Here is a 56196-nt window from a genome sequence, read left to right as displayed (position 1 = left end):
CACCTGGTACGCCGGACGAGGGTCCTGGGCCAGGCACTGTTCGATCAGTTCCACCAGCGGCTCATCCAGGCGCAATCCGTGTTCGCGGGCCTGCACCAGCGCACTGTCATCCCATTGCACGGGAATCAGCACGGGCGCCGCCGCAGCCATGGCGTTGGTGGCACAGTCGATCACGTCGGCGTAGGGCACGTAGGGTTTGACGTCCAGCACCGGCGTGCCGTCCAGCAGGTCGATGCCGGACAGCCACAGCCGGTTGGCTTCGACCCTTTCCAGCTTGACCACCGACTGGCCGATGCCGTTGGGGCGGTGGGTGGCGCGGGTGGCGAACACTCCCATCGACTGGTTGCCGCCCAGGCGAGGAGGGCGAACCTTGAGCCGTGGTTTGTCTTCCAGCGCTTGGTGGAACAGGAACAGCAGCCACACGTGGCTGACTTGCTCCAGCCCTTGCACTGCGTCGCCCTGGTCGAACGGCGCGACCAGTTCCAGCACGCCACGGGCAGCAGGCGCCAGTTGTGGCTGGCGCGGGATGGCGAACTTTTCCTTGAAGCAGGAACGCATGAAGCCAATGGGGGAGACGCTGTAGGCCGTCGTCATCGGGAGCCTGCGGTACTCAACCGCGAACGCGCGTGGTCAGGCCGCGCAGGAAATTACGCAGCAGTTGGTCGCCGCACGGGCGGTAGTTGTTGTGGCCCGCCTTGCGGAACAGCGCGCTGAGTTCAGGCTTTGAAACCGGGAAATCGGCCGCGTTGAGGATCGCGTGCATGTCTTCTTCCTTGAGTTCGAAGGCCACGCGCAGCTTCTTCAGCACGATGTTGTTGGTCATCGGCAATTCGACGGGCAGCTGCGGGCGGCTCTCATCCTTGCCGCGCTTGAAGAACACCAGGCCGTCGAGAAAGTAGGCCATCACTTCATCGCTGCAAGGCTCGAAGCCTTCTTCTTCATCTTTCTTGAGGAAGGCCGCGATCTGCGCCTTGGTGACGTCGAGCCCGCCCAGCTTGATGATTTCGACCACCTTGGTTTCGTGGAGATCAAGCATGTAGCGAATGCTGCGCAGTACGTCATTGTTCATCATGATGCGTGTTTCCTGTTGTTCGTGCATGAGCGCGCGCCCGCAGGCATCGCGCTGAAAAAAAGGCTCAGAATTTCTCTTTGTCGGTCATGTAGCGCCACTGGCCTTCGGGCACCTTGCCGATGGACACGCCGCCGATGCGGATCCGCCGAATCGACACGACCTTGAGCCCCACCGCCTGGCAGAGCTGGGCGATGATTCCCGGCTGCGGGTTCTTCATGGCGAAGCGCAGGCGAGTCTCGTTCTGCCAGCTGGCCTTGACCTTCGGCAGCTCCGTGCCTTTGTACATCAGGCCGTGATTGAGGCGGTTGAGTCCGTGGGGAGCCATTTCGCCGTCGATCTCGACCACGTATTCCTGTTCGATCTTGCTGCGGTCATCGGTGAGCTTGCGCAGGATTTTCCAGTCCTGGCTGAACACCATCAGGCCACTGGCATTGGCTTGCAGGGTCGAGATCGCTTCCAGACGCAGGAAGTGCCCCTTGAGCGGGCGCTTGCCGATGCTGTGCTCGGCCGACAGCGACGCCGGGGAGATCAGTGCCAGGGCCTTTTCCGGGCTCATGCCAGCGGGCACGTTGAACAGAATGGTCACCGCTTCCGGGGTCACGGCCTTGGCGTCGGGGCTGAGGGCGACGGTCTGGTTCTCGACCTTGAATTGCGGCTCGTCGACGACCACGCCGTCCACCGTGACCCAGCCGCCCTCGATGTACAGCTCGGCTTCGCGGCGCGAGCAGCCGGTCAGCTCGATGAGGCGTTTGGAAAGGCGAATGGGATCAGTCATGAGAAAAGCCGTAGCAAGAAGGGAAAGGTGCCTATTGTACCCGTGCAAGCACCGTTAATCGCGGCAACATTGAAAATGCAGACCGAATAAGACTCCATTCGGGGGATTTTTCCGGGGGCGGCGCAGGTCTGCTCTCAATTCCCACTTTGTCTGGAGCTTTTTCATGACCAAATGGCTACCCGCCTTGCTGATGAGTGTCGGCCTGCCACTGATGGCCGCAGAGGCACCGTCCTATGGCCCGCAACTGGAGGGCTTCACTTATCCGTATCCGGCGCAGGATTTCAGTTTCGAATCCCAGGGTGTCCAGGTGCAGATGGGCTACATGGACATCAAGCCCACCGGCACGCCCAACGGGCGAAGCGTGGTGATGCTGCACGGCAAGAATTTCTGCGGCGCGACCTGGGAAGGCAGCATCAAGGCGCTGACCGCAGCGGGTTACCGGGTGGTGGCGCCGGACCAGATCGGCTTCTGTCGCTCCAGCAAACCTGCGGACTACAAATACTCATTCGAGCAACTGGCGCAGAACACGCGGGCGCTGCTGACTCAGTTGGGCATCGATCATGTGACCGTGGTCGGGCATTCCATGGGCGGCATGCTGGCGACCCGTTTTGCCTTGATGTACCCCGAGCAGGTGGATCAGTTGCTGCTGGTCAACCCCATCGGTCTTGAAGACTGGAAAGCCAAGGGGGTGCCGGATCGCAGCTTCGATGACTGGTACGCTCGCGAGCTGAAGACCAACGCCGAGAGCATTCGCAAGTATCAGCAATCGACCTACTACGCCAGCGAGTGGCGGCCTGAGTTCGATCACTGGGTGCAGATGCAGGCGGGCATGTTCAACGGCAAGGGCAAGGAAGAAGTAGCCCGCGCCTCGGCGCAGACCTACCAGATGATCTTCAACCAGCCGGTGTTCTACGATTTCGAAAAGCTGAAGATGCCGACCGTGCTGTTCATCGGGCAGAACGACAACACGGCAATCGCCAAGGATGCCGCGCCAGAGGCACTACGCAAGACGCTGGGCAACTATCCCGAGCTTGGCAAGGCGGTGGCCAGACGCATTCCCCAGGCGACCCTGGTGGAGTTCGCAGGGCTTGGGCATGCGCCGCAGATTCAGGATCCGCAGCAGTTCAACAGGGTGTTGCTGGAGAGCCTCAAACACTAGCGGCAAGCCCCCCGTAGCAGCACGGCTTGCCGGCGGGAGCGGTGTGTCAGGCGGTACATTCGTCACAGACACACCGCCCCGCCGGCAAGCCGTGCTGCTACGGATTATCTGTGGGCTTTCAACCTCATCCGCAACATCGGGTACGGCCTGCCCAGGCCGTCCACTTCCGAGCGCCCGGCAATCTCGAACCCCTGCTTCTCGTAGAAGCCCAGCGCCTGCGGGTTCTGTTCGTTGACGTCCAGTTCAGTCACGCGGTAGTTCTCGATGGCGTAATCCAGCAGCTTCTTGCCCAGCCCCATGCCGCGGTAGTCCGGCGCGATGAACAGCATTTCCAGTTTGCCCGGCGTGGTGCCGCCAAAGCCTGTGATGTTCAGGCGCGAGTCGCGGGTGCAGAACAGGTTCACGGCATCCAGATACTGGGTTTCCAGCAGGTTGCGCAGCAGGGTGATGTAGTTTTCCGGCAGAAAGTCATGGGTCGCCCGCACGGACGCCTCCCAGACCCGGGTCAGTTCGGCGTAGTCGTGTTTCTTGGGCAGGTAAATGACCGAGTGGTGGGCCATGTTGCCGCGTCTCCTGTGTCTTTTGTTGTCCTTATCTGGAGACGATAGCCAGAAAAAACAAACCCCGCCGTTCAAGGGCGGGGTTGTCGGGGGAGCGATAGCGGAACCGGTATCGGTCCGGCCTTAGACCGGCTCAGCCCACAAGTCATACTCGTCGGCATCGACCACGCGGCACAGGACCTTGTCGCCCGGCTTCAGATCGCGGTCGCTTTCGACGAACACGTTACCGTCAATCTCCGGTGCGTCGAAGAATGAACGGCCGACGAAGCCCTGCTCGTCCACTTCATCGATCAACACTTCGATTTCCTTGCCGATCTTCATCTGCAGGCGCGCGGCACTGATGGCCTGCTGGTGCGCCATGAAGCGATCCCAGCGCTCCTGCTTGACGTCGTCCGGCACGATCGGGGCGTCCAGCAGGTTGGCCGGTGCGCCTTCGACCGGCGAGTACTGGAAGCAACCGACGCGGTCCAACTGCGCTTCGGTCAGCCAGTCCAGCAGGTACTGGAAGTCTTCTTCGGTTTCGCCCGGGAAGCCCACGATGAAGGTCGAACGGATGATCAGGTCCGGGCACTGCTCGCGCCATTTCTTGATGCGCGCCAGGGTCTTGTCTTCGAAGGCCGGGCGTTTCATCAGCTTGAGGATCTTGGGGCTGGCGTGCTGGAACGGGATGTCCAGGTACGGCAGGATCTTGCCCTCGGCCATCAGCGGGATGATCTCGTCCACGTGCGGGTACGGGTAGACGTAGTGCATGCGCACCCACACACCCAGCGAGCTCAGGGCCACGCACAGTTCGGTCATGCGGGTCTTGACCGGCTGGCCGTTCCAGAAACCGGTGCGGTACTTGACGTCGACGCCGTAGGCGCTGGTGTCCTGGGAGATGACCAGCAGCTCCTTGACGCCGGCCTTGACCAGGCGCTGGGCTTCGTCGAGCACATCGCCCACCGGACGGCTGACCAGCTTGCCGCGCATGGACGGGATGATGCAGAAGCTGCAGCTATGGTTGCAGCCTTCGGAAATCTTCAGGTACGCGTAATGACGTGGAGTCAGCTTGATGCCTTGCGGCGGCACCAGGTCGATCAGCGGGTTGTGATCGAGCTTGGGCGGCGCTGCGTCGTGCACGGCGTTGACCACCTGCTCGTACTGCTGCGGACCGGTCACGGCCAGCACGCTCGGGTGCACGTTGCGGATGACGCTCTCGTCCACGCCCATGCAACCGGTGACGATCACCTTGCCGTTTTCGGCGATGGCTTCACCGATGGTGTCCAGGGATTCGGCCTTGGCGCTGTCGATGAAACCGCAGGTGTTGACCACGACGACGTCGGCGTCTTCATAGGTCGGCACGACCTGATAGCCTTCCATGCGCAACTGGGTGAGGATGCGCTCGGAATCGACCAGGGCCTTCGGGCAACCCAGGGAAACGAAGCCGACCTTGGGGGCGGCAGACGTGGTGACGGTGGACATGACTAACCTCGGCGTAGGTATGCCCCGGCGTCTGGCCCGGGCACTGACTGGGCGCTTGGTGCGCCTCTGATCAAAAAGTGCGCAATTCTAGCGATGAGAGACGCGATTGACCAGCGTTATACCGAGAATTACGACGAGTGCTGCGCTATGCTTCGCGGCGTTGAACCCGGCAACCCTTGTTGGCCGGGAACATCTGAATTTACCGGTGTGCGGCGGGTCAATCCCGATACTGCACATCGCAGCACTCGAGTCAGGGTTTCAGGAGTAGTTAATGGGTCATGCAACCAGTCAGGCCGATACCGGTCATTCGTCAGCCAAGCCCTTGAGTTTGCTGGTGGGGGCGGTCGGGGTGGCATATGGCGATATCGGCACCAGCCCGCTGTATACCATCAAGGAGGTTTTCGTCGGCGGTTATGGGGTGCAGGCCGGGCATGATGCGGTACTGGGCATCCTGTCGCTGATTTTCTGGGCGCTGGTCTGGGTCGTCTCGTTCAAGTACATGGCCCTGGTGCTGCGCGCCGACAACGACGGCGAAGGCGGGATCATGGCCCTCACGGCGCTGGCCCGCCGGGCTTCGGCCAAATATCCAAGGCTGCAGGCGACCATGATCGTCTTCGGGTTGTTTGGCGCTGCGCTGTTCTACGGCGACAGCATGATCACCCCGGCGATTTCGGTGCTCTCGGCGGTCGAAGGCATGGAGCTGGCGTTCGACGGCCTGGATCACTGGGTGGTGCCGATCGCGCTGATCGTGCTGGTGGGGCTGTTTCTGATCCAGCGCCATGGCACGGCGCGCATCGGTGTGATGTTCGGTCCGATCATGGTGCTGTGGTTCGTCACCCTGGGCGTTCTGGGTATCCACGGGATCATCCAGCAGCCCGAGGTGCTGAACGCGGTCAACCCGCTGTGGGCGCTGCGCTTCTTCCTCGACCATCCGGGCATCGGTGTTGCCGTGCTGGGCGCGGTGGTGCTGGCGCTGACCGGCGCCGAAGCGCTCTACGCCGACATGGGCCACTTCGGTCGCAAGCCGATTTCCCGTGCCTGGTTCGCCCTGGTGCTGCCTGCGCTGGTGCTCAACTACTTCGGCCAGGGCGCCGTGGTGATCGAGAACCCGGAAGCGGTGCGTAACCCGTTCTACCTGCTGGCGCCGAGCTGGGCGCTGCTGCCGTTGATCGGCCTCTCTACGCTGGCGACCATTATCGCGTCCCAGGCGGTGATCTCCGGCGCGTTCTCCATGACCCTGCAGGCGATCCAGCTGGGTTACATCCCGCGCATGTACATTCAGCACACCTCCAGTGACGCCCAGGGCCAGATCTACATCGGCGCGGTGAACTGGACGCTGATGGTTGGCGTGATCCTGCTGGTGCTGGGCTTCGAGTCTTCCGGCGCCCTGGCCTCTGCCTACGGCGTGGCGGTGACGGGCACCATGCTCTGCACGACCATCCTGGTGGCCTCGGTGATGCTGCTGGCGTGGAAATGGTCGCCATTCATCGCGATTCCGATCCTGGCGGGCTGCCTGTTCGTCGACGGCATGTTCTTCGCGGCCAACGTTCCGAAAGTGGTGCAGGGTGGCGCATTTCCGTTCCTGGCCGGTATCGCGTTGTTCATCCTGATGACCACCTGGAAGCGCGGCAAGCAGCTGCTGGTCGAGCGTATCGACGAAGGCGGCCTGCCGTTGCCGATCTTCATCAGCAGTATCAGCGTGCAACCGCCCCATCGTGTTCAGGGGACGGCGGTGTTTCTGACGGCTCGTCCGGATGCCGTCCCACATGCGTTGCTGCACAACCTGCTGCATAACCAGGTGCTGCATGAACAGGTGGTGTTATTGACCGTAGTCTACGAAGACACGCCACGTGTCCCTGCGGCGCAGCGCTTTGAGGTTGAAGCCTATGGCGAGGGGTTCTTCCGGGTCATCCTGCACTTCGGTTTCATCGACGAACCGGACGTCCCGGCCGCGCTGAAGCTCTGCCATTTGCCGGATCTGGATTTCAGCCCGATGCGCACGACGTACTTCCTAAGTCGTGAAACCGTGGTTTCAACCAAATTGGCCGGCATGGCCCGCTGGCGCGAAGGCCTGTTCGCGTTCATGTTGAAGAATGCGAACGGCAACCTGCGCTTCTTCAAACTGCCGTACAACCGCGTGATCGAGTTGGGTACGCAGGTGGAGATGTAAGCACCCGCCGCGGCAAGTCGCAGTCTTGTGAACGCCCCCCATCCCGTAGCAGCCGGGCTTGCCCGCGGGGGCGTCCTCAAGATCGCTCCCGCCGGCAAGCCGTGCTGCTACGGGATCGCGGTAATCCGCCCCTTTTGTGAACGCCCATAAAAAATCCCCGCAATCGTGAGAATGCGGGGATTTTTTGTGGCGGGGTTATTCGGCGCTGGCGGACTCCGGCGCTTCCTTGCCTTTCCACTTGTCGATGACCGCGATCAGGCGTTTTGCCAGGGCAGGGTAGTCTTCATCGAAGTGGTGACCGCCCGGCAATTGCTGCTTCTGGCCTGGGGCGGTGGCTTCGGTGCAGCCGCTTTCGTCCTTCTCTTCCACGCCATAGACGCAGAACACCTTGTCAGCCGGCAGCTTGGCCATTTCCGGGCCAGTGGCCGCTTCCTTGCCGGAGGCGCCGAGCCAGCCTTCTACCGCGATCTCGAAGCTGCCACTGCGGGCGAAGGCCAGCAGGATGATGCCGTCAACGCGGGCCTTGTCATCTTCCGGCAGGCGGTTGTAGATGGCGGGCAGTACGTCGGCACCGAAGGAATAACCCGCCAGCACGAAGTGCTTGGCACCCCATTTCTGCCGGTAGTGGGCCATCAGCTCGCTGAGGTCGGTGGCCGTCTGCTCAGGGGATTTGTGTTCCCAGTAGTAGCGCAGGGTATCGATGCCCACCACCGGGTAGCCACCGGATTTGGCCATGTCGCCCGCCACGTCCTTGTCCAGGTCGCGCCAGCCGCCATCACCGGAGAGGAACAGGGTGACGGTGTCCGAGGGTTGGCTCGAAGGCACTTCAACGACCGGGATGTTCAGACCACCACTTGCGTCATCGGCGATCAGCAGATGACGGACTTCGGTGTTGAGGATCTGCGGGTACTTGATGTCGTAGTCGCTGATCTTGGTTTCGGCGTTGGGCGTGTCACGAACGAACACGGCGGTTTCATCGTCCGGGCCGTCGTTCCAGGCCACGGTCCATTTGCCGTGGGCGGCGGCTTTGGGCGCCGGGACCTTGCAATCAGGCTGATTGAGGACGAAGTTCACCGAAATGGCCTGGGCCTTGTCGTTGCTTTGGCCGGCTAGCCAATCCCAGGCCACCGAGCCGCCTGCGCTGATACCGGCAACCACGTCCGGCGCGCCGTCGAGCTTTTGCAGCGCTGCCGTGAAGGCCTTTTCCTGCAATTGGCAATCGTCTTTTGGCAGCACCACCTGAATCACTTGGGCAGAAGCGTCGTAGCTCAGTGCCAGGACCTGCTTCTCGGTCAGCGCGTCTTCGGTGGTCACGGCCAGGGCCACGCGGGTCTTGACCTTGGTCGACGGAGTGGCGCGGATCAGCGCCGAGCCGTCATCCAGGGTAATGCGTTCCAGTGTCGGTTGGGCGGCAGGGCGGTTCCACAGCCAGAAACCCAGTGCCACCGCCAGAATTACCAGGGCAGCGAGCAAAAAGCGCCAGTAGCGTTGAATCATCAGCGTTTCACCAATCCAGTCAGGCCGCCCGCGATCAGGGCAGCAGTGTCCGCCAGTGCCACCAGCGGATCGAGTCCGGCGGGCACGGCCATATAACGAGGTTCCCAGTCAGGCTGGAATTTGTCTTTGAAGCGGCGCAGGCCCTGGAAGTTGTAGAGCTGCTCGCCGCGGGTGAACACCATCGAGCCCAGGCGCTGGGTCAAGGGCGCGCCACGCCGAGGTTGCAGGCCCGACAACGGCACCATGCCCAGGCTGAAGCGGGTGTAGCCTTCCTTTTTGTAATGCAGGATCAGGCCGACCATCATGAATTCCATGGTCAGCTTCGGCGCATCCGGGTGCGAACGCATCAGGTCAAGGCTCGCCAGATCGTTGCGCGAGGTTTCCAGCAGGTTGGAGAACGCAACCGGCTTGCCCTGGAAGTGAACGATGGCGATGCGGAAGTGCTTGAGGTAATCGAGGCTGAAACGGCCCAGGGAGAAGCCTTTCTCCCGCACGTTCTTGCCGGTGAGCCAGGCGTCGGAAATCACCTTCAGCTCATCCATCGGCGCCTGGCCGACTTCGTAGATTTCCAGCGACAGACCATCGCGACCACCCCGGTTCCAGGTGTAGCGCAGGTCCTTCATTTCCTTGCCCTTGGCCTCGATGTCGAACTTGAGCAGGTCGACCCGGGCTTCCTCGCCCAGTTTGATCGCGGTCAGGCCGATGTCCATGTAGAACGGCAGGTTCTCGGCACGCACTTGATAGAACACAGGGCGTGCGTGGTGCACGTCGCACAGGTCGCGGAATTGCCAGATCAGCTCGGCGCGCTGTTGGGTCGGGCCGATGGGGTCATACAGCGCCACCAGGCTGCGGCCGCGATGGGCGTACATCAGGAAAGCATTACCGTCCGGGTGCAGCAGAACGGCTTTGTCGCCGGTCAGCACCAGACCGCCATCAGGCTGGCTGGAGGCCTTGATGATTTCGGCGGCCTTGGCCAGTTGGGCTTCGTCAGGCAGGTCGATCTGCGGGCGCGCGGTGCGCAGCAGCCAGGTCAACGAGACGATCACCAGCAGCACTGCACTGCCCAGCGCCGAGCGCAGGCCGCGAGGGGCGTCGGCATCCAGGGTGAACTGCCACCACAGTTGATGGCTGTAGGGCACGTCCTGGTAGGCGAACAGCAGCAGCCAGAACGAGGCGCCCAGTACGCAAATGCTGGCCACCAGATACAGCGGTGAAAACGGCAGTTCCAGCAAGCGGCTCGGCCGATAGAAGGAGCGGCGGAAAATGGCCAGCAGGCAAGCGGTCAGCAGCAGCATGCTGGCCTCTTCCCAGTCGAAACCTTTGAGGATCGACAGCACCGAACCCACGAACAGCAGGATCGTGGTGAGCATCCAGGCGGCGGACAGGCGTCGACGCAGGCCCTGGGCCAGCAGCAGGCACAGCACGCCGATCAGGCTTGCGCCGAAGTGCGATGCATCGATCAGCCGATGAGGGATCAGAAAGCCCAGGCTTTCCAGTCGGGTGTCGATTTCCGGGGTCGAGCCGGAAAACAGCAGCACCACGCCAGACAGGAACACCAGCAGCGCCAGGATCGGCGCGCCCAGCCCTGAGGCCACACGAATGGCCTGGCGGGCAAACAGCAGGCGCTTGGCCTCGCTGAACAGCAGTACCAGGCACGCCACCAGCAGCGGCAGCAGCACGTAGATCAGGCGATACAGCAGCAGCGCGGCGGCCAGTGGCGCGGCGCCCAGTTCGTCGGCGAAGGCGGTCAGCAGGATCGCCTCGAACACCCCGACACCACCCGGCACATGGCTGAGCACGCCGGCGGCCAGGGCCAGCAGGTACACCAGCAGGAATGCGCCGAAGGGCGGGGCGGACGGCAGCAGCAAGTACAGCACGGCAGCGGCGGCGGCCACGTCCAGTGCGGTAATCACCAGTTGCATGAGCGTCAGGCGCAGCCCCGGCAGGCGCAGGGTACGACGCCCGGCGCGTACTAGCAGGTTGTGCGGGATTGTCTGTTCCGGCAGGCGACGGCGATAGACCGCAACGCCCAGAATCACACTCAATGCCAGTACCGCGATTGCGATCGTTGCCAGCACGGGGACCGACAGATGCAGCGCCAGGGAGGCGGCGGGCAGGTCGCTCAGCGTGGCCAGTGCCGCCAGTGGTGGAAGCGCACAACCCAGCGACAGGCTGGCGAACAGCGTCATGTGCGCGACTTCACCAGCCCCAAGCCCCAGACGGGAATACAGGCGATAGCGGACCGAGCCGCCGGACAGCATCGACAGGCCCACGGCGTTGCCGATGGCAAACGCACAGAACCCGCCCATGATCATCGATTTGGGCGGCAGGTCGACGTTGGCATATTTAGTGGCCGACCACTCGTAGCCCAGCAAAATGGTAAAGCCGATGACCGTCGCCAGCACGGCGCCGCCCAGAGAAGGCAGCGGAACGCTGAGCAGCGAGTCCTGCAGCGCGTAGATATCCAGTTCCGTGAGCATGTGCCGACAGGCGATCAAGGCCAGGGCAAACAGCAGGATGGTGACGGCCACCCCAATGGGTTGACGATATTTGCTCACCAATTCGCGAAGACGCGGTCGGGCAGGGGAAACCGGAGAAATCTCTGGAGCTGCTTCGTTGGTGTCGGATGGGTTGGCGCGCATCAATCACTCCTTGGATCGTGCGCGACAGGATGGGGGTATACAGCCAAGTTACCAATCCCTACGCAAAAAATAATTCAGGATGTTAGCGCTTCAACGTCTAACGGGCGAATACGGCAGTGACGTCTCTGTGACTGTTCAGTCTAGGTTCAGTTACTGGCAAGCGTATCGGCACAAAAGCAAAAAACTCTCGTGCCTGGTAACACAGGGTAACAAGCTACCTCAGACCGAAGCGATTTCGACAATGAAATGTGACAAGGGTTTAGCTCTGTCATTCGGTCGCTTTCGTCAGGGCAAAAAAAAGGCCACTCTTTCGAGTAGCCTTCTTCAAACGTTTGGTTGCGGGAGCCGGATTTGAACCGACGACCTTCGGGTTATGAGCCCGACGAGCTACCAGACTGCTCCATCCCGCGTCTGTGTGGCGGCATTCTACAGTCGAACGCCTGAGTGTCAACCTTTAATGCCAAAGATCGACAAATTAACCACATTCGCACGGGTGAAACGCCTAAGTGACGGTCGGACAAGGCTTTTATCGCAACGGCCAGCGCTTAGCAGGTGGCCATCATCCCGGTGGAATGTTTCAGGCGTATGAAGGAAGAGTGACCTGGAAAATCGACGCGCACAAAAAAGGCCACTCTTTCGAGTAGCCTTTTTTGATGTTTGGTTGCGGGAGCCGGATTTGAACCGACGACCTTCGGGTTATGAGCCCGACGAGCTACCAGACTGCTCCATCCCGCGTCTGTGTGGCGGCATTCTACAGAGGAATGCCGGGGTGTCAAGCGAAAGGCCTGAGAAAATTGCTTTTTGTTCAAATAGTTAGCGCTCGACAACGGGGCTGGCAGGCTTCCAGGCCATGCAATACGGGCCTGACAGGGCGGTCAGCTATGGTTAGCCGTGCTCGTAGGGGATATGGCAGGAGCGTGTCAGATAGATGCTTGAATGAGATACTGCTCAACCGTATTCCTACGACTGTACGTTATGCCGCAGCGCAAAATCATCCACATCGACTGTGACTGCTTCTATGCCGCCATCGAAATGCGCGACGACCCGCGCCTGGCCGGCAAGCCGTTGGCAGTGGGTGGTTCGGCGGATCGGCGCGGGGTCATCGCCACCTGTAACTACGAAGCCCGGGCCTATGGGGTGCGTTCGGCCATGTCTTCACGCCATGCGCTGTCGTTGTGTCCGGACCTGACCATCGTCAAGCCGCGAATGGATGCCTATAAAGAAGCATCGAAGGAAATCCACACGATCTTTCGTGACTACACCGACATGATCGAGCCGCTGTCGCTGGATGAGGCCTACCTGGATGTGTCCGAGTGCGAGCATTTTTCCGGCAGCGCCACGCGCATCGCCCAGGACATTCGTCGGCGCGTCTCCAATCAGTTGCACATCACGGTTTCGGCGGGTGTTGCGCCGAACAAGTTTCTGGCCAAGATCGCCAGTGACTGGAAGAAACCCAACGGGCTGTTCGTCATCACCCCTGATCAGGTCGAGGACTTTGTCGCAGACCTGCCGGTTTCGAAGCTGCATGGTGTGGGCAAGGTGACCGCCGACAAGCTCGGCCGCATGGGGATTCTCAGTTGTCAGGATGTGCGGGGCTGGAGCAAGTTGTCGCTGGTGCGCGAGTTCGGATCATTTGGTGAGCGGCTGTGGAACCTGGCCCACGGTATCGATGAGCGCCCGGTGCAGAACGACAGCCGCCGGCAATCGGTCAGCGTGGAAAACACCTACGATACCGACTTGCCGGATCTGGCCAGTTGCCTTGCCCGGCTGCCTGAGTTGCTGGAAAACCTCAATGGGCGCATCGCCCGGATCGACACACTGTACCGGCCGGGCAAGCCGTTCGTGAAAGTGAAGTTCCACGATTTCACCCAGACCACTCTTGAGCAGTCAGGGGCGGGGAGGGATCTGGAGAGTTACGAGCAATTGCTCGCCCTGGCATTCGCACGCGGCGGTAAACCGGTGCGATTGCTGGGTATTGGCGTGCGGCTGCACGACTTGCGCGGCAAGCACGAGCAGCTTCAACTGTTCACCTGAGTTGGCCCTTACTCGCTGCCGACCGGCACCGCCACCAGCCGCCCTGCATCCTTGGCCAGCGCCCGCAGAAACTCGTGTTGCAGCTGCGGATCGTTGCGGGTCATTTCAATCAGCGACTGTTCCAGGTCACTGGCTTCCTCTTCAAGGCCCAGCTCCGACAGGCGCTTGACCCGGTGCACCCACTGGCTGACTTCGTCGTCTTCGAGGTCGTCGTAGATCAAACCGTGAGCTTCGATCAGCTTGCCGCGCAATGTCTTGCTCAGCGGCAGGTTGGTACTGGCCTGCACGTTGGTCTGTTCGTCTTCGACCTTGATGTTCAACTGGGTGATGCGGCTCAGGTCCTGTTCGGCGAACGGGCTGTCGAGCAGATTGATACGCAGCACGCCGTTGCGGTCGGTGTTCAGCTCGTTGGTGTCCTTGCCGGCCTTGACCTGAACCGGGCTTTCGCTCCATGGCAGGCTGGTGTGCTCGACGCGGTGATCGCGCTGCACTTCATCGATTCCCGCCAGATTCTGCTGCGCCCGGCCGTGGGACGGAGCGTTCATGAACGGGTTGATACCGGCGATGCCGTAACTGAGCCAGTCCTTGGTCACGCTGTCGGGCAGGCTGCCGAAGGTGAGTACGTTGACCACGTTGGCGCCCACACCGGCGACGATGGCCACTGCGCCCAGCGGAATCTCGTAGATTTCGCGCCAGGGCTGATAGGGGGTGTAGCGATCGTAATGACGAGTGACTTCGAATTCGGTGATGTCGAAGGTCTTCAACTCGTGGATACGCACACGACGCTGCGGCAACTCAAGGGTCTTGGGTTCGCCGACGTCGATCTGGAAACTGTGGTCGAGCAACTTGCGGTCGACGCGCTCTTCCTGCTCACTGCGTTGAGACAGATGGTTGGCGCAACCGCTGACGAGCAGAGTGCCGCACAACACGGCGCCTGCGAGGGGACTTCGCTTTAGCATGAGATCTCTGATTGCAGGTAAGACGGACTCGCCTGGGCAAATCGGCATGCGGCTCAAGTGATGGCGCGCCCGCCTGCAGCGGGCGCGCCTTCGACTCAGCGCTTGATCCGGCCCTTGATGAAGGACAGTACATCGGCCACAGGCAGAACCTGGGCTTCAGACTCGGTGCGGCTCTTGTATTCCAGGTTGCCTTCGGCCAGGGAACGGTCGCTGACCACGATGCGGTGCGGGATGCCGATCAGTTCCATGTCCGCGAACTTGATGCCCGGGCTGGTTTTCTTGTCACGGTCGTCCAGCAGCACCTCAAAACCTGCGGCAGTCAGTTCTGCGTACAGTTTGTCAGTGGCTTCGCGCACGGCGTCGGTCTCGTAGCGCAGCGGTACCAGGGCGATCTGGAACGGTGCCAGTGCGTCACTCCAGATGATGCCGTTGTCGTCGTAGTTCTGCTCGATGGCGGCGGCCACCACGCGGGAGACACCGATACCGTAGCAGCCCATGGTCAGGGTCACAGGCTTGCCGTTATCGCCCAGAACCTGGCACTTCATCGCATCGCTGTACTTGGTGCCCAGCTGGAAGATGTGACCGACTTCGATGCCACGCTTGATGACCACTGTACCCTGGCCGTCCGGGCTTGGATCGCCCTCGACCACGTTACGCAGGTCGGCCACTTCCGGAACCGGCAGGTCGCGTTCCCAGTTCACGCCGAAGTAGTGCTTGTCATCGATGTTGGCACCGATGCCGAAGTCGCTCATCAGCTCGACGGAGCGGTCGATGATGCAAGGCAGCGGCAGGTTCAGCGGGCCGAGAGAGCCTGCACCCGCGCCAATGGCTGCGCGCAGTTCGGCTTCGCTGGCCATGACCAGCGGGCTGGCCACCAGTGGGTGGTTGGATGCCTTGATCTCGTTGAGTTCGTGGTCGCCACGAATGATCAGCGCGATCAGCTTGCCTTCCTCGGCGGCATGTACCACCAGGGTCTTGACGGTTTTCTCGATGGCCAGGCCGAACTGTTCGACCAGGGCTGCGATGGTCTTGGCGTCAGGGGTATCGACCAGGCGCAGTTCTTCAGTGGCGGCTGCGCGGGTCTTTTCGCGCGGGATCGCCTCGGCCTTCTCGATGTTGGCGGCGTAGTCGGAGGTATCGCTGAACACGATATCGTCCTCGCCCGATGCAGCCAGTACGTGGAACTCGTGGGAGCCGGCGCCGCCGATCGAGCCGTTGTCCGCGACTACAGGGCGGAAGTTCAGGCCCAGGCGGGTGAAGACGTTGCAGTACGCCTGATGCATGCGGTCGTAGGTTTCCTGCAGGGATTCCTGGGTCGCGTGGAAGGAGTAGGCGTCCTTCATGATGAACTCGCGACCGCGCATCAGGCCGAAGCGTGGACGGATCTCGTCACGGAATTTGGTCTGGATCTGGTACATGTTGATTGGCAGCTGTTTATAGCTGCTCAACTCGTTGCGAGCCAGATCCGTGATGACCTCTTCGTGGGTCGGGCCGGCGCAGAAGTCGCGATCATGGCGATCCTTCAGGCGCAGCAGCTCAGGCCCGTACTGTTCCCAGCGGCCTGATTCCTGCCACAGTTCGGCCGGCTGGATGCCGGGCATCAAGACTTCCAGCGCACCGGCCGCGTCCATTTCTTCACGCACGACCGCTTCGACCTTGCGCAGCACGCGCAGGCCCATCGGCAGCCAGGTGTAGAGGCCCGAAGCAAGTTTGCGGATCATGCCGGCACGAAGCATCAGCTGGTGGCTGATAACGACCGCATCGTTCGGCGTTTCTTTTTGTGTGGCGAGCAAATATTGACTGGTACGCATGGTCGGCCGTTGTCGGTTGCTGTGACTGGGAAATGACCTGGCATTGTACGGGGGTGATACGGTCGAGTACAGGGCGGGCGGGCGCTACAGCCTGTGGGATTTAGGGTTTTGCGGGCATGAAAAAGCCCGGCGCAAGGCCGGGCTTTTCTGTAACGAGTGTCAGACAGTGCGATTACAGGACCGAAATCGGGTAGTCGACGATCAGACGGAACTCGTTTACATCGCCTTCGCCCTCGTCCGTGTTGGCACGGTGGAACGCTTGACGGATGCGGAACGACAGGTCTTTGGCCGGGCCAGTCTGAACGACGTATTTGGCCTCGACGTTGGTCTCGTGGTGGCTACCGTCAGCACCGTACAGACCGGTATAGGTGCTGTTCGATGGGGTGTGGGTGCCGTCGATGTCGGTACCGCTGACGTAACGAGCCATGAAGCTCAGGCCTGGAACGCCGTACGGCGCCATGTTCAGGTCGTAGCGAGCTTGCCAGGATTTTTCACCCGGGGCGTTGAAGTCGGAGTATTGAATCGAGTTCGCCAGGAAGATCGAGTCGCCACCGCGGTTGTTGTCGCCGATACCGATGTAGTCGAATGGCGTGTCGCCGTTAACCTTCTGGAAAGCCAGGGTGACGGTGTGAGCAGCCAGGAACGAGTAGGCGGCGGACAGGGAGAAAGCGTTGTTGTTGATGTCGCCTGCTTTCTTGCTGCCGGTGTCCTGGGTGTTGTAGTAGTTGACGTCAAACGCCAGCGACTGGTCGCTGCCCAGTGGCAGGGTGTAGTTGACGTTACCGTAGTACTGGTTCCAGACGTCTTCGAGCTTGTTGTAGTAGAACGCAACGCCCAGGTCGTCGGTGACCGCGAACTTGCCGCCGCCGTAGGTGGCAGACTTGGAAGTCACGCCAGCGTAGGTAGCCCAGATGTCGCCGTTACGGTTGGTTTCGTCCTGGCTGGTGCCGGAAGTGAAGCGACCTGCTTCAACGTCCAGACCTTTGATCTCGCTGCTCTGCAGAGTGATACCAGTCGCGGTTTGTGGCAACAGACGGGAACCGCCCACTGCGAACACCGGGTTCTGCGGCTGCATGTCGCCGATTTTCAGTTCGGTTTTCGAGACGCGGAACTTAACAGCGCCACCGGCTTTGCCGAAGCTGTCTTCGTTGCGACCCTGGCTGTCGGTTACCAGGTTGCCGGAACCGGAGTATTTGTCGGAGCCGTCGAGCTTGAAGCCGGCATAGCCGAATGCGTCAACACCAACACCGATCAAGCCCTGGGTGTAGCCGGAGCTGAAAACACCCCAGAAACCCTGGGTCCAGTCCTTGTCGTCTACGGCACCGTTTTTCTTGTCACGGTTGTAGTAGTAGTTGCGGGCCTTGAGGTCCAGCTTGCTACCTTCAACAAAACCAGTTGCTTCGGACTGATCGCTTACGAATGCCGCAGCCGATGCCAATTGGGTACTGGCTGCAGTGACTGCCAGTGCGATTGCGCTCCACTTCATCACTCTCATCGTGACTTTGCTCCTTTGGTTTTAAGAAGAGTACTGCCGTCCACCTGTTTTTTTATCTGGCCGGCTTCTTTCTTTTTGGTGTCGGCGAAACTTATAGCACGCTGACATTATTGGCGATAGTTACGAACCCATCCTTTCGATTTCTTTACGACCCTGTCGCGATTTGCTCCGTCCAGGTCGCAATTGAACAGCTCCATATCCACCAGACGTACAACTACCGCAGTACTTTTCGACAGTCAGGATCCGCATCCGCAGTGGTGTGAACCCTGTCAATCCAAACGCCCCCAGGAGCTTGCTCGCCATTTTTTCTTTTCGACCGCCGCGCAGATCTCCGATCCGTGCTTTTGCGGTCCTGTGTGTGACAAAGCAACAACCGTGCACAAAGTTCCCGGAAATCTGAAAATTTTGTGGGAAAGCACCTAATGACATTGAGTTTTACCCATAAACCTATGATTTTTATGGAGAAAAAAATTTCAAAAAAATACTTTGCGGTGGCTGTGAGAATGAGATTACTACGCAAAAGTGTCACTGGCGTTACCTGTTACCGCGAGCAAGTGAGTAAAAGGCGGATAGGTGTTGCTGCGTATGTCTTCGGAGTGAGTCGTTTTGGTGCACGGCGGGGCGCTACCGCTTGATAATGGGACGGCGATTCATGACAAAAAACGGCACCTGCGCCCCATGCGTCGGTTGCGATGCACTGGGTTCAATTCAACTCATTGATACTGCTGAGAAAATCTGATGAATGAGCAGGGTGTTCGCGGACATTTACGCATGTGGCGCTTGCGTCAACTCAGTGCGCACCGCGCAAGCAATGCTGAGGCTGCTCTGCTGACCCGAAATCAACAGCAGTCGGGCAAACTGTTGCCAAACTGCAGCCCCGGCGTGATTCCCGGAGAATTCCCGAGTATCCTGCTCGGACTAATCAACTGTTTCTTCGGCGTGCGTCGAACGTCGGAAACTTAACCTTGCGATCAGGAGTTAATGCGTGTTCGTTCTGGACCAGCGTTTGTTAAATGACACTTTGCCAGTAGGTGATTTCCCGTTGTGCCGACTGTTACTGTCGAACGACTCGCAATACCCCTGGTTCATTCTGGTGCCGCGCCGGGCGGACATCAGTGAAGTGTTCCAGTTGTCCGGGAGCGAGCAGGCGCAGTTGTGGAAAGAAACCACCTTGTTGTCCGAAACCCTGGATCAACTGTTCGACGCTGACAAAATGAACGTCGCAGCGCTGGGCAACGTGGTCAGTCAGTTGCACATGCACGTCATCGTCCGGCACAAGGGCGATCCGGCGTGGCCTGCGCCGGTCTGGGGCAAGCACCCTGCGGTGCCGTACTCCCGGGAGCAGGCTGCCGAAGTCATCGCCCGGCTGAAGACGGTGCTCACTCAAGACTTCACCTTTGCGGAGACGCAGGCATGAACCTGGAAGAGCGGGTGATGGAACTGGAGAGCCGCCTGGCTTTTCAGGACGACACGATCCAGACGCTGAACGACGTGCTGGTGGCGCAACAACGCAGCGTCGAGCGCCTGCAACTGCAGATTGCCGCGCTGATCAAGCGCCAGGCCGAGATGGGCGGTCAGTTCGAGGCCGTCGAAGAAGAAGCGCCGCCACCTCACTACTGAGCATGGCAGGCATAAAAAAACCGCGCCTTGAGCGCGGTTTTTTTGTGGGTGACGATCAGCGGCGGGGAAGCGCCGCGATGACGTCTTCGGCCTGCAGGCCTTTATCGCGATTCATCACCGAGAACTCCACGCGCTGGCCTTCGACCAGTACGCGGTGGCCTTCACCGCGGATGGCGCGAAAGTGCACGAAAATATCATCGCCCGAGTCGCGGGAAATGAAGCCGAAGCCCTTGGAGGTGTTGAACCACTTCACGGTGCCGGTATCGCGTTGCCCCAGGTCGTGCTGCTGTGGCGCTGGCGAAGGGGAAGAACGGTAAAAGCTGACGGCCAGGTGCACGGCAACGGCAATCACTACCGCCAGCAGGCTGACCAGTACCGCTGGCTGGCCAGCGATGGTTTCGAGCGGGACGAGCAGGGTGAGGACTTGAAGCACGACGGCCAGCACCAGCAGCGCACTGACCAGGTTTTGCAATTGATGACGCGGGCCTTTGTTCCAGTATGGAATCACTGGTGCGAGCACCAGGTTGATCAGGCCAAAAAATGCCAGATAAAGAGCATCCGGCTGGGACAGGTAAGAAGACAAGGCTTCACTACGCAGGCTGGGTATGAATGACAGCAGCAGGGCAGCTGCGCCCGTTAGCAGGTGGACTATTTTCAACATTTGGATAACTCACATTTAAATTGGATCACGAGGAAACAGCCGACCACGGCCGGTACGCTTCAGAACAAAAGGAGGCGTGATGCACGATCGTTGGGTCAGCCTGCGCGCTACAGCCTGTTGGCACATCAGTAGCGACACAGCTGTATTTAACAGCAAAGGTGAGATCTACTCAAATCAAGCGCTTAGCACGGTTGATCGAAGGTGATGATGGCAAATCGTCACTTGTTTAACGATGGCGTCTGGAGGCCTGTTCCAGAGCATTCAGCAAAACCCTTGAGCGGATTTCAGCCAGGCGCAGACAAACCTGTTCCAGCGATGCTTCATACACACAGATGGCTGCGCCGCGGGTTGCACCTTGCTAGAGTGTTCGGCAGTTTTTGAAATAACCATCGTCATATAAAGAGGAAGAAGCATGGCTATCGATATCGGTATCAGTGAAGAAGACCGCAAGTCCATCGTGGACGGCCTTTCTCGCTTGTTGGCAGATACCTACGTGCTGTACCTGAAAACCCACAATTTTCACTGGAACGTCACCGGGCCGATGTTTCGCACCCTGCACCTGATGTTCGAGGAGCAGTACACGGAGCTTGCGCTGGCCGTTGACTCCATCGCCGAGCGGATTCGCGCATTGGGCTTCCCGGCGCCGGGTACCTACTCGACGTATGCCCGCCTGTCTTCGATCAAGGAAGAAGAGGGCGTGCCTGCCGCCGAAGACATGATCCGTTCCCTGGTCCAGGGCCAGGAGGCAGTGACCCGTACTGCCCGCGGGATCTTCCCGTTGCTGGACAAGGTCAGCGACGAGCCTACCGCCGACCTGCTGACCCAGCGCATGCAGGTGCATGAAAAAACCGCGTGGATGCTGCGCGCTATGCTCGAAGGCAAGTGATCGCAGGAGTGGGCGGCAGCCAATGCCGCCCACTCGACAGTAGTGCTGCTGACTCTTTTATTCATCTTTCGGTTCGGAGTGTTAGCAGGTAACTTTCGACGCTGAAACGATTGTTCACCCAGTATTTTCGTATCAACTATCATCTTGGTGATGGTACTCATTACCTGTTTTAAAACAGCGCAAAATACATATATAACGCCCTGCCTCTGATAGCGCTTTTTCGCCTCTTTATCCTCGCGATTCGCCCTGCAATTGAAGTCATCTCCTACGCCCCGTGGGCCCTGATTCTGCTGGTTAAGCCCCGGTTAATCGGGCTTGATACACGGGCTGTTTATTTGGTTTCAAATGTTTCGATTGCCGTGCTCTTGCGGCAACGAGGAGAAGTTCATGAGTCAAGACGCTATACGGGAGATCAGGGATGGCCATCGATGTCCCAAGGTACAGAATGTTCCGTTTGTCGAAAGTTTCAATATGGACCTGGCGCAGCCTCAGTCGCGCTCGGTGAGGCTCAATGGCCTGGCAACCTGCCTTCGCCTTGAGGGGGTGTACTGGAATATCCTGTCCGAGATCGCAAGTTATAACAGTTGCTCGGTCAATGCCGTTCTGTCTTATGTCGATCGGGAGGTTCACCTGCGTTATGGCGGCGTGAAGAACTTCAGTGGTTTGATTCGCGTGGTGTGTGTGACGCATCTGTTGCAGGCCGAGGGCCTGCAACTGTCGCCAGCGTGACCCCGGCAAGGCCCTAATTCCTGTGGGTCCGCCCCTTGCGGACCCGCTCCCGACGACAGTCGCCCGGCAGCGCAGGCCCCGCTGCGGGCGACTTCTTCATTCTCCGGTGGCAAGCGCGGCTGCACAGCCTTGATTAACCCTATATAATCCCCCGCCTTACCATGGCAGGCAGAAACCGACCGCCGGGTTGAACTGCATGCCAAGGCTCCTGCACCATTGCGCACTGGCGACGGGCGAGAGCTCCACCGAATTCCGAATTACGAGAAGTGAACAGACGACCATGATGCGCAGCCATTATTGCGGCCAACTGAACGAAAGCCTGGAAGGTCAGGAAATTACCCTTTGCGGATGGGTCCACCGCCGTCGCGACCACGGAGGGGTGATTTTCCTCGATATCCGCGATCGTGAAGGTCTGGCCCAGGTGGTTTTCGATCCTGATCGCGCTGACACATTCGCCATCGCGGACCGCGTTCGCAGTGAGTACGTCGTCAAGCTCACCGGCAAGGTGCGCGCGCGTCCTGCAGGCGCCGTCAACCCGAACATGGCTTCCGGCGCGATCGAAGTGCTGGGCTATGAACTGGAAGTGCTGAACGAGTCGGAAACCCCGCCGTTCCCGCTGAACGAATACTCCGACGTCGGCGAAGAGACTCGCCTGCGCTATCGCTTCATCGACCTGCGTCGCCCGGAAATGGCCGAGAAGCTGCGTCTGCGTTCGCGCATCACGTCCAGCATCCGCGGTTTCCTGGATGGCAACGGCTTCCTGGACGTCGAAACGCCCATCCTGACCCGTGCCACCCCTGAAGGTGCGCGTGACTACCTGGTGCCTAGCCGCACCCACGCCGGCAGTTTCTTCGCGCTGCCGCAATCGCCTCAGCTGTTCAAGCAACTGCTGATGGTCGCCGGCTTCGACCGTTACTACCAGATCGCCAAATGCTTCCGCGACGAAGACCTGCGTGCCGACCGTCAGCCTGAGTTCACTCAGATCGACATCGAGACCAGCTTCCTCGACGAAAAAGACATCATGGGTCTGACCGAGAGCATGATCCGCAAGCTGTTCAAGGAAGTCCTGGACCTGGAGTTCGGTGATTTCCCGCACATGACTTTCGAAGAAGCCATGCGCCGCTACGGTTCCGACAAGCCTGACTTGCGCAACCCGCTGGAACTGGTCGACGTCGCCGACCAGCTCAAGGAAGTTGAATTCAAGGTCTTCAGCGGCCCTGCCAACGACCCGAAATGCCGCGTGACCGCACTGCGCGTTCCAGGCGGCGCGAGCATGCCGCGCAGCAAGATCGACGACTACACCAAGTTCGTCGGCATCTACGGCGCACGTGGCCTGGCTTACATCAAGGTCAACGAGCGCGCCAAGGGCGTCGAAGGCCTGCAGTCGCCTATCGTCAAGAACATCCCCGAGGCCAACCTGAACGTGATCCTGGATCGCGTTGGCGCGGTCGACGGCGACATCGTGTTCTTCGGTGCCGACAAGTTCAAGATCGTCAGCGAAGCCCTGGGCGCACTGCGTATCAAGCTGGGTCACGACCTGGACCTGCTGACCTGCGAGTGGGCGCCGATGTGGGTCGTCGACTTCCCGATGTTCGAAGAGAACGACGACGGCAGCTTCTCTGCGCTGCACCACCCGTTCACTGCGCCGAAGTGCTCGCCTGAAGAGCTGGAAGCCAACCCGGCCACCGCTCTGTCGCGCGCCTACGACATGGTCCTGAACGGCACCGAGCTGGGTGGCGGTTCGATCCGTATCCACCGCAAGGAAATGCAACAGGCGGTCTTCCGTCTGCTGGGTATCGCCGAAGACGAGCAGCAGGAGAAGTTCGGCTTCCTGCTCGACGCCCTGAAGTATGGTGCACCGCCGCACGGTGGCCTGGCATTCGGTCTGGACCGTCTGGTCATGCTGATGACTGGCGCCCAGTCGATTCGTGAAGTCATTGCCTTCCCGAAAACCCAGAGCGCTGCCGACGTCATGACCCAGGCACCGGGCGTCGTCGATGCCAAGGCGCTGCGCGAACTGCACATCCGCCTGCGCGAGACGCCAAAGGCCGAGTGATGCAAGGCAGGGCAGGGCGGAGTTCTCCGGGATTTCGCACTGCCTGCCGCGCCCGTATCGGGCAAGAATTCGAGTGAAGCGTCCTCGTTCGAGCAATCGGCGAGGGCGTTCGTGTTTCAAGGTTTGGAGCGTTTTATGGCTGGTCATTCCAAGTGGGCGAACATCAAGCACCGCAAAGAGCGTCAGGATGCCAAGAAAGGCAAGATCTTCACCAAGTGGATTCGTGAACTGACGGTTGCTGCCCGTCAGGGTGGTGGTGATCCGGCGTCCAACCCGCGCCTGCGCCTGGCGCAGGACAAGGCGCTTGGCGCCAACATGAGCCGTGACATCATCGATCGCGCCATTGCCCGGGGAGCCGGTGCTGCCGATGCCGACGACATGGTCGAGCTGGGTTACGAAGGTTACGGTCCGGGCGGTGTGGCGGTGATGGTCGAAACCATGACCGACAACCGCAACCGCACTGCCGCGGCGGTGCGCCATGCGTTCAGCAAGTGCGGCGGTAACCTGGGCACCGACGGTTCGGTTGCGTACCTGTTCGAGCGCAAGGGGCAGATTTCCTACGCGCCCGGCGTCGACGAAGACGCGTTGATGGAAGCGGCCATGGAGGCTGATGCCGACGACGTCGTGACCCACGAGGATGGTTCCATTGACGTCTTCACCTCGTTCGCCGGTTTCTATGCCGTGCGCAACGCGCTGGAGGCGGCGGGCTTCACGGCGGCGGATGCGGAAATCGTGATGCAGCCGACCACCAGCGCGGTGCTGGATCTGGAAATGGCTGAAAAGGTGCTCAAGCTGATCGACATGCTTGAGGACCTGGACGACGTACAGAACGTCTATTCCAACGCGGAAATCCCTGATGAGGTGATGGAGCAGTTGGGCTGACCGTCACTCTTTTCGGGTTTTGAGGCCGGAGGCACGAAGCGTCGATTCGATCAGCGCTATCGGTCTCCGGCTTCTGCCTTTAAGCTGCGTTCAATTGTGCGCGTCCCTCTTCAAGCTGCAGGCGTTATGACTTTAATTCTAGGTATCGACCCAGGTTCGCGGATCACCGGTTTCGGTGTGGTGCGGGACACGGGGCGGGGTTGCGAGTACGTGGCTTCGGGCTGCATCCGCACCGGCAGTGGTTTGTTGCACGAACGGTTGCAGATCGTTTATCGCGGCGTGCGTGAGGTGATCCAGACCTACGGGCCGGTGACCATGGGCATCGAGAAGGTGTTCATGGCCCGCAACCCGGACTCTGCGCTCAAGCTGGGCCAGGCGCGAGGGGCTGCCATCGTGGCGGGCGCCGAGGAAAGCCTGGAGATCGCCGAATACACCGCGACCCAGGTCAAGCAGGCGGTGGCAGGGACGGGCGGCGCCAACAAGGATCAGGTGATGATGATGGTCATGCACCTGCTCAAGTTGACCAAGAAGCCTCAGGTAGACGCCTCGGACGCATTGGCGATTGCCTTGTGCCATGCTCATACCCGTTCCAGCCTGATCCCCCATGGCCTGAACACCGCACGCAGCCGTGGCGGCCGCTTGCGGCTCTGATAGCATCATTCGCTCATAAATTTTTACTTGCAGCTCACACGAGTCCTGCAAACATGGCGGCCAGGGTTCAGCCCTGTCTCTTGCAGTGACGGGCTACTGGAAAGGATCTGATACGTGATTGGACGTTTACGCGGCACGCTCGCCGAGAAACAGCCGCCGCACCTGGTGCTGGATGTCAACGGCGTGGGTTATGAAGTCGAAGTGCCCATGACCACGCTTTATCGTCTGCCCCATGTCGGCGAGACGGTGACCCTGCACACCCACCTGGTGGTTCGCGAGGACGCGCACCTGCTGTTCGGCTTCTATGAAAAGCGTGACCGCGAGATGTTCCGCGAGCTGATCCGCCTCAACGGCGTGGGCCCCAAGCTTGCGCTGGCGCTGATGTCCACGCTTGAGGTCGATGAACTGGTGCGTTGCGTCCAGGCGCAGGACACCTCCGCGCTGACCCGGGTGCCGGGTGTCGGCAAGAAGACCGCCGAGCGCCTGCTGGTCGAGCTCAAGGACCGCTTCAAGGCCTGGGACGCGTTGCCAGGCGCTTTCACGCTGGTTTCCGAAGGGCCGGGTACACCATTGCCGGTGGCGACCGCCGAGTCGGATGCGATCAGTGCGCTGGTGTCCCTGGGCTACAAGCCGCAGGAAGCCAGCAAGGCGATCACGGCCATCAAGGACAAGAATCTGAGCAGCGAAGATCTGATTCGTCGCGCACTCAAGGGGATGTTGTAAGTGATCGAAGCCGACCGCCTGATCGCCGCCACCGGGCGCGACCGAGACGAGCAACTGGACCGGGCCATTCGCCCTCTGAGCCTTGCCGACTACATCGGCCAGCCCACCGTGCGCGAGCAGATGGAGCTGTTCATCCAGGCCGCCCGCGGGCGCAACGAAGCGCTGGACCATACCCTGATCTTCGGCCCGCCCGGCCTTGGCAAGACCACCCTGGCCAACATCATTGCCCAGGAAATGTCCGTCTCGATCAAGAGCACCTCGGGCCCTGTGCTGGAGCGTCCGGGTGACCTGGCCGCGATCCTGACCAACCTGGAACCGCACGATGTGCTGTTCATCGACGAAATCCACCGCTTGTCGCCCATCGTCGAGGAGGTTTTGTACCCCGCGATGGAGGACTTCCAGCTGGACATCATGATCGGTGAGGGCCCTGCTGCGCGCTCGATCAAGCTCGACCTGCCGCCGTTCACCCTGGTGGGCGCGACTACCCGTGCGGGCATGCTGACCAACCCGCTGCGTGACCGCTTCGGTATCGTGCAGCGTCTGGAGTTCTACAGCATCGCCGACCTGTCCACGATCGTGTCCCGTTCCGCGGGTATCCTGGGCTTGCCCATCGAGGACGAGGGGGCGTTCGAAATCGCCCGTCGTGCTCGCGGTACGCCGCGGATCGCCAACCGCCTGTTGCGCCGTGTGCGCGATTTCGCCGAGGTCCGTGGAAAAGGCCAGATCACCAAGGCCATCGCCGACCAGGCATTGAACCTGCTGGATGTCGATGAACGCGGTTTCGATCATCAGGACCGGCGTTTGCTGTTGACCATGATTGAGAAGTTCGATGGCGGTCCGGTGGGTGTCGACAACCTCGCGGCGGCGATCAGTGAAGAGCGACACACCATCGAGGACGTTCTGGAACCCTATTTGATCCAGCAAGGCTATATGATGCGCACACCTCGTGGCCGTATGGTCACCCGGCACGCGTATCTGCACTTCGGCCTGAACATCCCTTCGCGGATGGGCGAGCGCCCGGTGCCGGACGAACTGGCCGACGATGCCGACGAATAAATTCGGTTCGGACCGATTTATTCAGGCGTTTGATGGTCTGACGGGCAGTCACGGCAATGTGATGCCGGTCTTGTGGTTAAAAAACGATGAAAAACAGTTGCCTGGCCGGATTGGCAACCTGAGGAGTAAGCACTAGAGTATGCGCGCGCAAAACGGGGCTCAGTCGTTCGCACATCGCTGTCGCGTTTATTACGAGGACACCGATGCTGGCGGCGTCGTCTACTACGTCAATTACCTGAAATTCATGGAACGGGCTCGAACCGAGCGTCTGCGGGAATTGGGCTTTGCCCAGTCCGCGATGGCCGGCGACGAGAACCTGTTGTTCGTCGTGCATTCCAGTGAGGCGCGGTATCACAGCCCGGCACGCCTGGACGACGAGCTGCTGGTCAGCGCCGAAGTGATCGAATTGAACCGTGCCAGCCTGCGCTTTCAGCAAAGCGTCAGGCGGGCTGCGGATAATGTACTGCTCTGCGAGGGGCAGTTTTTGGTGGCGTGTGTGCGCGCCGATAGTTTCAAACCCCGGGCCATTCCCGAAACTCTGCGCGCGGCCTTTGCCGGCCAGGGCGGCGCGGGTACACATTCAGAGCAGGAGATACAGCGTGGAAGCTAACGTCGTCGACCATACCTCCATGTGGAGTTTGGTCAGCAATGCCAGCGTGGTGGTTCAGTTGGTGATGCTGATCCTGGTGGCCGCATCGGTCACCTCGTGGATCATGATTTTTCAGCGCAGCGCCATGCTGCGTGCCGGCCGTCGTGCGCTGGACACCTTCGAGGAGCGTTTCTGGTCGGGTATCGACCTGTCCAAGCTGTACCGTCAGGCCGGCAGCAACCCTGATCCGGATTCGGGCGTCGAACAGATCTTCCGTGCAGGCTTCAAGGAATTCTCCCGTCTGCGCCAGCAGCCTGGCGTTGACCCTGACGCGGTGATGGAAGGCGTGGCGCGTGCCATGCGCGTAGCCATCTCTCGCGAAGAAGAGAAGCTGGAGCAGAGCCTGCCGTTCCTGGCCACCGTCGGTTCCACCAGCCCGTACGTGGGTCTGTTCGGCACCGTGTGGGGGATCATGAACTCCTTCCGTGGCCTGGCCACCGCACAGCAGGCCACCCTGGCAACCGTTGCCCCGGGTATCGCCGAAGCACTGATCGCGACCGCCATCGGTCTGTTCGCCGCAATTCCTGCAGTAATCGCCTACAACCGTTTTGCCGCCCGTGGCGAGAACCTGATTGGCCGTTACTACACATTCGCCGATGAATTCCAGGCGATCCTGCACCGTAAAGTGCACACCAGCGAAGACTAAGCAGGTATTTCCAAATGGCTTTAATCGCTCGCGGCCGACGCGGCAAACGCAAGCCGGTCGCCGAAATGAACGTGGTGCCTTACATCGACGTGATGCTGGTGCTGCTGGTCATCTTCATGGTGACCGCGCCCATGATTAACCAGGGCGTGAAGGTCGATCTGCCCAAGGTCTCCAGCGAGGCCTTGCCGCAGGACAACAACAACCAGGTCCTGACCATTTCGATCAAGGCTGACAAGACCTATTACTGGAACCTTGGCAGCGAAGTCGACACCGACAAGCAGATGGACAAGGCCATGACCTTGCCGCAGCTGACCAGCGCCGTGACCAAGATCATCGCTGCCGGCCGTGAAGCCGGCAAGCAGACCCAGGTGTTCATTCGCGGTGACAAATCCGTCGATTACGGTGCCGTCATGGGCACCATGGGCGGGTTGCAGAAGGCCGGGGTCGGGAACGTTGGTCTGATTACCGAGGCGCCCTGATGCAGCCGATTCGAGAGCCATCAGCCTCGGAAAGCTACTTCTGGCCGTCTGTCTGGGCCGTGGCCCTGCACGTCCTGATTTTTGGTCTGTTGTTCGTAAGCTTTGCCATGACACCCGAGCTGCCTGAAGCCAGGCCCATCGTCCAGGCAACGCTCTATCAGTTGAAGTCCAAGAGCCAGGCGACCACCCAGACCAACCAGAAGCTAGCTGGCGAGGCTAAGAAAGCCGCTGCACGACAGACCGAAGTCGAGCAGATGGAGCAGAAGAAAGTCGAGCAAGAGGCAATCAAGGCGGCGGAACAAAAGAAAGCCGATGCCGCTCAAAAGGCCGAGGAACAGAAGGCCGAGGAAGCGAAGAAGGCGGAAGAAGCGAAAAAGGCCGATGACGCCAAGAAAGCCGAAGCCAAAAAAGCCGACGACGCCAAGAAAGCCGCCGAAGAGAAACAATTGGCTGATATAGCCAAGAAGAAAGCTGAAGACGACGCGAAGAAGAAAGCCGAGGAAGACGCCAAGCGCGCGGCTGCCGAGGAAGCCAAGAAACAGGCTGCCGAGGATGCCAAGAAGCAGGCTGCTGAAGACGCGAAGAAAAAGGCTGCCGAAGACGCGAAGAAAAAAGCGGCTGAGGATGCCAAGAAAAAGGCTGCCGAGGACGCCAAGAAGAAGGCCCAGGACGCTGCCCGTAAATCGGCGGAAGACAAGAAGGCGCAAGCACTGGCCGACCTGCTCTCCGACAAGCCGGAACGCCAACAGGCGCTGGCCGATGAACGTGGTGACGAGGTTGCGGGTAACTTCGACGATCTGATCCGCTCGCGAGCTGCCGAAGGCTGGGCACGTCCCCCTTCAGCGCGCAAGGGCATGACAGTGGTGTTGCAGATTGCCATGCTGCCGGACGGCACGATCACTTCGGTGAGCGTGGCCAAATCCAGTGGCGATGGTCCGTTCGACAGTTCGGCGGTAGCAGCGGTCAAGAACATTGGTCGTTTGACAGAGATGCAGGGGCTGAAACCTTCGGATTTCGCACCTTACCGGTCATTCAAGATGACATTCACACCTGAGGATCTAGCCTTGTGATTAACCTTCTTCGAGGATTGCTTGTCGTTCTGTGTTGCGCAGCGGGTTTCGCCGCTGCCGACGAAAAGAACATTCTGGTCACCAGCGGCAGCGACCGTGCCACGCCTATCGCAGTCGTGCCTTTCGGCCTGCAGGGCGGTAGCGTCCTGCCGGAAGACATGGCCCAGATCATCAGCAACGACTTGCTGAACTCTGGCTACTACTCGCCTATTCCAAAGGAAAACATGATCAGCCAGCCGAGCCAGGCCAGCGAAGTCATCTTCCGCGACTGGAAAGCACTGGGCGCGCAGTACGTGATGGTTGGCAGCATCGTGCCATCGGGCGGTCGCCTGCAGGTGCAGTACGCACTGTTCAACGTGGCCACCGAGCAGCAAGTGCTGACCGGCAATGTGTCGGGTACCACCGACCAACTGCGTGACATGGCGCACTACATCTCCGACCAGTCGTTCGAAAAACTGACCGGTATCAAGGGTGCGTTCTCCACGCGCATGCTGTACGTCACCGCCGAACGTTTCGGTGGTAACAACACGCGCTACACCCTGCAGCGTTCGGACTACGACGGTGCCCGCGCAGTGACCCTGCTGCAGTCCCGCGAGCCGATCCTGTCGCCGCGTTTCGCGCCGGATGGCAAGCGCATTGCCTATGTATCGTTCGAACAGAAGCGTCCGCGCATCTTCGTTCAACACATCGACACTGGCCGTCGTGAGCAGATCACCAACTTCGAAGGCCTGAACGGCGCACCTGCGTGGTCCCCGGACGGCAGCAAGCTGGCCATGGTTCTGTCCAAGGACGGCAACCCGGAAATTTATGTGATGAACCTGGCTTCGCGTCAGCTTTCGCGAGTCACCAATGATTCGTCCATCGATACCGAACCTTTCTTCGGTAAAGATGGCTCGACCATCTACTTCACATCCGATCGTGGTGGCAAACCACAGATCTATAAAACGAGCATTAACGGTGGCGGCGCTGAACGCGTCACTTTCATCGGTAACTACAATGCCAACCCTAAGTTGTCGGCTGATGAAAAGACGCTGGTCATGATCCATCGTCAAGATGGCTTCACAAACTTCAAGGTAGCAGCCCAGGATTTGCAGCGCGGTAGCGTAAAAATCCTTACAGACAGCAACCTTGATGAGTCGCCTACTGTTGCGCCCAACGGCACCATGGTAATCTACGCCACCCGCCAGCAGGGCCGGGGAGTCTTGATGCTCGTGTCCATTAATGGACGCGTAAGGCTCCCGCTTCCTACCGCTCAAGGCGAAGTCAGAGAACCTTCCTGGTCCCCTTACCTGAACTGACGCGGCGCTTTACGTTTTACTTAACACACTGGGGTTCATTAGGAGTTTCACGATGGAAATGCTGAAGTTTGGTAAATTTGCTGCGCTGGCTCTGGCCATGGCTGTAGCTGTAGGTTGCTCGTCCAAAGGCGGCGACAATGCCGGTCAAGGCGCTGCTGTAGATCCAAACGCTGGTTACGGCGCAAACACCGGTGCCGTTGATGGCTCCCTGAGCGAAGAAGCTGCTCTGCGCGCAATCACCACTTTCTACTTCGAATACGACAGTTCTGACCTGAAGCCAGAAGCCATGCGCGCTCTGGACGTTCACGCCAAGGACCTGAAAGCCAACGGCGCTCGCGTCGTTCTGGAAGGCAACACCGACGAACGCGGTACTCGCGAGTACAACCTGGCACTGGGCGAGCGTCGTGCGAAAGCCGTTCAGCGCTACCTGGTTCTGCAAGGCGTATCGCCAGCTCAGCTGGAACTGGTTTCCTACGGTGAAGAGCGTCCAGTTGCTACCGGCAACGACGAGCAATCCTGGGCTCAAAACCGTCGCGTCGAACTGCGTAAGTAATTTGACATGCGAACGTGCCGCCGTGCTTTAACCGTTTTGGCTCTCACCCTTCCTCTTGCAGCGATGGGTGCGGTTCCTGTGGTCGATGACAACTCTGGCTCCGCTGGCAGCAGTTATCCGCCATCGGGTTATGGTACGGCGGGCGCCTACGCCGGAGGCGGGGCTACGGCCCAGCCTTCGGCGCAAGGTCAGCTGTTCATGCAGTTGCAGCAAATGCAGGATGAAATTTCGCGCTTGCGCGGAATCGTCGAAGTCCAGCAGAACGATATCCAGCAGATGAAGCAGGAAGCGCTGGATCGTTACAAGGACCTTGACTCCCGCATCGGAGCTGGCGGCGCACCTGCCGCACCAGCTGCCAACAATTCTGCATCCGACGGCGGCGTCAATGCCGGCGGAGCACCCGCAGCACCTGCCGCAGGCGCTGGTGGTCAAGTACCGCAAACCAGCACCGAGCCTGGTGATCCGGCGAAAGAAAAGCTCTACTACGACGCTGCCTTCGACCTCATCAAGGCCAAGGATTTCGACAAGGCCAGCCAGGCGTTCTCGGCTTTCCTGCGCAAATACCCCAACAGCCAGTACGCGGGCAACGCCCAATACTGGCTGGGTGAGGTGAACCTGGCCAAGGGCGACCTTCAAGGTGCCGGCCAGGCCTTCGCCAAAGTGAGCCAGTTGTACCCAAAGCACGCCAAGGTGCCTGACTCGCTCTACAAGCTGGCAGATGTCGAGCGTCGCCTGGGTCACACCGACAAGGTCAAAGGCATTCTGCAACAAGTCGTTGCCCAGTACCCCGGTACTTCGGCGGCTCAACTGGCTCAACGGGACCTTCAGCGTCTCTGATTGCCAGCCAGCTTGACCCTTGATTCAAGAAAGCCGCGCGTTGCGCGGCTTTTTTCGTTAGAATCTCGCACCCGAAATTCCGGTATTGATTACGCTTTTGTAGATTCTGCGAGCGCAGGGTGTACAAAAGTGCCTGACGGAGGCGGATGGCCTGTTTAGCCGTTACGCCCGTGGCCCATATGCAAGACACATTACGCATCACCGAAGTCTTTTACTCTTTGCAGGGTGAAACGCGCACGGCAGGCTTGCCTACCGTTTTTGTGCGCCTCACTGGCTGCCCATTGCGCTGCGGCTACTGCGACAGCGAATACGCCTTTAGCGGCGGCACCATCCAGACCCTCGACTCGCTCATGGAGCAGGTTGCCAGCTATCGCCCGCGCTATGTCTGCGTCACGGGCGGTGAGCCCCTGGCCCAGCCCAATGCCATCCCGTTGCTCGAGCGACTGTGCGATGCCGGCTACGAGGTGTCCCTGGAAACCAGCGGTGCGCTGGACATCTCCAAAGTCGATCCCCGTGTCAGTCGCGTCGTCGACCTGAAGACACCGGGTTCGAAAGAGGTGGCGCGCAATCGCTATGAAAACATCGAGCTGCTGACACCCAACGATCAGGTCAAGTTCGTGATCTGCTCCCGCGAGGACTACGACTGGGCGGTTTCCAAGCTGATCCAGTACGGCCTGGAGCGTCGTGCCGGTGAGGTGCTGTTCTCGCCGGTTGCCCATGACCTGCGCCCGCGGGACCTGGCGGACTGGATCGTGGCGGATAGCCTGCCGGTCCGAATGCAGCTGCAATTGCACAAGATTCTCTGGGACGATGAGCCGGGACGCTGACATGAGTGAACACACGATGACTGAGAAACGCGCGGTAATCCTGCTGTCCGGTGGCCTTGATTCGGCCACCGTGGTGGCCATGGCCAAAGCCGACGGCTACACCTGCTACACCATGAGCTTCGACTACGGCCAGCGCCACCGCGCCGAGCTGCAGGCCGCAGAGCGCGTGGCGAAGGACCTGGGCGTGGTCGAGCACAAGGTGATCGGCTTGAACCTGAACGGCATCGGCGGCTCGGCCCTCACCGACAGCAGCATCGCCGTGCCGGAAACCCCGGGTGAAGGCATCCCGGTCACCTACGTGCCCGCGCGCAACACCGTCTTCCTGTCCCTGGCACTGGGCTGGGCAGAAGTGCTGGGCGCCCGCGACATCTTCATCGGCGTCAACGCCGTGGATTACTCCGGCTACCCGGACTGCCGCCCGGAGTTCGTGGAATCCTTCGAGCGCATGGCCAACCTGGCCACCAAGGCCGGCGTGGAAGGGCAGGGCTTCACCATCCAGGCGCCGCTGCAAATGCTCAGCAAGGCCGATATCGTCAAGGCCGGCACCCGCCTGGGCGTCGACTACAGCCTGACCGTTTCCTGCTACCAGGCCGACGATCAGGGCCGTGCCTGCCGCAAATGCGACAGCTGCCGCCTACGCGCCGAAGGCTTCGCCGCAGCCGGTTTGCCGGACCCGACAAATTATTTTTAACTTTTTTTCGATAAGGTGTTGAATTACTGAGAAATTACAGTAATATACGCGCCACCACGAAGCGGGTCGTTAGCTCAGTTGGTAGAGCAGTTGGCTTTTAACCAATTGGTCGTAGGTTCGAATCCTACACGACCCACCATCTTCAAAACCCGAGAGGTCCACGTAAGTGTGAATTCTCGGGTTTTTTTTCGTCTGGAACAAAGTGGGCCGAGCACTTGTGCCGCCAGCCGTTTGATGACCTGAAGGCCTAACTACGTAAGCACGCCCATAACCGCACTCACCAGCGCCGCAGCCATCTTGTCTTTGTTGACGATGGCGTCGGGATGGTCTCGCTGAATTACACTGATAGGCATGCTGGCTACGACCGCATCTTGTGGTTCCTGAACCAGGCACTGACCACCAGCTGCTGCCACAGCATTGGCTCCCTGAACGCCGTCGCAGTCTCCACCTGAAAGAACAACGCAAATCACGCGTGGCCCAAATACCTCTGCTGCCGTCATGAACAAACGGTCGGCTGCTGGCCGTGAATATCGAACCTTTGGCCCGTCGCTCAGGTGTAGCAGGCCGGGATCAACTATCTCCAAATGCCTGTCGGGGGGCGCGACATAGATCCGGCCCGACTCGATAATTTCACCCTCTCTCGCATACTCAACTGGCAACCCCGTATACCGGCCAATGATGTCGGCCAAATATCCGGGACTGGACGGCCCGGAATGGATAACGATCATGATCGCCGCGGGGAAATCTCGGGGCAGTGCACCTAGTAGGGTTCTCAAGACCTCCAGTGCGCCCTGAGATCCGCCGATGACCACTATGTCTCTTGCTGGTGCTTCAACCTGCATATCCATGGGCGTCTCCTTTCACCTAAATCATGGACATAGACGGCCTTGAAGTCGTTCAGTCTTATGGTGGTGCCTATCAACAATGCGGCAGGAAATGCTTGGCGAAGGGAGCCGCCTGTGGCAGGCCTTAACATTCCGTCAGCTTGAGGTTTCGAGGCTAGAACCGAGGTTGAGCGAGAGTTCGTGCCAAGCGAATTGCCGTCGAAACGTTGACGTTGTGCAGTACCGAGGCGCTGCCTTGCAGGATCCTCAAATTAGCAGTCATGAGATTTTCGCTCTGTCGAACGTCCGATTAGCGTCCTCGACGGGTTTCTATAAGCCTGCCAACGATGTACCCAACAACGACCATGGCGGCAGTGGTCGCAATTAGGAAGGCTTGAGCTGGGTTTTGAATGGCAAGGCGCTGATTGGCTTGATCAGATGACTGATCTGCGGGGTCATCGACCTGGGCTGATACTTCAACCTCCGCCAATGTGAGTGTTGTACCGTCCTTCAGCTTGAGGGTCAGGTCGATAATTGTGCCTGCCAGCCCGCCTGGAAAAGCTGACTCCCCAACGGAGCTCACCTGATCAACCATAAACTGGTCGCCATCCATCCAGCCGACGGCGGTTAGGAGCTCTGGATGAAGGAAGTATTTGCCGTCTAGAAAGAACCCCCTGAATTCTGGAGCACCCTCTACGTTTTCAATGATGTATCGCTCACCTGTCTTCATGCCTGTGGGGTTGTTCATAAATCATTCCTCCAGTTAGTGAAGGATAGAGGTACTGCGTGGCGGGAACGTTCCTATTCCTGGATCAAGGGTGGTTCCAATGTCACTTCCGGCGCAAAGCCAGTCCGAGAAAATGCCTGGCGGCACAAAACGGGGCAGATTCGGATGAGATTTAATTTCGAGTTCACAGCAAATAGCCAATTACGCCAAACCTTTCTGATTCACCAGTGCGTGATTTCCATAATCGAAGCCGCCAATCACCCAGCCCTAAATGGCATGCCAGTCCGGCTGGTTGTGGTGTTGGATGCTTGCACGGACGCTACTGAGGGCTTGGCAGCTTCAGCGGGTGCTATGGTTCTGAACGTCCACCACAAAAATGTCGGAAAGGCTCGTGGAGCAGGTGCAGAACTACCTTACGAACCTGGCGATTTCGTTGTGTTCCAACCCGTCTGCGCTCGAATCTTCCCATCCCTTCAACACGCAATGGGGTGAGCCTTGACGGCTGGCTCCGTGAAATGGGATAGGGCTGACAGGTGCGTTTATGTTTCAGGAACGGAAGTTACATGGAGCGAGCCAGATGGACACTCACGAACGAGAGATGCTCGACAGGTGTTATCCCGTTGATGAAGATATCGCGCTTCAGCGGCGGATTTGGCGTTTTGAACGCATTGGCTGGTATGCCCTAGTCATCGTCGTCGCCCTGACGCTTTGCGGTCTGTTTTCGCATGGAGCCCTTAGTTCGGCCACGGCTACCTCTTCGGCAAAAGACCTAGTGGTCGAGTACGAGAGGTTCCACCGCAGCGGTGCGGTCAATCCGATGATCATCCATAGTCGTGGGGTTCCAGGCCAGACCCATACTGTCTTCATTTCTGAGGATATGCTTGAGGGCTTTAGCATTGACTCAATGCAACCCCAGCCCGTGGGTTCTACAGGTAGCCGGCAGGGCTGCGCCTCCGGTTGATGGGAGACTCTCAAGGTGAAAGCGCTTTGTACTTGGCTTGGCGCAGCGACGGCGTAGGTGTTGTCAAAAGCGAGATCGCCATCGACGGCGGTGGGAAAGTTTCACTCACTCAATTCATCTATCCATAGGTGCGAAATGGACGCAGTTTTGCGGGCAGCCGCCATTTATCTCGCACTGATGGTGCTCTTTCGGATTTCTGGACGAAGAGCCTTGGGGGAAATGACATCTTTCGACTTCGTCCTTTTATTGATTATTGGAGAAGCGACTCAGCAGGCACTCTTGGGCGACGACTTCTCAATCACTAATGCCGTTTTGGTGATCGTGACGCTGCTTTCCATTGATATCGGTTTCTCGCTTCTCAAGAGGCGCTCTAAACGCATCGGAAAGCTTATCGATGGTGGGCCAACAATCATCGTCGAGAATGGAGTGTTCCTGCGGCACCGGATGCACGAAGCGCGGGTGCAAGAGGATGACGTCATGCAGGCTGCTCGATTAGGCCCGGGGGTGGAAAGCGTTGATCAGATCAAGTTCGCGATTATCGAGCGCAATGGGAAGATTTCTATCATCCGCAACGAGTGACTGGCTGTCGCTTCATACTTCTTGAAAAGCGATGCGCACACATCTGCAGCCTACCGCAGGCTGCAGAAGCATATCCTGGCCAATCAGCCTTTGCTGTGCTCTTTGGATGTAGGTGGTTCAGCAACGCCGCGTGGCCCGGCGATTCCCCATATGGCCAACCCGATCACGGGCAGAACCAGGATGAGTAAGGCCCATCCTGCCTTGGTGCCAGATGATTTGCTCGTTCGCCAGACGCTGGCGATTGCCCAGATATCAACCAGCAGGAGGACGAGTGCCAATATCCACCAGATAGCGGTCAGTTCCATTTAGCACCTCCATTCCCTGATTAAACAGCGGGTATCGCAGCCGGGGAATCCGTTTCCGGCATTACAACATCGTTCCTGCCCGGCGTAAGAATGACCTTGCGGCAATCTTCCTGTTTCTTGTCGAAAATCTTGTAGCCTTCAGCGGCCTGCTCCAAGGACATCCTGTGGGTGATGATCGCTTCAGGAGAGATGTGTCCCAGCTCGATGTGCTCAAGCAGCTCTGGCAGGAAGCGCTGCACGTGAGTCTGGCCCATCTTGAACGTCAACCCCTTATCGAACGCATCCCCAAACAGGAACCCGTGAATGAAGCCGGAGTAGACGCCCGGCACGCTGACGGTGCCCCCGCGCCGTACTGCCGCGATACATTGGCGTAGCGCCTTGCCGCTGCTGCCTTCGAGTTTGAGAGTGGCGAGGATGGTTTCAGTGGTGCTGCCTTTGGCTTCAAAGCCGACAGCGTCCACTACGCCATCGACCCCGCGCATGCCTGGGGTTTGCCGGATGATCGTGTCAGCAGGGTCGTCGTCTTCATCGAAATTGACTGGGATCACGTTATAAGTCTGTTGCGCGTAAGCGAGTCGGTAGGGGTGGTGGTCGACCATGAAGATGCGCTCGGCCCCGAGCATGCGGGCAACCGCTGCGCAAAGGAGGCCGACCGGGCCAGCGCCATAGATGGCAATGCTGGAGCCTTGGCCGATGCCGGTATTCGTCACCGCCTGATACGCAGTAGGCAGGATGTCCGAGAGGAACAGTACCTTCTCATCCGCCAATGTGCCCGGAACCTTGAACGGCCCGGTGTTGGCTTTCGGCACACGCACATATTCAGCCTGGCCACCCGGAATACCGCCATACATGTGGCTGAATCCAAACAGCGCTGCGCCCGGCGGGATCGCTTTCTTGTTCATGATCGCCCCACGACCGGTATTTGTCGTTTCACAGGCCGCGAATAAATCCTGCTGGCAGAAGAAGCAGTCTCCGCAGGCAATCACGAACGGAATTACAACGCGATCCCCCGGTTGGACGGCCGTCACGCCTGAGCCTGTCTCTTCGACGATGCCCATGAATTCATGGCCGAAGATATCGCCGTGCTCGACGGTCGGGATCTTGCCGCGATACAGGTGCAGGTCTGAACCGCAGATCGCCGTTGCGGTGACCCTTAGGATGATGTCGTCCGGCGCCTCGATGATCGGGTCGGGAACGGTGTCGACCTTGACGTCATGGGCACCGTGATAGGTGAGAGCTCGCATATTGTTTTCTCCGCTGTTTAGTGTGGCCTCTAAAGAGCGGAGCTATGGAGCGTCCGTTAAGTTCATGCCTTCGGATAGCCGCAACCTTGCGATTAAAATCAGCTGGCTGGTGAAACCATTCTTTTGAGACTGTTCGTCGCTTCAAATGAACATAACGCGAAAGGCTCGGCCCAAGATCCGGCGAGTGTTTATGCGTTCTCAAGGGGCATCCTGATTTTCGCCCCTTGGCGGGATGATCAAGAAGTCATATCAGCCATACATATGACCGTGTTGCTCATTGAGGAACAAACGATGGTGATTGGTGCCGCAGACCTAAACATCGACCTTGCCAACAAAGCCGAAGAGGCACTATTCAAGTGGCTCATCGCAAGTTTTTTGATGGGGAAGAGAATTCGAGGTGACGTTGCCGCTCAGGCCTACAGGATCATCGTCGAGAAACACCATCGTGACACGCCTGGCAAGCTTGCGGCATGTACGCACGGCCAGTTGGTGAGGATGCTGGGAGAGGGCCGTTACACCCGTTACGACGAATCTACCGCCAACCGACTACTCAAGCTGAGCGAGCGTTTGACGCGCGACTACGGTGGGAAAGTGCTGAACATTCTTGAGGCCAGCAAAGACCGATCTGAGTTTGAGGCAAGGCTCAAAGAATTCGAAGGCATTGGCCCTAAGACGGTTGAGATCTTCATGCGCGACGCGCAACAGGTGCTGTTTTGAATACCGCAGGGATTTACGTAGGGTGCGCTGGCTGGAAGCTGGCACGGGAGTTCGCGCCTGAATTTGAAGACGCAGGTACGCATCTGCAACGTTACGCACTACGGCTGGGCGCTGTTGAGATCAACAGCTCCTTCTATCGCCCACATAGACCCGCAACTTATGCGAAGTGGGCATCATCGGTAAGCAGCGATTTCCGCTTCTCAGTGAAAATGCCCAAGTCGATCAGCCACGAGAGTCGGCTCGTGGACTGCTCAGAGCTGCTTGATAAATTCTTGTCGGAGGTCACTGCACTGGGTAGCGCGCTCGGCTGCCTGCTGATCCAGCTCCCGCCTTCACTCTCATTCGATGCCCGGGTCGCAGGCCGCTTCTTCGACTCGCTGAGAGCTCGCTTTTCAGGGCATGTGGTGATCGAGCCGCGTCATGAGTCATGGGCAAACGCTAACGAGCTTCTCGTTGATCAACACATAGGGCAAGTGGCGGCTGATCCTGTCAGGTTGAGTAATGGCGCGCAGCCTGGTGGCTGGCCGGGAGTCCGATATTGGCGCCTGCACGGAGCCCCGAGAATTTACTACAGCGCTTATGACACACCTTGGCTTGAACACCTCGCGAAGAGGATTGAGGCGATGCCGGAGGACGTGCCGACCTGGTGTATTTTCGACAATACTGCACGCGATGCGGCCCTTGGCAACGCGCTGCTCATGCAACGGTTGTTAAGGATCGGTGGCCGCGATGAGTAGGAACCGCAGAGGCAAGCGTCGGCATCCACTCGATTGTCGTGCCTAAGCCATTCACGTTGTACGTGGCGATCTTCAGGTCTTGCACCTTTGCGTACCTTCCAGCAGTCCGAGCCTACTCATCTGAGGGTCTACAGGTAGCGGAGTTCGCGATCTAACACTGGATAATGACCGTTCGAGAACTTCATCGAACGGGAAGCACAAAGCGCTTTCGAAACCTGTAGATCGCGACTCTTTCGTGGTCGAGCGAGGTGCTTATGAACAGTTCCGCAATACCCGGTGATGACAGAGATGCCAATGACGCGATCAAGCCACTGGAACCAGGTCGTCCTGACGTGATGCCCAATCCGCCTCCTGGCAGCGACGAGGGCGACTCTAAGGACAACGAACCGGCGCCAATCCTCGACGGGGACATCCTGATAGATGAGGACATGTCAGACGTAGAAGCCAACGACTCCGTGTCTCAGGAGCATCCACCGCAACGCTGAGGGTAAAAGCGTCAATGATGGTGTGGCGGGCTCATATGAACCGCCATTCTCACCACTTGTCGGCCAAGTCATCTGCTACCAGTCGCCCGCGAAACTTTGGGTGCAAGCAAGCGACCCTCTCACCAATTAGTGTGAACGTATGGATTCATGAATCTTCTAAAGCTCACAAGTGGAGGAGTCAGCATGCAACCAAAAACTGAAGGGCTTGAAGAACAAGGCCCCAGCCGCGTTCCGTTCATCAACGATCCCCAAAAGCCTTCTTCTAAATCCTCTAATAGGAATGGAGAGTCTGTTGAGGCGGACGACGAGGAAATCGAGCCGGATCCCGATGGCGAGGTAGACGCCGAGCGTTAGGAAAACACCCGGCAGTGACACCGACGTCTAGTTAGGGCGCTCTCGGGCCTCAACGGGTGCCAATGGGGGCGAGGATATCCGCATTGCTTGATGCTATGCCTGGGAATCGCAGCATGAACGACTCTTTCAATCTCTCGCGATTTATTGATGCGCAGCGCCCGGTTATCCGCCGAGTCATGGATGAACTGCGGGCAGGCCGTAAGACGAGCCACTGGATGTGGTTCGTTTTCCCGCAGCTAAAGGGGTTGGGCAGAAGCGAAACCGCGATGCGCTTTGGCATCACCAACATGGACGAGGCTCGTGCCTATCTCGCCCATCCATTGCTCGGGCCGCGCCTTGATGAGTGCGTGCAAACTCTTCTTGAGCATCGCAATTTGAGCGCATTTGAGATTTTCGGCTCGCCAGATCATCTGAAGCTGCGCTCGTGCCTGACATTGTTCAACGAGGCGCATTCGGAATCCGCCTTGTTTCAGCGAGCACTCGATCAATTCTTTGACGCAGAGCCGGATGACAGGACAATCCAGTTGCTCCAGGCCTCTCGGTAGTAACCTTGGACTGGAACGGGTGAGTGGAGCGCGCAATTATGATCCCCACGATCCCACCCAAACGGTCGCCCGTCCAGAAAGGCTGAACGTTTAAGCCAACCTCCCAGTCGTACCAGCAAGACGCAGCGAACTGCGCGCATTGCTTACCTACCGTGAGGTCACCATGAGCCCAAGTCCTTCCACCGGCGTCGAGCTACATTCCATCGCGTTCACTCTGAACGGCGATCACCGAACGCTGAACATTCCCCCGTGGGTGACCTTGCTCGATCTGCTTCGGGACGAGCTCGACCTGACCGGCACCAAAAAGGGTTGCGACCACGGGCAGTGCGGTGCCTGCACGGTGTTGCGTGATGGCAAGCGCATCAATGCCTGCCTGACGTTGGCCGTGATGTGCGATGGCGCCGAGCTGACTACGGTTGAAGGGCTCGCCACGGGGGATGAGCTGCATCCGATGCAGCGGGCGTTCATCAAGCACGATGCCTTCCAGTGCGGTTACTGCACGCCGGGGCAGATCTGTTCTGCCGTCGGCCTTGCCCGCGAGGGGCGGGCGAATAACCGGGACGACATCAAGGAACTGATGAGTGGCAACCTCTGCCGCTGCGGTGCCTACACCAACATCATCGCCGCGGTTGAGGAAGCGTTGCCTCACAGCGGTGGGGAATTGGGGCAGGGAGGGGCGCAATCATGATGCCTTTTAACTATTCCCGGCCTCGGGATGTCAGTGAGGCGATCAACCTGGCCGACGCCACGACCCGGTTCATCGCCGGCGGCACCAATCTGGTCGATCTCATGAAGGAGAACGTGGTCCGCCCCGGTCGGCTGATCGACATCACCGGGTTGGGCCTTGATGAGGTCGAGGAACTGCCCAATGGCGGACTGCGCATCGGCGCGTTGGTGAGTAACGCTGATCTGGCGTGGCATCCGTTGATCGAACAGCGTTATCCGTTGCTGTCCCAGGCCATCCTTGCCGGTGCGTCCCCGCAACTGCGGAATATGGCGAGCACCGGTGGCAATCTCTTGCAGCGCACGCGTTGCTACTACTTCTACGACACCGGTTCGCCCTGCAACAAGCGCGAGCCGGGCAGCGGGTGTCCGGCGCGTTCGGGCTTGAACCGTATCCACGCGATCCTCGGGGCGAGCGATGCCTGCGTCGCTACCCATCCATCCGACATGTGCGTCGCGCTCGCGGCGCTTGACGCTGTGGTCCATGTCGAAGGCAAGGCCGGAAAACGGCGTATCGAATTTGCCGACTTCCATCGTTTACCTGCAGACGCGCCTGAGCGGGACAATCAATTGGCTGACGATGAACTGGTCACGTCCATCGAGCTGCCGCCCCCTCAGTTCATCGCCCACCATCGCTACCTGAAAATTCGTGATCGTGCGTCCTATGCCTTTGCCCTGGTTTCCGTGGCGGCAGCGCTGGAGCTTGATGGCGACACCGTTCGCCAGGCCAGGCTGGCGCTGGGCGGAGTCGCGCACAAGCCGTGGCGTGACAAGGCCGTCGAGGCCTCGCTGGTGGGCAAGCCGGTGTCCCGCGAGACCTTCACCGCCGCAGCTGACTTGTTGCTGCGCGATGCCCAGCCGCTGACCCATAACGCCTTCAAGGTCCGGCTCGCCCATCGTGCAATCGTGCGTGCCTTGAGCGACGCCGCCATTGGAGGGAATGCCTGATGAACACATTCAATGCTGCGGTGGGCCAGCCACTGGATCGGGTAGATGGCGTGGCCAAGGTAACGGGCAAGGCGCGGTATGCGGGTGAATACCCCGAGGACGGGCTGCTGTTCGGCAGCGTGGTGTCCAGCACCATCGCCAAAGGCCGTGTGCTCGATATCGATACCCGCGAGGCCCTCAATGTGCCGGGCGTGGTGCTGATTCTCGACCACCGCAACCGGCCGCGGCTGTCCAGCTACGACGATGACTACAGCGATGCCGACTCGGCCGAAGGCTCCGCGTTTCGCCCGCTCTATAACGACCGAGTGTTGTACAGCGGCCAGCCATTGGCGCTGGTTGTGGCGCAGACGCTGGAAATGGCGCGCTACGCTGGCTCGCTTTTGCGCATTCGCTATGAAGAAGAGCCGCACCAGACCGATCTGGATGCCGCCCTCGACCACGCACACAAAGCCCCGGCCGAAACGCCAAAACCGCGAGGCGATTTCGCCCGGCATTTTGCGGACTCCGCCACCCAGGTGGACGTGACCTACACCACGCCGGTGGAGCACCACAACCCGATGGAGCCCCACGCCTCGACGGTACTCTACAAGCCCGATGGCAGCCTTGAGATTCACGACAAGACCCAAGGCACTCAGAACTGTCAGGATTACCTGCACAAGATTTTCGACCTGCCCAAGGACAAGATCCGAATCCTCGCAGCCTTTGTCGGCGGCGCGTTCGGCTCGGGCCTGCGCCCCCAGTATCAGTTGCCACTGGCAGTGATGGCGGCCCTGGCGCTGAAACGCTCGGTCCGCGTGACCCTGACCCGGCAGCAGATGTTCACCTTCGGTTATCGGCCACGCACCTCACAGCGGCTGCGACTGGGCGCGGATGCCAACGGCCGCCTTATGGCGATCGGGCACGACGCGATCGGGCAGACCTCACGCTTCGAGGACTTCACCGAGCACCTGGTCGAATGGAGCGGCATGCTCTATCGCTGCAACAACGTGGCGCTGAATTATCAACTGGTGCCGCTCGACGTCTACACCCCGCTGGACATGCGTGCGCCGGGTGCTGCGTCAGGCGTGATCGCGCTGGAAGGCGCACTGGACGAACTGGCCTGTGCGGCAGGCATCGATCCCCTGCAACTGCGCCGCGTCAATTTCGCCGACAGTAACGGCAACGAGGGCAAGCCGTATTCGAGCAAGGCGCTGCTGGCTTGCTACGACCAGGGCGCCGAACGCTTTGGCTGGAGCCACCGCAATCCGGTGCCTCGCAGCATGCGCCAGGGGCGGGAGCTGATCGGCTGGGGTGTCGCAGGCGGCGTCTGGGAAGCCATGCAGATGAAGGCCAGCGCCAAGGCGCGAATCGATGCCGCCGGCAAGCTGACCGTCAGCAGTGCCACCACGGATATCGGCACCGGCACCTACACCGTCATGACCCAGATCGCCGCTGATGCGGCCGGGGTCATGCCGCAAGACGTGACATTCATCCTGGGCGATTCCTCGCTGCCCACCGCGCCTTTGCAGGGCGGCTCCTTCACGGTTTCTTCGGTCGGTTCCGCCGTGAGGCAGGCGTGCCTGATCTTGCGCACCCAGGTGCTGGAAGCGCTGCGTCGGCTGCATCCCGAGGTGGCTGATGTTCCGGTGGAGCAGATCGGCTTCGGGGACGGGTTCGTGCACGCCGGGGATCAGCGTTTTGCCATCGCCGAAGTGGTTGCCCATTGCGAAGGCGGCGCACTGGAAGTCCAGGTCGATGCAGAGCCCAGCACCAAGCGCAGCGGGTTTGCCACGGCGACTCACTCTGCGGTGTTCGTCGAAGTGCGGGTCGATGAGGACCTCGGCACCATAAAGGTCAGCCGTGTGGTCAGCGCGGTTGCAGCAGGGCGTGTGATCAACCCGAAGACAGCGCAGAACCAGTTGATGGGCGGCGTCGTCTGGGGCCTGGGCATGGCGCTGCAGGAAGACACCCTGAGCGATCACACGCTCGGTCGTTTCATGAATCACAGCCTGGCCGAATATCACATCCCGGTCCACGCCGACATCGGTGACATTGATGCGTTTTTCGTCGAGGAAGAGGACGACATCGTCAACGACCTGGGCTCCAAGGGCGTGGGCGAGATTGGCATCGTCGGCGTGGCTGCGGCGGTTTCCAATGCCGTGTTCCATGCCACTGGCAAGCGGGTGCGCGATTTTCCCGTGACGCTCGACAAGCTGCTGCAGTGACTGCGAACAACACCCGGATGCATGGCACCCGAGTGTGAGATTTGTGTACCCGTGATGTGCTTTCCAACCTGATGGAGATGGCCCGATGAACGATCTTCCCGTTACACGTCCCGCGACCGCGCCGTTGCCCTTTGACGCGTCGTTCGAGCAGATTCCTGACGATGAAGCGCAGACCAGCAAGGAGCTGGCCGAAACGCTCCACTCGATCATGGAAACCACCTTCAAAGACAACGGCCATGCCAATCGCAGCGTTCACGCCAAGGGCCATGGCTTGCTCAAAGGGCGGGTCACAGTGCTCGACAACCTTCCGCCGGAGCTGGCACAGGGCGCGTTCGCCCGCCCCGGCACACTGACCGCTTTTCTGCGGTTCTCGACCAATCCCGGGGACATCCTCGATGACAAGGTTTCAACGCCGCGCGGTCTGGCAATCAAGCTGGTGGGTGTCGATGGCCTGCGTCTGCCGGGCAGCGAAGGTGAGGTGACACAGGACTTCGTCATGCAGAACGCCAAGGCGTTTACTGCCGCCACGCCCAAGGCATTCCTGAAGACCTTGAAGCTGCTGGCCAAGACCACCGACAAGGCGCCGGGCATGAAGAAGGCACTGTCGGCAGTACTGCGGGGTGTGGAGTCGACCATCGAATCCATGGGCGGCGAAAGCGGCACCTTGAAGAGCCTCGGCGGCCATCCGCAAACCCACATTCTGGGCGAGAGTTTTTCCACTGTCGCGCCGATTCTCTACGGGCCCTATTACGCCAAGCTGGCCATGGTACCGGTGTCGCCATCCTTGACCGCACTCACTGACCTGCACGTGGACTTCGGCGACAACCCGGACGGGCTTCGGGCAGCGGTGAGCGAGTATTTCAGTCAGCAAGGCGGCGTCTGGGAGCTGCAAGTGCAACTGGCGACCGATATCGAAAAGATGCCCATCGAAGATGCCTCCGTGCAATGGCCGGAAGACCTCAGCCCTTACGTCACCGTGGCGCGGGTCGAGGTTGATCCGCAGGCGGCGTGGGACGAGCAGAAAGTCCGGGAGATCGACGATGGCATGGCCTTCAGCCCCTGGCATGGCCTGGCGGCCCACAGACCCTTGGGTGGTGTGATGCGGGTGCGCAAACCTTCCTACGAGATGTCGTCTGAGTTTCGCGGCAGTCACAACGGTTGCCCGATTCACGAACCCCGCTGATTGAGGTCTTTGCATGCAGCTTATCCACCCGACCGCGCATTTCCATCCCTACAAGAATGCCTCGGGAGGCTGGGGTTCGGCGCATTCCGTCATGAGCATTCTTTGGCGTGAGCAGGCGCTGGGCAAGGCGCCCGCGGCGCTGATGAAGCAGAACAAACCCAAGGGTTTTGCCTGCGTCAGCTGCGCCTGGGCCAAACCTGGCAACCCCCATGCGCTGGAATTCTGTGAGAACGGCGCCAAGGCCACGGCCTGGGAGTTGACGTCACTGCGCACGGACGCGGATTTCTTCGCCCGGCACACCCTGAGCGAGCTGCGTGGATGGAGCGATTACGATCTTGAACAGCACGGGCGGCTGACCCACCCCTTGCGCTATGACGCGCAAATCGATCAGTACGTGCCGACCACCTGGGAGGAGGCCTATGCTGCCATCGGCGTCCAGCTCAAACAGCTGGCGTCGGACGAGGTGGCCTTCTACGCCTCGGGCCGCGCGTCACTGGAAGCCTCCTTCATGTACCAGTTGTTCGCCCGCGCATACGGCACCAACAACCTGCCGGACAGCTCGAACATGTGCCACGAGAGCACGTCGGTTGGCTTGCAGGAAAGCATTGGCGTGCCGGTGGGAACGGTGACCCTCGCCGATTTCGAGCACACCGACTGCATCTTTTTCTTCGGCCAGAACGTGGGCAGCAACAGCCCGCGCATGCTGCATCCGCTGCAGGAGGCTCGTAGGCGTCACGTGCCCATCATCATCTTCAACCCCCTGCGCGAGCGTGGGCTGGAGCGCTTCGTCAATCCACAGTCGGTCAGCGAGATGCTCGGCCCTTCATCGACGGCCATCAGCACGCAATACCATCAGGTCGCGATTGGTGGCGATACGGCGGCGGTCATGGGCATCGCCAAGGCGCTGTTGTTCATGGATCGGCAGGCGATGGAAGCAGGCGCCCAGCCTGTGCTGGATCATGCCTTCATCGCCGAACACACCGAGGGTTTCGACGCCTTTGTGGCGCAGGTCGATGGCTACTCCTGGGACGACCTTGTACAGCGCTCTTTGTTGAGTCGTTCATCCATGGAGGCAGCTGCCACCGTCTACGCGCGAAGTCAGAAGGTCATGATCATTTACGGCATGGGCATGACCCAGCACCGCCACGGGGTGGGCAATGTGCAGATGCTGGTGAACCTGCTGTTGCTGCGCGGCAATATCGGCAAGCCGGGCGCGGGGATCTGCCCGGTTCGTGGGCATTCCAATGTTCAGGGCCAGCGCACAGTGGGCATTACTGAAGACCCGGCCAAGGTGCCCAAGGACAGGATCGAGGCGCGATTCGGCTTCAAGGTGCCGAGCAAGAAAGGCCTCGCTACCGTCGATACCTGCAAGGGCATCCAGGATGGCAGCGTCAAAGGCTTCATCGGCCTGGGTGGGAATTTCCTGCGCGCCGTCCCCGACACTGACCGCATGGAGCCCGCCTGGAAAGGGCTGACGCTGAACGTGCAGGTCGCAACCAAACTCAACCGTACGCATCTGTTTGCGGGGCAACACACTTGGCTGCTGCCGTGCCTGGGCCGGATTGAAATCGACCAGCAGGACGGCACGCCGCAGGTCTACACCACCGAAGACAGTACCGGATGCATCCGCGCCTGGCAGGGGCACGCGCAGCCCGCCGCCGAGCAGTTGCGCTCGGAAGCCGCGATCATTGCCGGGCTGGCCCAGGCGACTCTCGGTGACGAGGTGCGCATCCCCTGGGATGACTGGCGCCGGGACTATGTGAAGGTGCGTCAGGCCATCGCCGACATTTACCCCGAGATTTTCCACGACATGGAAACCCGGATGTGGGAGGAGGGTGGTTTCCATCGCCCGCTCCCGGCGGCCCAGCGCAAGTGGGCGACCGAGTCTGGGAAGGCGCAGTTCAAGACGCCATCCCGACTGGATGAAGATGATGATGTATCGCTGGGGACTGATCGGCGCGACGTGGTGCAACTCATGACGCTGCGCAGCAATGACCAGTTCAACACCACGGTCTATGGCTACGACGACCGCTTCCGTGGCGTGCACGGCACCCGCAGCGTGGTCTTTCTCAATCGTAACGATATCGTTCGCCTGGGCTTCGCGCCGGGGCAGTGGGTGACGTTGCGCACCGCCATCGAGCCCGAGGTCCGTCGTGAAGTGGGGCCATTCCAGATCATCGACTACGACATACCCGAGGGCTGTGCAGCGTCTTACTACCCCGAGTCCAACCCACTGGTGCCACTCTGGCACCACGCCGAACGCAGCAAGGTGCCCGCTGCCAAATCCGTCCCGGTGAGCCTGCACGCGGCGCTGCCGACAGAGCAGAATCGCCGGAACGAAATCCCTGATGGCGATCAGGTCCGGGAGTGAGAACAGCGCCCTACAGGCTTCTGCGCGTGAGCTTTGCCAGTCATTTGAAACACTTCATGACGCTTGCACCACTCACCTGAGTGGAAAGCGTAATGATCTGTTTTAAAAAGGGAATTTTTTTATTGTAGGACGATCTGTGAGGGGTGAATGTCTTTGCCACGGAGAGAAAACATGGCGCAGGAACACCATTACCGAATCGACTATCTGCTGCAGGGCGCTTACAAGACTTTCTACATTCGGGCCGCGAAGATGGACAATGCCGAAGCCTGGCATTGGGCCACGGTTGACGCTGGGATCGGGCAGTTGCCCAAGTACCGGACCGACCCCGTGTCCAGACTGAGCAAGCCTCAGGCGGAGAAGCACGGCATCACCAATGTGGAATGGCACAAGGCGTAACAGGTTTCACCTCGGCCCCTCCGGAACGCTCAAACTGTGAACGATCTTCTTGCCGGGCGACGTTCGTTGTAGTCTTGGCAGACTTTCAGATGAGGGGGCCGGTGCACATGACTCGTTCGGATTTCTCTGCTGACGTTGCAGCGGTCCATGCCATTGGCGCGGTGCCCGTGATCCTGAGCATGGTCAAGCACATGACGGGCATGCGCTTTGCCGCTGTTGCGCGGGTCACCGACAAGAACTGGGTCGCCTGCGCGGTGGATGATTCCATCGATTTCGGCCTCAAGCCTGGTGGCGAGCTGGTGCTCGAATCCACCATCTGTCACGAGATACGTCAGCACAGGACGCCGGTGATTTTCGGCAACGCCAGTGAGCATCCGCTGTTTTCAACGCACCACACGCCCAGGACCTACGGCCTGGAAAGCTACATCTCGATCCCGATCATCATGGGTGACGGAGAGTTCTTCGGCACGCTATGCGCTATCGATTCGGTGCCTGCCAATCTGGAAGAGCCCGCCATCGTCAAGACGCTGACCCTGTTCGCTCAGTTGATCGCCATGAGCCTTGATTCGCAGAACAATCTGGAGGCCACGCAACTCGCGTTGGCGGCAGCCAAGGAGCATGGGCGCTTGCGTGACCAGTTCGTCGCAGTGTTGGGCCATGACTTGCGTACGCCCCTGAGCGCCATCCGGATGAGCTCGGAATTGCTGGAAAGCCGAACCACGGAAAAGCGCTCACTGAACCTCATCGCAGCCATCCGCAACAGTTCTGTGCGCATGGGCATGCTGATCGAAAACGTCCTCGATTTTGCGCGTGGGCGGATGGGCGGCGGAATTCCTGTCAAACGACAACTGGTGGATGATCTGGGGCCCATCCTTGAACTGGCGCTGCGTGAAGTGCAGATGTCCAGCCCCGAGGCGCAGATTACTCACGCCCTTGATCTGCCGGGCGGCATCTATTGCGACTCGCTGCGAATCACCCAACTGTTGTCGAACCTGGTAGGGAACGCGGTGACCCATGGGGCCAGGTCGTCCCCCATACGGGTTCAGGCGTGGTGTGAAGATGCGGACGTGGTCATTTCAGTGCTCAACCAGGGGCCGCCGATTGCCGAGCGCTTGATGCCGCTGTTGTTCGAGCCGTTCACTCGCTCGGAAGCCGGCCAACGCGGAGAGGGTCTGGGCCTGGGCTTGTACATTGCCTCGCAGATCGCCGAAGCCCATGGCGGCACCCTGCAAGTGACCTCCACCCTCGAAGCGGGTACCGCTTTCGTCGCACGATTTCCCAGCACCATCAAATGGGTCTACTGATTCTGTAGGCGGTCGTAAAAGGAGACCTGATGTCCAGCGGCTGGGCGCTGCAGAATGACAATTCCTGCGATGTGAGCCTGGCATGCACCTGTTGTCATGCAGAGGTGCGCCAACCGTTGGCGCATGCGAGCGACAAAAAGAACGAACTCGGAGGTTGCGGGCGGACTCCACTTTTCACAGTGAAGAATCCGATCGCATACCGAGGACGACAATCATGAGCAACTATCCAACCCCACCGTTCAAGTCACAGAAACAACCCGTACCCGGCGATCAAAGCAAGATGGACCCGTATCCCGATTGCGGTGAAAAAAGCTACAAGGGTTCAGGTCGTATGGCGAACAAGATCGCCTTGATCACCGGCGCAGACAGCGGGATCGGTCGAGCGGTGGCGATTGCGTTCGCCCGTGAAGGCGCCGATGTCGCGATCTCCTATCTCGATGAGCACGAAGACGCGAAAGAAACCGCCCGTTGGGTGGAGGAGGCGGGCAGGCAATGCATCCTGTTGCCGGGCGATCTCGCCGACAAGGCGCATTGCTCAGCCATCGTGAACGACACGGTCAAGAAGTTCGGGCGCATCGACGTGCTGGTGAACAATGCGGCCTTCCAGATGACCCATGAGACGTTCGAGGATATCCCGGATGAGGAATGGGTGAAGACGTTCGATATCAATATCACCGCCATGTTTCGAATTTGCAAAGCCGCACTGCCCTCGATGCCGGCGGGCAGCTCGATCATCAACACCAGTTCGGTCAATTCCGATTCGCCGAGTCCGTCGCTGCTGGCCTATGCCACCACCAAGGGCGCTATTGCCAACTTCACCGCCGGGCTCGCACAGTCTCTGGGGCCGCGCGGCATCCGGGTCAACAGCGTTGCCCCAGGTCCGATCTGGACGCCTTTGATCGTGTCGACGATGACAGAAGATGACATTACCCACTTCGGGAAAAACACGCCCCTGGGGCGGCCGGGCCAGCCTGTGGAAGTCGCACCGATCTATGTGCTTCTGGCGTCAGATGAAGGCAGTTACATCTCGGGTACGCGGTATGGCGTGACAGGTGGCAAACCGATTCTGTAACCGGGTATCACGGTTTTGACGGTTCGATGAAACAGGCGCCTTCCGGCGGTGGACATTGCTGTTCACTGCCGGACTGGCGCCTGTCGGTCGTTGATTGACGAGCGTTTCAATAACACTTCACCGTGAACAGTTGACCCAGATTCGTCGTGAACCGTGCACTCAGCAGATCCTGGCGCATCGCCCAATCCGGAGACGGCGGCACCGTCGCCACGCGCAAGGTGCCGCGCCCCCAGCGGTCGTTGATCCGGTCCAGGACCCTCATTATTTTCCCGCAAGCCTCAGGTTGCGCTGCCGTGAACAGATCATCGGTAAATTCCCCTGGTTGACGCAGATCCATCAACAGCACTTCTGCCTTGCTGTATTTGAAGCCTTCCCTGAACAGACGGTTGACTGCCTCGGTCGCCGCCTTGGTCATCAGGCGCACGTCATTCGTGGGGTAGGGCAGCTCCACCAATGCGGCGTTGGCGTACTTGGCCTCGTCGGGATTGAACATCCCGGTGCGAATGCTGACCCGGATCTTCTTGCACAGCGAATTTTGCCCACGAAGTTTTTCTGCGGCGCGATGGGTGTAGGTGGCCACCGCTTCTTTTATAGGCTCGATGGTGGTCACTCGGTCGCCGAACATTCGGCTGCAGCAGATTTCCTGCCTCGGCGGTTCGGCTTCACCCAGCTCCAGGCAGGGCGTGCCGGCCAGTTCGCGGGCGGTCTTCTCGATCACCACGCTGAATTTGTGGCGCAACGTCCATGAGTCCGCCTTGGCCAGGTCCATCGCGGTCTTGATGCCCATGCTTTCCAGGTGCGCCTTCATGCGTTTTCCGATGCCCCACACTTCGCCCACGTCGGTGTTGCGCAGGGTCCAGTCACGCTTGAACGGATCGCAGATGTCGACGACGCCACCGGTCCTGTCCAGCAATCGCTTGGCGGTGTGGTTGGCAAGTTTGGCCAGGGTCTTGGTGCGGGCGATGCCGACGCCGACCGGAATGCTGGTGCGTTTATAGATCGTGGCCCGGATCTGCCGGCCGAATGCAGTCAGATCGCCGGGAATACCGGTGAGGTCGGCGAAGGCCTCGTCGATGCTGTACACCTCCAGCGCCGGCACCATCGACTCGATGATGGTCATCACCCGTTCGCTCATGTCGCCGTACAGGGCGTAGTTGCTGCTGAACGCGACGACGCCGTTGCTGCGCAGGTGGTCCCTGATCTGGAAGTAGGGCTGGCCCATTTTCACGAAGGGCTTGGCGTCGTAGCTGCGGGCGATGACGCAACCGTCATTGTTCGACAGCACCACGATGGGCGTCCTGGCCAGATCCGGGCGAAACACGCGCTCGCAACTTGCGTAGAAGCTGTTGCAGTCGATCAGCGCGAAGACGGGCTCAGGCTTTGTCATGATCGCGGATGCTGTACTTGACCACGCCCCAGATCACCAGCTCATCGCCTTCCATCACATGCCGTGCCGGATATCTGGGGTTTTCCGACATCAGGATCACCTCGTTCTCACGCATGTGCAGGCGTTTACAGACAGGCTCGGTATTGAGCGCCGCAATCACGATGTCACCGTGCTCGGCGTACAGGCTGCGGTCGACGATGACCAGGTCACCGCTGTAGATCCCCGCTCCCTGCATGCTGTCGCCCTCGATCTTCGCCAGATAGACATGGGGCGCGCGGATCTCGAACAGCTCATCCAGAGAAATGTGTTTCTCGATATGGTCCGCAGCTGGCGAGGGAAACCCGGCGGGCACCTGGAACGAATAAAGGGGAAACCTTTCGCCGCTGGCGGCCACTGGGCCGAGGATGGAAACACTCATGATGCACCTTGCATGCGTTAGCTGTATGTATATACAGTTAACGATCTAGCCCGCTTGCGGTCAATCTCATATGTAGGAAATTTCGACGGGTGACAGCATGTGTGGACGCTACTCGATCTATGAGCCGATGGACCACTACCTCAAGGCGCTTGCTTCCGCGCAACTGGTCATCAACGGCTATGACCTCTGGCCGATCGAACGCTACAACGTCGCGCCGACTACTCGGGTCGAAATCATCCGGCCCGTGGGCGAGGGGTTGAGCGTCGACAAGGTACGTTGGGGGTGGTCACCGTTCTGGGCCAGGGGCAATCGGCCAGATCCCATCAACGCTCGCGTCGAAACGGCATTGACCGGCAGGTTCTTCAAACAGCTGTGGCCGAACGGGCGCGCCCTGGCGCCGGCGAACGGCTGGTTCGAATGGGTGAAAGATCCGAATGATCCCAAGCGCAAGCAGCCGTACTACATTCGCTTGAAGGAAGAGCAGCCGATGTTCTTCGCCGCGCTGGCCGAGGTGCATGCCGGGTTAGAGCCGGACGAGAGGGACGGGTTCGTGATCATCACTGCAGACAGCGACCAGGGCATGATCGACATTCACGATCGCCGCCCGGTGGTGCTGAGCCCCGAGCATGCCAGGGAATGGGTCGATCCGCAGACGTCACCGGTGCGGGCGGCGGAGATTGTGAAGGAGTGTTGCCGGGCGACCGAAGAATTCACCTGGTTCAAAGTGGGGAAGGACGTGGGGAATGTGCGCAATCAGGGAGAGGGGTTGATTGGTCCTTTGATGGAGGATGACGATCCAGATGAATGAGCACAAAGGCGAAGCTGAACAACAGGAACGGCCAGGCCTCTGATCCTGGCCCTCCAATCGAAACGTTACTGACTGATAGAGTCTGCGACGTGCTGATCCTCATTTACATAAGAAGGAAAATCCGTGAATCCCACCTCGCCACGGCGTGTGTAATAGGTGGAGCGATCTGCCTCGCTTAATTCCCAGCCCTGTTTGAGTCGCTGATCAAGGTCTGGATTTGCGATGTAGGGCCTGCCAAAACCGATCAGGTCCACAAGCCCCGTATCCAGGGCAGCCTGGGCACTCTCCCTGGAGGCGAAACCACCACACCAGATGATCGCTCCGTCAAAGGCAGCCCTGACCTTGGTCAAAAGACCGTGGTCAAGGTAGCTCTGCTTGAACTCTGCATTCTCCATGTTCTCGGTGGGCATGAGTTCGTAGACCAGGTGCATGTACGCCACATTGCGCCGCGCCAGGTGCTCGGACACATAAAGCAGTGTCTGCTCGGTAAGCGGGTCTGCCGGCATCGAGTTGAACCTGCCGAATGGTGCCAGGCGTACGCCAACTCGTCCTTCTCCGAAGATGCGCATTGCTTCATCAACGACCTCCATCAGGAAGCGCGCGCGATTCTCGACCGTGCTTCCCCCGTATCGGTCATCGCGAGTATTCAGCGCCGAGTTCATGAACTGGTCGAAAAGGTAGCCGTTCGCCGCGTGGATCTCGACACCATCGAAGCCCGCCTGGTGGGCGTTCTCAAATGCACGGGAGAAGTCCGATACCAGAGACTCGATTTCACTGGTTTCCATGCGCCGGGGAACCCCTGCGCGGATGTACCCCAATTTGCCGTTGTCGTCGTGGACGAAGACATCCGAATGTTCGGCGCGTTCTTCCGTCACCCCGCGTGGCGCTTGACCGTCATGATGAATGGAGGGATGAGACATCCTGCCCACATGCCAAAGCTGCAGGAAGATTTTTCCTCCCTTGCGATGGACTTCATCGGTCACCAGTTGCCAGCCCTCTTTTTGCGCTTGCGTGTAGATGCCCGGCGTCATTGCATAGCCTTTGGCTGATCGGTCAATGTCGGTGGCTTCGGCAATAATCAGTCCCGCTCCGGCGCGTTGTCCGTAGTAGGTGGCCATCAATGCATTGGGCACATCACCCTCTGAGGTGCGCGTGCGGGTCATTGGGGCCATGACGATGCGGTTGCCAAGCGTAAGCGAGTTACCCAGGTGTCGGGGATCAAACAGGTCTGCCATAGTGGTCTTCCTTCAGTGAGTTACCAGCCTGGAGACTAATTTTTTGCGGGGTGTCCGATCCACACACCCTTTGGTGAGCAAACGCAGATGAAGATACTCAACAAGTTGCCTGGCCTGCCGGTGGAGCGCGCGCTGGCGGTATTGTCCGGGCGTTGGAAGGCAGTGATTCTCCATGCACTGCTCGATGGGCCGCAGCGCATTCGCGGACTGGAAAAGCGCATCGTGGGAATCTCTCAAAAGGTTCTGATCGAGCAGCTCAGGGCACTGGAAGAGCATGGAATGGTTTGTCGTCAATCCGTTGCGGATGAGAAACAAGCTGTCGAGTATTTCCTGACCCCCTTGGGTGAAAGCTTCCGTCCGGTGCTTGATTCATTGATGGAGTGGGGGACTCATCACGCCAACGAGCTTGAGGAGGCCGATAAGCTGTTGCCCTGTGATGCCGTCTTGCGCAGTTATCGCGGTGAGCCTTGAGGGGATGGCATTTGCTTCCCATATAAACAGAAGAAACCCCCTGATTTTCCTCGTGTTTTGTCTATTTCATAGAAAGTTCACATTAAGTGTTGACGCCCCCTCGAATCTCTCTATAATTCGCCCCACTTCCGGCGCAGTCGGAACGGAAAACTCCTTGAATATCAACGAGTTAGACGTTCAGGATAGCGAGGAGGTGCTTCGGTTCAGGTCACTGAATCGGCAGCGGTGAAAAAAGGTGGTTGACAGCAG

Annotated in this window: 56 protein-coding genes, 3 tRNA genes and 1 pseudogene (1 of these 60 only partly in view); 39 read left to right on the top strand and 21 right to left on the bottom strand. The window is 59.6% G+C overall.

From position 1 onward, the window contains the following. From tsaA to NPS29_RS19545, 3 genes are all read right to left on the bottom strand, one after another. On the bottom strand, positions 1-594 hold the 5' portion of the coding sequence (gene tsaA / locus NPS29_RS19555) for a tRNA (N6-threonylcarbamoyladenosine(37)-N6)-methyltransferase TrmO (protein ID WP_274134424.1). Its footprint begins 111 nt before the window's first position; the window shows 594 of its 705 coding nt (coding positions 1-594); its start codon is at positions 592-594; the stop codon falls past the left edge of the window. A 16-nt stretch (positions 595-610) separates the two neighbouring features. After that, on the bottom strand, positions 611-1072 hold the full coding sequence (locus NPS29_RS19550) for a DUF1456 family protein (RefSeq protein ID WP_274134423.1): 462 nt from the start codon (positions 1070-1072) through the stop codon (positions 611-613). A 64-nt stretch (positions 1073-1136) separates the two neighbouring features. Next, positions 1137-1847 (bottom strand): rRNA pseudouridine synthase, encoded by a 711-nt coding sequence (locus NPS29_RS19545; RefSeq protein WP_274134422.1) that lies wholly within the window; start codon positions 1845-1847, stop codon positions 1137-1139. 163 nt (positions 1848-2010) lie between these two features. Here NPS29_RS19545 and NPS29_RS19540 point away from each other — a divergent pair, with 163 nt between their 5' ends. After that, complete coding sequence (locus NPS29_RS19540) at positions 2011-3006, top strand: alpha/beta fold hydrolase (protein WP_274134421.1); 996 nt, start codon at positions 2011-2013, stop codon at positions 3004-3006. Between the two features lie 104 nt (positions 3007-3110). Here NPS29_RS19540 and NPS29_RS19535 read toward each other — a convergent pair whose 3' ends face one another. Then, positions 3111-3566: a GNAT family N-acetyltransferase gene (locus tag NPS29_RS19535; RefSeq protein WP_274134420.1), complete on the bottom strand. Its 456-nt coding sequence runs from the start codon at positions 3564-3566 to the stop codon at positions 3111-3113. Between the two features lie 123 nt (positions 3567-3689). Next, positions 3690-5027, bottom strand: coding sequence for a 30S ribosomal protein S12 methylthiotransferase RimO (rimO, locus tag NPS29_RS19530; RefSeq protein ID WP_274134419.1), 1338 nt, complete (start codon positions 5025-5027; stop codon positions 3690-3692). 271 nt (positions 5028-5298) lie between these two features. On the opposite strand from rimO, the gene NPS29_RS19525 reads away from it, so the two are divergent. Continuing rightward, on the top strand, positions 5299-7197 hold the full coding sequence (locus NPS29_RS19525; RefSeq protein ID WP_274134418.1) for a potassium transporter Kup: 1899 nt from the start codon (positions 5299-5301) through the stop codon (positions 7195-7197). 195 nt (positions 7198-7392) lie between these two features. Here the strand turns inward: NPS29_RS19525 and NPS29_RS19520 are convergent, their stop codons facing one another. The 4 genes from NPS29_RS19520 to NPS29_RS19505 form a co-directional block, all read right to left on the bottom strand. Then, positions 7393-8694, bottom strand: a complete 1302-nt coding sequence (locus NPS29_RS19520) for a virulence factor family protein (protein ID WP_274134416.1) — start codon at positions 8692-8694, stop codon at positions 7393-7395. Next, complete coding sequence (gene mprF / locus NPS29_RS19515; RefSeq protein WP_274134414.1) at positions 8694-11336, bottom strand: bifunctional lysylphosphatidylglycerol flippase/synthetase MprF; 2643 nt, start codon at positions 11334-11336, stop codon at positions 8694-8696. The genes NPS29_RS19520 and mprF overlap by 1 nt, the downstream gene beginning before the upstream one ends. Positions 11337-11669: 333 nt before the next feature. Then, positions 11670-11746, bottom strand: a tRNA-Met gene (locus NPS29_RS19510). 248 nt (positions 11747-11994) lie between these two features. Beyond that, positions 11995-12071 (bottom strand) — tRNA-Met (locus tag NPS29_RS19505). A gap of 240 nt (positions 12072-12311) precedes the next feature. On the opposite strand from NPS29_RS19505, the gene dinB reads away from it, so the two are divergent. Then, complete coding sequence (gene dinB, locus NPS29_RS19500) at positions 12312-13370, top strand: DNA polymerase IV (protein WP_274134413.1); 1059 nt, start codon at positions 12312-12314, stop codon at positions 13368-13370. 8 nt (positions 13371-13378) lie between these two features. Here the strand turns inward: dinB and NPS29_RS19495 are convergent, their stop codons facing one another. The 3 genes from NPS29_RS19495 to NPS29_RS19485 all read right to left on the bottom strand — a co-directional run bounded on the left by NPS29_RS19495 (position 13379) and on the right by NPS29_RS19485 (position 17635). Continuing rightward, positions 13379-14329 carry a hypothetical protein gene (locus tag NPS29_RS19495; RefSeq protein WP_274134412.1) on the bottom strand — a complete coding sequence of 317 codons (951 nt, stop codon included), beginning with the start codon at positions 14327-14329 and terminating at the stop codon, positions 13379-13381. A 95-nt stretch (positions 14330-14424) separates the two neighbouring features. Next, positions 14425-16140 (bottom strand): proline--tRNA ligase, encoded by a 1716-nt coding sequence (locus NPS29_RS19490; protein ID WP_274134410.1) that lies wholly within the window; start codon positions 16138-16140, stop codon positions 14425-14427. Positions 16141-16312: 172 nt separating this feature from the next. After that, positions 16313-17635 (bottom strand): OprD family porin, encoded by a 1323-nt coding sequence (locus tag NPS29_RS19485; RefSeq protein ID WP_274134408.1) that lies wholly within the window; start codon positions 17633-17635, stop codon positions 16313-16315. Positions 17636-18620: 985 nt separating this feature from the next. Here NPS29_RS19485 and NPS29_RS19480 point away from each other — a divergent pair. Next, positions 18621-19052 carry an HIT family protein gene (locus tag NPS29_RS19480; protein ID WP_274134406.1) on the top strand — a complete coding sequence of 144 codons (432 nt, stop codon included), beginning with the start codon at positions 18621-18623 and terminating at the stop codon, positions 19050-19052. Continuing rightward, a complete protein-coding gene (locus tag NPS29_RS19475) occupies positions 19049-19255 on the top strand; it encodes a SlyX family protein (RefSeq protein WP_274134404.1) in 207 nt (68 codons plus the stop codon). Before NPS29_RS19480 ends, NPS29_RS19475 begins: the two co-directional genes overlap by 4 nt. Before the next feature lie 55 nt (positions 19256-19310). On the opposite strand, the gene NPS29_RS28940 is transcribed toward NPS29_RS19475, so the two are convergent. Together NPS29_RS28940 and NPS29_RS28935 are read right to left on the bottom strand one after the other, a co-directional pair. After that, the gene (locus NPS29_RS28940; protein ID WP_218568412.1) at positions 19311-19532 is read right to left on the bottom strand and encodes a cold shock domain-containing protein; all 222 of its coding nucleotides are present in this window, start codon (positions 19530-19532) and stop codon (positions 19311-19313) included. A gap of 60 nt (positions 19533-19592) precedes the next feature. After that, positions 19593-19916, bottom strand: a pseudogene (locus tag NPS29_RS28935) (cold shock domain-containing protein membrane protein); the annotation flags it as partial. A 412-nt stretch (positions 19917-20328) separates the two neighbouring features. Here NPS29_RS28935 and NPS29_RS19465 point away from each other — a divergent pair. From NPS29_RS19465 to NPS29_RS19385, 17 genes are all read left to right on the top strand, one after another. Then, positions 20329-20802, top strand: a complete 474-nt coding sequence (locus tag NPS29_RS19465; protein WP_274134400.1) for a Dps family protein — start codon at positions 20329-20331, stop codon at positions 20800-20802. Positions 20803-21189: 387 nt separating this feature from the next. Beyond that, a complete protein-coding gene (locus NPS29_RS19460; RefSeq protein WP_274134398.1) occupies positions 21190-21531 on the top strand; it encodes a ribbon-helix-helix domain-containing protein in 342 nt (113 codons plus the stop codon). Positions 21532-21811: 280 nt separating this feature from the next. After that, positions 21812-23587 (top strand): aspartate--tRNA ligase, encoded by a 1776-nt coding sequence (gene aspS, locus NPS29_RS19455; RefSeq protein ID WP_274134396.1) that lies wholly within the window; start codon positions 21812-21814, stop codon positions 23585-23587. A gap of 135 nt (positions 23588-23722) precedes the next feature. Next, complete coding sequence (locus NPS29_RS19450; RefSeq protein ID WP_274134395.1) at positions 23723-24469, top strand: YebC/PmpR family DNA-binding transcriptional regulator; 747 nt, start codon at positions 23723-23725, stop codon at positions 24467-24469. 126 nt (positions 24470-24595) lie between these two features. Next, complete coding sequence (gene ruvC / locus NPS29_RS19445; protein WP_110947335.1) at positions 24596-25120, top strand: crossover junction endodeoxyribonuclease RuvC; 525 nt, start codon at positions 24596-24598, stop codon at positions 25118-25120. 114 nt (positions 25121-25234) lie between these two features. After that, the gene (gene ruvA / locus NPS29_RS19440) at positions 25235-25843 is read left to right on the top strand and encodes a Holliday junction branch migration protein RuvA (RefSeq protein WP_274134391.1); all 609 of its coding nucleotides are present in this window, start codon (positions 25235-25237) and stop codon (positions 25841-25843) included. Further along, a complete protein-coding gene (gene ruvB, locus NPS29_RS19435; RefSeq protein WP_274134389.1) occupies positions 25844-26899 on the top strand; it encodes a Holliday junction branch migration DNA helicase RuvB in 1056 nt (351 codons plus the stop codon). It abuts the gene before it with no gap. Between the two features lie 139 nt (positions 26900-27038). After that, the gene (gene ybgC / locus NPS29_RS19430; protein ID WP_274134387.1) at positions 27039-27509 is read left to right on the top strand and encodes a tol-pal system-associated acyl-CoA thioesterase; all 471 of its coding nucleotides are present in this window, start codon (positions 27039-27041) and stop codon (positions 27507-27509) included. Further along, entirely contained in the window at positions 27499-28194 is a 696-nt protein-coding gene (gene tolQ / locus NPS29_RS19425) for a protein TolQ (protein WP_274134386.1), read from the top strand. The genes ybgC and tolQ overlap by 11 nt, the downstream gene beginning before the upstream one ends. A 23-nt stretch (positions 28195-28217) precedes the next feature. Then, the gene (gene tolR, locus NPS29_RS19420) at positions 28218-28673 is read left to right on the top strand and encodes a protein TolR (RefSeq protein WP_274134464.1); all 456 of its coding nucleotides are present in this window, start codon (positions 28218-28220) and stop codon (positions 28671-28673) included. Continuing rightward, entirely contained in the window at positions 28673-29743 is a 1071-nt protein-coding gene (gene tolA, locus NPS29_RS19415) for a cell envelope integrity protein TolA (protein ID WP_274134384.1), read from the top strand. The genes tolR and tolA overlap by 1 nt, the downstream gene beginning before the upstream one ends. Beyond that, positions 29740-31041: a Tol-Pal system beta propeller repeat protein TolB gene (gene tolB, locus NPS29_RS19410; protein WP_274134382.1), complete on the top strand. Its 1302-nt coding sequence runs from the start codon at positions 29740-29742 to the stop codon at positions 31039-31041. The genes tolA and tolB overlap by 4 nt, the downstream gene beginning before the upstream one ends. 52 nt (positions 31042-31093) lie before the next feature. After that, entirely contained in the window at positions 31094-31594 is a 501-nt protein-coding gene (gene pal, locus NPS29_RS19405; protein WP_074752666.1) for a peptidoglycan-associated lipoprotein Pal, read from the top strand. Positions 31595-31600: 6 nt separating this feature from the next. Further along, on the top strand, positions 31601-32431 hold the full coding sequence (ybgF, locus tag NPS29_RS19400; protein ID WP_274134378.1) for a tol-pal system protein YbgF: 831 nt from the start codon (positions 31601-31603) through the stop codon (positions 32429-32431). Between the two features lie 179 nt (positions 32432-32610). Next, positions 32611-33258, top strand: coding sequence for a 7-carboxy-7-deazaguanine synthase QueE (gene queE, locus NPS29_RS19395; protein WP_274134377.1), 648 nt, complete (start codon positions 32611-32613; stop codon positions 33256-33258). Between the two features lie 16 nt (positions 33259-33274). Continuing rightward, entirely contained in the window at positions 33275-33949 is a 675-nt protein-coding gene (gene queC, locus NPS29_RS19390) for a 7-cyano-7-deazaguanine synthase QueC (protein WP_274134376.1), read from the top strand. A 63-nt stretch (positions 33950-34012) separates the two neighbouring features. Beyond that, positions 34013-34088, top strand: a tRNA-Lys gene (locus tag NPS29_RS19385). A 112-nt stretch (positions 34089-34200) separates the two neighbouring features. Here NPS29_RS19385 and NPS29_RS19380 read toward each other — a convergent pair. Together NPS29_RS19380 and NPS29_RS19375 are read right to left on the bottom strand one after the other, a co-directional pair. Then, entirely contained in the window at positions 34201-34797 is a 597-nt protein-coding gene (locus NPS29_RS19380) for a chemotaxis protein CheB (RefSeq protein ID WP_274134375.1), read from the bottom strand. A 286-nt stretch (positions 34798-35083) separates the two neighbouring features. After that, entirely contained in the window at positions 35084-35521 is a 438-nt protein-coding gene (locus NPS29_RS19375; protein ID WP_274134374.1) for a short chain dehydrogenase, read from the bottom strand. Positions 35522-36077: 556 nt separating this feature from the next. On the opposite strand from NPS29_RS19375, the gene NPS29_RS19370 reads away from it, so the two are divergent. Continuing rightward, a complete protein-coding gene (locus NPS29_RS19370; RefSeq protein ID WP_274134372.1) occupies positions 36078-36461 on the top strand; it encodes a hypothetical protein in 384 nt (127 codons plus the stop codon). 135 nt (positions 36462-36596) lie between these two features. Beyond that, positions 36597-37040, top strand: coding sequence for a DUF421 domain-containing protein (locus tag NPS29_RS19365; RefSeq protein ID WP_274134371.1), 444 nt, complete (start codon positions 36597-36599; stop codon positions 37038-37040). 83 nt (positions 37041-37123) lie between these two features. Here the strand turns inward: NPS29_RS19365 and NPS29_RS19360 are convergent, their stop codons facing one another. Next, on the bottom strand, positions 37124-37345 hold the full coding sequence (locus NPS29_RS19360) for a PLD nuclease N-terminal domain-containing protein (protein WP_274134370.1): 222 nt from the start codon (positions 37343-37345) through the stop codon (positions 37124-37126). Positions 37346-37365: 20 nt separating this feature from the next. Next, entirely contained in the window at positions 37366-38589 is a 1224-nt protein-coding gene (locus NPS29_RS19355) for a zinc-dependent alcohol dehydrogenase (protein ID WP_274134368.1), read from the bottom strand. Between the two features lie 291 nt (positions 38590-38880). Here NPS29_RS19355 and NPS29_RS19350 point away from each other — a divergent pair, with 291 nt between their 5' ends. From NPS29_RS19350 to NPS29_RS19290, 13 genes are all read left to right on the top strand, one after another. Beyond that, positions 38881-39306 (top strand): DNA methylase, encoded by a 426-nt coding sequence (locus tag NPS29_RS19350; protein ID WP_274134463.1) that lies wholly within the window; start codon positions 38881-38883, stop codon positions 39304-39306. Continuing rightward, positions 39303-40043: a DUF72 domain-containing protein gene (locus NPS29_RS19345; protein ID WP_274134367.1), complete on the top strand. Its 741-nt coding sequence runs from the start codon at positions 39303-39305 to the stop codon at positions 40041-40043. The genes NPS29_RS19350 and NPS29_RS19345 overlap by 4 nt, the downstream gene beginning before the upstream one ends. Before the next feature lie 254 nt (positions 40044-40297). Next, positions 40298-40528 carry a hypothetical protein gene (locus NPS29_RS19340; protein WP_274134365.1) on the top strand — a complete coding sequence of 77 codons (231 nt, stop codon included), beginning with the start codon at positions 40298-40300 and terminating at the stop codon, positions 40526-40528. Positions 40529-40711: 183 nt separating this feature from the next. Beyond that, positions 40712-40882, top strand: coding sequence for a hypothetical protein (locus NPS29_RS19335; protein WP_274134364.1), 171 nt, complete (start codon positions 40712-40714; stop codon positions 40880-40882). Positions 40883-40995: 113 nt separating this feature from the next. Further along, the gene (locus NPS29_RS19330; protein ID WP_274134363.1) at positions 40996-41427 is read left to right on the top strand and encodes a DUF1810 domain-containing protein; all 432 of its coding nucleotides are present in this window, start codon (positions 40996-40998) and stop codon (positions 41425-41427) included. A 163-nt stretch (positions 41428-41590) separates the two neighbouring features. Continuing rightward, positions 41591-42115 (top strand): (2Fe-2S)-binding protein, encoded by a 525-nt coding sequence (locus NPS29_RS19325; protein WP_274134362.1) that lies wholly within the window; start codon positions 41591-41593, stop codon positions 42113-42115. Further along, entirely contained in the window at positions 42112-43098 is a 987-nt protein-coding gene (locus NPS29_RS19320; RefSeq protein ID WP_274134361.1) for an FAD binding domain-containing protein, read from the top strand. Before NPS29_RS19325 ends, NPS29_RS19320 begins: the two co-directional genes overlap by 4 nt. Further along, a complete protein-coding gene (locus tag NPS29_RS19315; protein ID WP_274134360.1) occupies positions 43098-45302 on the top strand; it encodes a xanthine dehydrogenase family protein molybdopterin-binding subunit in 2205 nt (734 codons plus the stop codon). Before NPS29_RS19320 ends, NPS29_RS19315 begins: the two co-directional genes overlap by 1 nt. A gap of 85 nt (positions 45303-45387) precedes the next feature. Next, positions 45388-46485, top strand: coding sequence for a catalase family protein (locus NPS29_RS19310; protein WP_274134359.1), 1098 nt, complete (start codon positions 45388-45390; stop codon positions 46483-46485). Positions 46486-46498: 13 nt separating this feature from the next. After that, positions 46499-48856: an FdhF/YdeP family oxidoreductase gene (locus NPS29_RS19305; protein WP_274134358.1), complete on the top strand. Its 2358-nt coding sequence runs from the start codon at positions 46499-46501 to the stop codon at positions 48854-48856. A gap of 171 nt (positions 48857-49027) precedes the next feature. Next, positions 49028-49252 carry a DUF6555 family protein gene (locus tag NPS29_RS19300; protein WP_274134356.1) on the top strand — a complete coding sequence of 75 codons (225 nt, stop codon included), beginning with the start codon at positions 49028-49030 and terminating at the stop codon, positions 49250-49252. A gap of 107 nt (positions 49253-49359) precedes the next feature. Then, positions 49360-50556: a GAF domain-containing sensor histidine kinase gene (locus NPS29_RS19295; protein WP_274134354.1), complete on the top strand. Its 1197-nt coding sequence runs from the start codon at positions 49360-49362 to the stop codon at positions 50554-50556. A gap of 214 nt (positions 50557-50770) precedes the next feature. Beyond that, entirely contained in the window at positions 50771-51628 is an 858-nt protein-coding gene (locus NPS29_RS19290) for an SDR family oxidoreductase (protein WP_274134353.1), read from the top strand. 106 nt (positions 51629-51734) lie between these two features. On the opposite strand, the gene umuC is transcribed toward NPS29_RS19290, so the two are convergent. Next, positions 51735-53015 carry a translesion error-prone DNA polymerase V subunit UmuC gene (gene umuC, locus NPS29_RS19285; RefSeq protein ID WP_274134352.1) on the bottom strand — a complete coding sequence of 427 codons (1281 nt, stop codon included), beginning with the start codon at positions 53013-53015 and terminating at the stop codon, positions 51735-51737. Next, positions 53002-53433 carry a LexA family protein gene (locus tag NPS29_RS19280; protein WP_274134351.1) on the bottom strand — a complete coding sequence of 144 codons (432 nt, stop codon included), beginning with the start codon at positions 53431-53433 and terminating at the stop codon, positions 53002-53004. Before NPS29_RS19280 ends, umuC begins: the two co-directional genes overlap by 14 nt. A 97-nt stretch (positions 53434-53530) precedes the next feature. Between NPS29_RS19280 and NPS29_RS19275 the strand changes: the two genes are divergently transcribed. Beyond that, entirely contained in the window at positions 53531-54241 is a 711-nt protein-coding gene (locus NPS29_RS19275) for an SOS response-associated peptidase family protein (RefSeq protein ID WP_274134349.1), read from the top strand. A gap of 65 nt (positions 54242-54306) precedes the next feature. Here NPS29_RS19275 and NPS29_RS19270 read toward each other — a convergent pair whose 3' ends face one another. Further along, positions 54307-55476, bottom strand: a complete 1170-nt coding sequence (locus tag NPS29_RS19270; protein WP_274134348.1) for an alkene reductase — start codon at positions 55474-55476, stop codon at positions 54307-54309. A gap of 87 nt (positions 55477-55563) precedes the next feature. Between NPS29_RS19270 and NPS29_RS19265 the strand changes: the two genes are divergently transcribed. Further along, the gene (locus NPS29_RS19265) at positions 55564-55947 is read left to right on the top strand and encodes a winged helix-turn-helix transcriptional regulator (RefSeq protein WP_274134346.1); all 384 of its coding nucleotides are present in this window, start codon (positions 55564-55566) and stop codon (positions 55945-55947) included. Positions 55948-56196 lie beyond the last annotated feature (249 nt).

Origin of the sequence: Pseudomonas putida, assembly GCF_028682175.1 — a bacterium.
GTDB classification, from domain to species: Bacteria; Pseudomonadota; Gammaproteobacteria; order Pseudomonadales; family Pseudomonadaceae; genus Aquipseudomonas; species Aquipseudomonas putida_AD.
The sequence above is the reverse complement of the archived record's forward strand: the minus strand, read 5'-3'. Positions and strand labels throughout refer to the sequence as shown.

What these genes read in the sequence shown, in the direction of transcription:
- NPS29_RS19320 (WP_274134361.1), top strand. Translation starts at nt 42,112, where the DNA reads ATGATGCCTTTTAACTATTCCCGGCCTCGGGATGTCAGTGAGGCGATC.
- queE (WP_274134377.1), top strand. Translation starts at nt 32,611, where the DNA reads ATGCAAGACACATTACGCATCACCGAAGTCTTTTACTCTTTGCAGGGT.
- pal (WP_074752666.1), top strand. Translation starts at nt 31,094, where the DNA reads ATGGAAATGCTGAAGTTTGGTAAATTTGCTGCGCTGGCTCTGGCCATG.
- NPS29_RS19535 (WP_274134420.1), bottom strand. Translation starts at nt 3,566, where the DNA reads ATGGCCCACCACTCGGTCATTTACCTGCCCAAGAAACACGACTACGCC.
- NPS29_RS19275 (WP_274134349.1), top strand. Translation starts at nt 53,531, where the DNA reads ATGTGTGGACGCTACTCGATCTATGAGCCGATGGACCACTACCTCAAG.
- NPS29_RS19265 (WP_274134346.1), top strand. Translation starts at nt 55,564, where the DNA reads ATGAAGATACTCAACAAGTTGCCTGGCCTGCCGGTGGAGCGCGCGCTG.
- queC (WP_274134376.1), top strand. Translation starts at nt 33,275, where the DNA reads ATGACTGAGAAACGCGCGGTAATCCTGCTGTCCGGTGGCCTTGATTCG.
- ybgC (WP_274134387.1), top strand. Translation starts at nt 27,039, where the DNA reads ATGCGCGCGCAAAACGGGGCTCAGTCGTTCGCACATCGCTGTCGCGTT.
- NPS29_RS19450 (WP_274134395.1), top strand. Translation starts at nt 23,723, where the DNA reads ATGGCTGGTCATTCCAAGTGGGCGAACATCAAGCACCGCAAAGAGCGT.
- tolA (WP_274134384.1), top strand. Translation starts at nt 28,673, where the DNA reads ATGCAGCCGATTCGAGAGCCATCAGCCTCGGAAAGCTACTTCTGGCCG.
- NPS29_RS19270 (WP_274134348.1), bottom strand. Translation starts at nt 55,476, where the DNA reads ATGGCAGACCTGTTTGATCCCCGACACCTGGGTAACTCGCTTACGCTT.
- NPS29_RS19370 (WP_274134372.1), top strand. Translation starts at nt 36,078, where the DNA reads ATGGACACTCACGAACGAGAGATGCTCGACAGGTGTTATCCCGTTGAT.
- NPS29_RS19460 (WP_274134398.1), top strand. Translation starts at nt 21,190, where the DNA reads ATGAGTCAAGACGCTATACGGGAGATCAGGGATGGCCATCGATGTCCC.
- NPS29_RS19290 (WP_274134353.1), top strand. Translation starts at nt 50,771, where the DNA reads ATGAGCAACTATCCAACCCCACCGTTCAAGTCACAGAAACAACCCGTA.
- NPS29_RS19550 (WP_274134423.1), bottom strand. Translation starts at nt 1,072, where the DNA reads ATGATGAACAATGACGTACTGCGCAGCATTCGCTACATGCTTGATCTC.
- NPS29_RS19375 (WP_274134374.1), bottom strand. Translation starts at nt 35,521, where the DNA reads ATGAACAACCCCACAGGCATGAAGACAGGTGAGCGATACATCATTGAA.
- NPS29_RS19485 (WP_274134408.1), bottom strand. Translation starts at nt 17,635, where the DNA reads ATGAGAGTGATGAAGTGGAGCGCAATCGCACTGGCAGTCACTGCAGCC.
- NPS29_RS19350 (WP_274134463.1), top strand. Translation starts at nt 38,881, where the DNA reads ATGGTGATTGGTGCCGCAGACCTAAACATCGACCTTGCCAACAAAGCC.
- NPS29_RS19300 (WP_274134356.1), top strand. Translation starts at nt 49,028, where the DNA reads ATGGCGCAGGAACACCATTACCGAATCGACTATCTGCTGCAGGGCGCT.
- NPS29_RS19305 (WP_274134358.1), top strand. Translation starts at nt 46,499, where the DNA reads ATGCAGCTTATCCACCCGACCGCGCATTTCCATCCCTACAAGAATGCC.
- NPS29_RS19335 (WP_274134364.1), top strand. Translation starts at nt 40,712, where the DNA reads ATGCAACCAAAAACTGAAGGGCTTGAAGAACAAGGCCCCAGCCGCGTT.
- NPS29_RS19310 (WP_274134359.1), top strand. Translation starts at nt 45,388, where the DNA reads ATGAACGATCTTCCCGTTACACGTCCCGCGACCGCGCCGTTGCCCTTT.
- NPS29_RS19475 (WP_274134404.1), top strand. Translation starts at nt 19,049, where the DNA reads ATGAACCTGGAAGAGCGGGTGATGGAACTGGAGAGCCGCCTGGCTTTT.
- NPS29_RS19465 (WP_274134400.1), top strand. Translation starts at nt 20,329, where the DNA reads ATGGCTATCGATATCGGTATCAGTGAAGAAGACCGCAAGTCCATCGTG.
- dinB (WP_274134413.1), top strand. Translation starts at nt 12,312, where the DNA reads ATGCCGCAGCGCAAAATCATCCACATCGACTGTGACTGCTTCTATGCC.
- NPS29_RS19540 (WP_274134421.1), top strand. Translation starts at nt 2,011, where the DNA reads ATGACCAAATGGCTACCCGCCTTGCTGATGAGTGTCGGCCTGCCACTG.
- NPS29_RS19545 (WP_274134422.1), bottom strand. Translation starts at nt 1,847, where the DNA reads ATGACTGATCCCATTCGCCTTTCCAAACGCCTCATCGAGCTGACCGGC.
- NPS29_RS19315 (WP_274134360.1), top strand. Translation starts at nt 43,098, where the DNA reads ATGAACACATTCAATGCTGCGGTGGGCCAGCCACTGGATCGGGTAGAT.
- NPS29_RS19355 (WP_274134368.1), bottom strand. Translation starts at nt 38,589, where the DNA reads ATGCGAGCTCTCACCTATCACGGTGCCCATGACGTCAAGGTCGACACC.
- NPS29_RS19360 (WP_274134370.1), bottom strand. Translation starts at nt 37,345, where the DNA reads ATGGAACTGACCGCTATCTGGTGGATATTGGCACTCGTCCTCCTGCTG.
- ruvC (WP_110947335.1), top strand. Translation starts at nt 24,596, where the DNA reads ATGACTTTAATTCTAGGTATCGACCCAGGTTCGCGGATCACCGGTTTC.
- NPS29_RS19525 (WP_274134418.1), top strand. Translation starts at nt 5,299, where the DNA reads ATGGGTCATGCAACCAGTCAGGCCGATACCGGTCATTCGTCAGCCAAG.
- ybgF (WP_274134378.1), top strand. Translation starts at nt 31,601, where the DNA reads ATGCGAACGTGCCGCCGTGCTTTAACCGTTTTGGCTCTCACCCTTCCT.
- NPS29_RS19295 (WP_274134354.1), top strand. Translation starts at nt 49,360, where the DNA reads ATGACTCGTTCGGATTTCTCTGCTGACGTTGCAGCGGTCCATGCCATT.
- NPS29_RS19380 (WP_274134375.1), bottom strand. Translation starts at nt 34,797, where the DNA reads ATGGATATGCAGGTTGAAGCACCAGCAAGAGACATAGTGGTCATCGGC.
- NPS29_RS19490 (WP_274134410.1), bottom strand. Translation starts at nt 16,140, where the DNA reads ATGCGTACCAGTCAATATTTGCTCGCCACACAAAAAGAAACGCCGAAC.
- NPS29_RS19495 (WP_274134412.1), bottom strand. Translation starts at nt 14,329, where the DNA reads ATGCTAAAGCGAAGTCCCCTCGCAGGCGCCGTGTTGTGCGGCACTCTG.
- NPS29_RS19325 (WP_274134362.1), top strand. Translation starts at nt 41,591, where the DNA reads ATGAGCCCAAGTCCTTCCACCGGCGTCGAGCTACATTCCATCGCGTTC.
- aspS (WP_274134396.1), top strand. Translation starts at nt 21,812, where the DNA reads ATGATGCGCAGCCATTATTGCGGCCAACTGAACGAAAGCCTGGAAGGT.
- umuC (WP_274134352.1), bottom strand. Translation starts at nt 53,015, where the DNA reads ATGACAAAGCCTGAGCCCGTCTTCGCGCTGATCGACTGCAACAGCTTC.
- NPS29_RS19280 (WP_274134351.1), bottom strand. Translation starts at nt 53,433, where the DNA reads ATGAGTGTTTCCATCCTCGGCCCAGTGGCCGCCAGCGGCGAAAGGTTT.
- mprF (WP_274134414.1), bottom strand. Translation starts at nt 11,336, where the DNA reads ATGCGCGCCAACCCATCCGACACCAACGAAGCAGCTCCAGAGATTTCT.
- NPS29_RS19340 (WP_274134365.1), top strand. Translation starts at nt 40,298, where the DNA reads ATGAACAGTTCCGCAATACCCGGTGATGACAGAGATGCCAATGACGCG.
- rimO (WP_274134419.1), bottom strand. Translation starts at nt 5,027, where the DNA reads ATGTCCACCGTCACCACGTCTGCCGCCCCCAAGGTCGGCTTCGTTTCC.
- NPS29_RS19365 (WP_274134371.1), top strand. Translation starts at nt 36,597, where the DNA reads ATGGACGCAGTTTTGCGGGCAGCCGCCATTTATCTCGCACTGATGGTG.
- NPS29_RS19520 (WP_274134416.1), bottom strand. Translation starts at nt 8,694, where the DNA reads ATGATTCAACGCTACTGGCGCTTTTTGCTCGCTGCCCTGGTAATTCTG.
- NPS29_RS19330 (WP_274134363.1), top strand. Translation starts at nt 40,996, where the DNA reads ATGAACGACTCTTTCAATCTCTCGCGATTTATTGATGCGCAGCGCCCG.